Annotated in this window: 47 protein-coding genes (1 of these 47 only partly in view); 38 read left to right on the forward strand and 9 right to left on the reverse strand. The window is 37.5% G+C overall.

Annotation, left to right across the window (positions count from 1 at the left end):
• Positions 1-91 precede the first annotated feature (91 nt).
• The 3 genes from glmU (at position 92) to IGM13_RS00275 (ending at position 7,722) form a co-directional block, all read left to right on the forward strand.
• Positions 92-1,477: a bifunctional UDP-N-acetylglucosamine diphosphorylase/glucosamine-1-phosphate N-acetyltransferase GlmU gene (gene glmU, locus IGM13_RS00265; protein ID WP_002356067.1), complete on the forward strand. Its 1,386-nt coding sequence runs from the start codon at positions 92-94 to the stop codon at positions 1,475-1,477.
• Between the two features lie 440 nt (positions 1,478-1,917).
• Positions 1,918-5,907: a 5'-nucleotidase C-terminal domain-containing protein gene (locus IGM13_RS00270; RefSeq protein WP_048945225.1), complete on the forward strand. Its 3,990-nt coding sequence runs from the start codon at positions 1,918-1,920 to the stop codon at positions 5,905-5,907.
• Between the two features lie 135 nt (positions 5,908-6,042).
• Positions 6,043-7,722 carry a peptide ABC transporter substrate-binding protein gene (locus IGM13_RS00275; RefSeq protein ID WP_002361487.1) on the forward strand — a complete coding sequence of 560 codons (1,680 nt, stop codon included), beginning with the start codon at positions 6,043-6,045 and terminating at the stop codon, positions 7,720-7,722.
• Between the two features lie 48 nt (positions 7,723-7,770).
• Here IGM13_RS00275 and IGM13_RS00280 read toward each other — a convergent pair whose 3' ends face one another.
• Together IGM13_RS00280 and IGM13_RS00285 are read right to left on the reverse strand one after the other, a co-directional pair.
• Positions 7,771-7,995, reverse strand: coding sequence for a DUF896 domain-containing protein (locus IGM13_RS00280; RefSeq protein ID WP_002356070.1), 225 nt, complete (start codon positions 7,993-7,995; stop codon positions 7,771-7,773).
• A 14-nt stretch (positions 7,996-8,009) separates the two neighbouring features.
• The gene (locus IGM13_RS00285) at positions 8,010-8,996 is read right to left on the reverse strand and encodes an LLM class flavin-dependent oxidoreductase (RefSeq protein WP_002419432.1); all 987 of its coding nucleotides are present in this window, start codon (positions 8,994-8,996) and stop codon (positions 8,010-8,012) included.
• Positions 8,997-9,214: 218 nt separating this feature from the next.
• On the opposite strand from IGM13_RS00285, the gene ruvA reads away from it, so the two are divergent.
• The 5 genes from ruvA (at position 9,215) to IGM13_RS00310 (ending at position 15,679) form a co-directional block, all read left to right on the forward strand.
• Positions 9,215-9,829 carry a Holliday junction branch migration protein RuvA gene (ruvA, locus tag IGM13_RS00290; RefSeq protein WP_002367580.1) on the forward strand — a complete coding sequence of 205 codons (615 nt, stop codon included), beginning with the start codon at positions 9,215-9,217 and terminating at the stop codon, positions 9,827-9,829.
• Positions 9,830-9,841: 12 nt separating this feature from the next.
• Entirely contained in the window at positions 9,842-10,858 is a 1,017-nt protein-coding gene (ruvB, locus tag IGM13_RS00295) for a Holliday junction branch migration DNA helicase RuvB (protein ID WP_086269758.1), read from the forward strand.
• Between the two features lie 141 nt (positions 10,859-10,999).
• On the forward strand, positions 11,000-11,698 hold the full coding sequence (locus IGM13_RS00300; RefSeq protein WP_002370615.1) for an N-acetylmannosamine-6-phosphate 2-epimerase: 699 nt from the start codon (positions 11,000-11,002) through the stop codon (positions 11,696-11,698).
• 178 nt (positions 11,699-11,876) lie between these two features.
• Entirely contained in the window at positions 11,877-14,216 is a 2,340-nt protein-coding gene (gene ygjK, locus IGM13_RS00305) for an alpha-glucosidase (protein ID WP_002419430.1), read from the forward strand.
• 545 nt (positions 14,217-14,761) lie between these two features.
• Positions 14,762-15,679, forward strand: a complete 918-nt coding sequence (locus IGM13_RS00310; RefSeq protein WP_002419429.1) for a helix-turn-helix domain-containing protein — start codon at positions 14,762-14,764, stop codon at positions 15,677-15,679.
• Between the two features lie 41 nt (positions 15,680-15,720).
• Here the strand turns inward: IGM13_RS00310 and IGM13_RS00315 are convergent, their stop codons facing one another.
• Positions 15,721-16,374, reverse strand: a complete 654-nt coding sequence (locus IGM13_RS00315) for a Crp/Fnr family transcriptional regulator (RefSeq protein ID WP_002356081.1) — start codon at positions 16,372-16,374, stop codon at positions 15,721-15,723.
• A 273-nt stretch (positions 16,375-16,647) separates the two neighbouring features.
• On the opposite strand from IGM13_RS00315, the gene IGM13_RS00320 reads away from it, so the two are divergent.
• From IGM13_RS00320 to IGM13_RS00355, 8 genes are all read left to right on the forward strand, one after another.
• The gene (locus tag IGM13_RS00320; RefSeq protein ID WP_002367586.1) at positions 16,648-17,541 is read left to right on the forward strand and encodes an SDR family oxidoreductase; all 894 of its coding nucleotides are present in this window, start codon (positions 16,648-16,650) and stop codon (positions 17,539-17,541) included.
• Positions 17,542-17,553: 12 nt separating this feature from the next.
• Positions 17,554-18,126 carry an alkaline shock response membrane anchor protein AmaP gene (gene amaP / locus IGM13_RS00325; RefSeq protein WP_002381343.1) on the forward strand — a complete coding sequence of 191 codons (573 nt, stop codon included), beginning with the start codon at positions 17,554-17,556 and terminating at the stop codon, positions 18,124-18,126.
• A 12-nt stretch (positions 18,127-18,138) separates the two neighbouring features.
• Positions 18,139-18,330, forward strand: coding sequence for a DUF2273 domain-containing protein (locus IGM13_RS00330; protein ID WP_002356087.1), 192 nt, complete (start codon positions 18,139-18,141; stop codon positions 18,328-18,330).
• Positions 18,331-18,342: 12 nt separating this feature from the next.
• Positions 18,343-18,855: an Asp23/Gls24 family envelope stress response protein gene (locus tag IGM13_RS00335; protein ID WP_002383483.1), complete on the forward strand. Its 513-nt coding sequence runs from the start codon at positions 18,343-18,345 to the stop codon at positions 18,853-18,855.
• 58 nt (positions 18,856-18,913) lie between these two features.
• Positions 18,914-19,474, forward strand: coding sequence for an Asp23/Gls24 family envelope stress response protein (locus IGM13_RS00340; protein ID WP_002383482.1), 561 nt, complete (start codon positions 18,914-18,916; stop codon positions 19,472-19,474).
• A 23-nt stretch (positions 19,475-19,497) separates the two neighbouring features.
• Positions 19,498-19,740 carry a GlsB/YeaQ/YmgE family stress response membrane protein gene (locus IGM13_RS00345; RefSeq protein ID WP_002356092.1) on the forward strand — a complete coding sequence of 81 codons (243 nt, stop codon included), beginning with the start codon at positions 19,498-19,500 and terminating at the stop codon, positions 19,738-19,740.
• Positions 19,741-20,106: 366 nt separating this feature from the next.
• Positions 20,107-21,342, forward strand: a complete 1,236-nt coding sequence (locus IGM13_RS00350) for an MFS transporter (RefSeq protein WP_002419428.1) — start codon at positions 20,107-20,109, stop codon at positions 21,340-21,342.
• Between the two features lie 20 nt (positions 21,343-21,362).
• Entirely contained in the window at positions 21,363-21,542 is a 180-nt protein-coding gene (locus IGM13_RS00355) for a hypothetical protein (RefSeq protein ID WP_002381345.1), read from the forward strand.
• A gap of 209 nt (positions 21,543-21,751) precedes the next feature.
• Here IGM13_RS00355 and IGM13_RS00360 read toward each other — a convergent pair whose 3' ends face one another.
• Both IGM13_RS00360 and IGM13_RS00365 read right to left on the reverse strand, forming a co-directional pair.
• A complete protein-coding gene (locus tag IGM13_RS00360; RefSeq protein ID WP_002383479.1) occupies positions 21,752-23,236 on the reverse strand; it encodes a helix-turn-helix domain-containing protein in 1,485 nt (494 codons plus the stop codon).
• Entirely contained in the window at positions 23,230-24,717 is a 1,488-nt protein-coding gene (locus IGM13_RS00365; RefSeq protein ID WP_002419425.1) for a helix-turn-helix domain-containing protein, read from the reverse strand. Before IGM13_RS00365 ends, IGM13_RS00360 begins: the two co-directional genes overlap by 7 nt.
• A 711-nt stretch (positions 24,718-25,428) precedes the next feature.
• Between IGM13_RS00365 and fss1 the strand changes: the two genes are divergently transcribed.
• From fss1 to IGM13_RS00400, 7 genes are all read left to right on the forward strand, one after another.
• Positions 25,429-31,518 carry a fibrinogen-binding MSCRAMM adhesin Fss1 gene (fss1, locus tag IGM13_RS00370; RefSeq protein ID WP_152680636.1) on the forward strand — a complete coding sequence of 2,030 codons (6,090 nt, stop codon included), beginning with the start codon at positions 25,429-25,431 and terminating at the stop codon, positions 31,516-31,518.
• 282 nt (positions 31,519-31,800) lie between these two features.
• On the forward strand, positions 31,801-32,715 hold the full coding sequence (locus tag IGM13_RS00375; RefSeq protein WP_002419423.1) for a diacylglycerol/lipid kinase family protein: 915 nt from the start codon (positions 31,801-31,803) through the stop codon (positions 32,713-32,715).
• A gap of 81 nt (positions 32,716-32,796) precedes the next feature.
• Positions 32,797-34,302 carry a helix-turn-helix domain-containing protein gene (locus tag IGM13_RS00380; RefSeq protein ID WP_002419422.1) on the forward strand — a complete coding sequence of 502 codons (1,506 nt, stop codon included), beginning with the start codon at positions 32,797-32,799 and terminating at the stop codon, positions 34,300-34,302.
• A gap of 339 nt (positions 34,303-34,641) precedes the next feature.
• On the forward strand, positions 34,642-34,881 hold the full coding sequence (locus tag IGM13_RS00385) for a hypothetical protein (protein WP_002383474.1): 240 nt from the start codon (positions 34,642-34,644) through the stop codon (positions 34,879-34,881).
• A complete protein-coding gene (locus IGM13_RS00390; RefSeq protein ID WP_048945228.1) occupies positions 34,878-37,883 on the forward strand; it encodes a glycosyl hydrolase family 28-related protein in 3,006 nt (1,001 codons plus the stop codon). The genes IGM13_RS00385 and IGM13_RS00390 overlap by 4 nt, the downstream gene beginning before the upstream one ends.
• A gap of 176 nt (positions 37,884-38,059) precedes the next feature.
• Positions 38,060-38,821: a formate/nitrite transporter family protein gene (locus IGM13_RS00395; RefSeq protein WP_010714980.1), complete on the forward strand. Its 762-nt coding sequence runs from the start codon at positions 38,060-38,062 to the stop codon at positions 38,819-38,821.
• Between the two features lie 155 nt (positions 38,822-38,976).
• Positions 38,977-39,762: a hypothetical protein gene (locus IGM13_RS00400; RefSeq protein WP_002416129.1), complete on the forward strand. Its 786-nt coding sequence runs from the start codon at positions 38,977-38,979 to the stop codon at positions 39,760-39,762.
• A 58-nt stretch (positions 39,763-39,820) separates the two neighbouring features.
• Here IGM13_RS00400 and IGM13_RS00405 read toward each other — a convergent pair whose 3' ends face one another.
• Complete coding sequence (locus tag IGM13_RS00405) at positions 39,821-40,441, reverse strand: helix-turn-helix transcriptional regulator (protein ID WP_002383467.1); 621 nt, start codon at positions 40,439-40,441, stop codon at positions 39,821-39,823.
• A 316-nt stretch (positions 40,442-40,757) separates the two neighbouring features.
• Here IGM13_RS00405 and IGM13_RS00410 point away from each other — a divergent pair, with 316 nt between their 5' ends.
• The 4 genes from IGM13_RS00410 to serS are packed head-to-tail and all read left to right on the forward strand — an operon-like array spanning position 40,758 to position 44,752.
• Positions 40,758-41,864 (forward strand): PTS sugar transporter subunit IIC, encoded by a 1,107-nt coding sequence (locus IGM13_RS00410; RefSeq protein WP_002383466.1) that lies wholly within the window; start codon positions 40,758-40,760, stop codon positions 41,862-41,864.
• Positions 41,851-42,546 (forward strand): L-serine ammonia-lyase, iron-sulfur-dependent subunit beta, encoded by a 696-nt coding sequence (gene sdaAB / locus IGM13_RS00415; RefSeq protein WP_002392236.1) that lies wholly within the window; start codon positions 41,851-41,853, stop codon positions 42,544-42,546. Before IGM13_RS00410 ends, sdaAB begins: the two co-directional genes overlap by 14 nt.
• Before the next feature lie 14 nt (positions 42,547-42,560).
• Entirely contained in the window at positions 42,561-43,454 is an 894-nt protein-coding gene (gene sdaAA, locus IGM13_RS00420) for an L-serine ammonia-lyase, iron-sulfur-dependent, subunit alpha (protein ID WP_002356122.1), read from the forward strand.
• 26 nt (positions 43,455-43,480) lie between these two features.
• Entirely contained in the window at positions 43,481-44,752 is a 1,272-nt protein-coding gene (gene serS, locus IGM13_RS00425; protein WP_002383464.1) for a serine--tRNA ligase, read from the forward strand.
• A gap of 36 nt (positions 44,753-44,788) precedes the next feature.
• On the opposite strand, the gene IGM13_RS00430 is transcribed toward serS, so the two are convergent.
• Entirely contained in the window at positions 44,789-45,739 is a 951-nt protein-coding gene (locus IGM13_RS00430) for an alpha/beta hydrolase (protein WP_002419419.1), read from the reverse strand.
• 212 nt (positions 45,740-45,951) lie between these two features.
• Here IGM13_RS00430 and IGM13_RS00435 point away from each other — a divergent pair, with 212 nt between their 5' ends.
• From IGM13_RS00435 to IGM13_RS00455, 5 genes are all read left to right on the forward strand, one after another.
• Positions 45,952-46,101: a hypothetical protein gene (locus tag IGM13_RS00435; RefSeq protein WP_002367605.1), complete on the forward strand. Its 150-nt coding sequence runs from the start codon at positions 45,952-45,954 to the stop codon at positions 46,099-46,101.
• An 86-nt stretch (positions 46,102-46,187) separates the two neighbouring features.
• A complete protein-coding gene (locus IGM13_RS00440) occupies positions 46,188-46,649 on the forward strand; it encodes a hypothetical protein (protein WP_002383461.1) in 462 nt (153 codons plus the stop codon).
• A gap of 15 nt (positions 46,650-46,664) precedes the next feature.
• Positions 46,665-47,342: an ABC transporter ATP-binding protein gene (locus tag IGM13_RS00445; RefSeq protein ID WP_002383460.1), complete on the forward strand. Its 678-nt coding sequence runs from the start codon at positions 46,665-46,667 to the stop codon at positions 47,340-47,342.
• Positions 47,339-47,971 (forward strand): hypothetical protein, encoded by a 633-nt coding sequence (locus IGM13_RS00450; protein ID WP_010714982.1) that lies wholly within the window; start codon positions 47,339-47,341, stop codon positions 47,969-47,971. Before IGM13_RS00445 ends, IGM13_RS00450 begins: the two co-directional genes overlap by 4 nt.
• On the forward strand, positions 47,964-50,087 hold the full coding sequence (locus IGM13_RS00455; RefSeq protein ID WP_002419418.1) for a peptidase domain-containing ABC transporter: 2,124 nt from the start codon (positions 47,964-47,966) through the stop codon (positions 50,085-50,087). The genes IGM13_RS00450 and IGM13_RS00455 overlap by 8 nt, the downstream gene beginning before the upstream one ends.
• Positions 50,088-50,242: 155 nt before the next feature.
• Here the strand turns inward: IGM13_RS00455 and IGM13_RS00460 are convergent, their stop codons facing one another.
• Positions 50,243-50,722: an arginine repressor gene (locus tag IGM13_RS00460; protein WP_002356125.1), complete on the reverse strand. Its 480-nt coding sequence runs from the start codon at positions 50,720-50,722 to the stop codon at positions 50,243-50,245.
• A gap of 218 nt (positions 50,723-50,940) precedes the next feature.
• On the opposite strand from IGM13_RS00460, the gene IGM13_RS00465 reads away from it, so the two are divergent.
• From IGM13_RS00465 to IGM13_RS00490, 6 genes are all read left to right on the forward strand, one after another.
• The gene (locus IGM13_RS00465; protein ID WP_002387472.1) at positions 50,941-51,453 is read left to right on the forward strand and encodes an arginine repressor; all 513 of its coding nucleotides are present in this window, start codon (positions 50,941-50,943) and stop codon (positions 51,451-51,453) included.
• 296 nt (positions 51,454-51,749) lie between these two features.
• Entirely contained in the window at positions 51,750-52,976 is a 1,227-nt protein-coding gene (gene arcA / locus IGM13_RS00470) for an arginine deiminase (protein WP_002356129.1), read from the forward strand.
• Between the two features lie 25 nt (positions 52,977-53,001).
• The gene (argF, locus tag IGM13_RS00475) at positions 53,002-54,024 is read left to right on the forward strand and encodes an ornithine carbamoyltransferase (RefSeq protein WP_160747730.1); all 1,023 of its coding nucleotides are present in this window, start codon (positions 53,002-53,004) and stop codon (positions 54,022-54,024) included.
• 105 nt (positions 54,025-54,129) lie between these two features.
• Positions 54,130-55,062 (forward strand): carbamate kinase, encoded by a 933-nt coding sequence (arcC, locus tag IGM13_RS00480; RefSeq protein WP_002419417.1) that lies wholly within the window; start codon positions 54,130-54,132, stop codon positions 55,060-55,062.
• Positions 55,063-55,086: 24 nt separating this feature from the next.
• Positions 55,087-55,779 (forward strand): Crp/Fnr family transcriptional regulator, encoded by a 693-nt coding sequence (locus IGM13_RS00485; protein ID WP_002363490.1) that lies wholly within the window; start codon positions 55,087-55,089, stop codon positions 55,777-55,779.
• 47 nt (positions 55,780-55,826) lie between these two features.
• Positions 55,827-57,278, forward strand: coding sequence for a YfcC family protein (locus IGM13_RS00490; protein WP_002383451.1), 1,452 nt, complete (start codon positions 55,827-55,829; stop codon positions 57,276-57,278).
• A 90-nt stretch (positions 57,279-57,368) separates the two neighbouring features.
• On the opposite strand, the gene IGM13_RS00495 is transcribed toward IGM13_RS00490, so the two are convergent.
• On the reverse strand, positions 57,369-57,671 hold the final stretch of the coding sequence (locus IGM13_RS00495) for a type 1 glutamine amidotransferase domain-containing protein (RefSeq protein ID WP_002417819.1). The gene runs 378 nt beyond the window's last position; only the last 303 of its 681 coding nucleotides appear in the window; the start codon falls outside the window, past its right edge; its stop codon occupies positions 57,369-57,371.

Below are 57,671 nucleotides of genomic sequence, written 5' to 3' on the forward strand. Positions count from 1 at the left end.
TTTTGTTGAAAAAGACAAAAGAGTAAGATAAACTAGAAAAGGTATAATGAGGACGATTTAGAAGAAAATCAAACAATTTAGTTAATTTGAGGTGGCAAACGTGGAAAATAGATACGCAATTATTTTAGCAGCTGGTAAAGGAACACGCATGAAATCTAAACTTTATAAAGTATTGCATCCAGTTGCTGGTAAACCAATGGTCGAACATATTTTAGATCAGGTAGAACAAACAGAACCAACAGAAATCGTGACAATCGTTGGACATGGGGCGGAAATGATTAAAAGCCATTTAGGCGAACGTAGTCAATATGCCTTACAAGCTGAACAATTGGGAACTGGGCATGCAGTCATGCAAGCACAAGAGTTATTAGGTGGTAAACAAGGAACAACATTAGTTATTACAGGGGATACGCCGTTATTAACTGCGGAAACCTTGAAAAATTTATTCGATTACCATCAAGGTAAGAATGCAAGTGCGACTATTTTAACAGCGCATGCGGAAGACCCAACAGGCTATGGTCGAATTATTCGTGACCATGTGGGCATTGTTGAACGAATCGTGGAACAAAAAGATGCCAGTGAAGAAGAAGCACGTGTTCAAGAAATTAATACAGGAACCTTCTGTTTTGATAATGAATCATTGTTTGAAGCGTTAGCGAAAACAGATACAAACAATACACAAGGGGAATACTATTTAACAGATATCATTGAAATTTTGAAAAAAGAAGGCAAAGCTGTCGCTGCTTACCAAATGGCAGACTTTGACGAAGCAATGGGTGTAAATGATCGCGTCGCTTTATCCACTGCTAATAAAATTATGCATCGTCGTTTAAATGAAATGCATATGCGAAATGGTGTTACATTTATTGATCCAGATACAACGTATATTGATGAAGGTGTGGTAATTGGTTCAGACACAGTCATTGAAGCGGGAGTCACTATCAAAGGAAAAACAGTGATTGGCGAAGATTGCTTGATTGGCGCACATTCAGAAATCGTTGATAGTCACATCGGCAATCAAGTGGTTGTTAAACAGTCTGTGATTGAAGAAAGTGTGGTTCGCGAGGGGGCCGATGTGGGTCCGTATGCACATTTACGTCCTAAAGCAGATGTGGGGGCAAACGTACACATTGGTAACTTCGTGGAAGTAAAAAATGCAACAATCGATGAAGGAACAAAAGTGGGCCATTTAACATACGTTGGTGATGCAACATTAGGCAAAGATATTAATGTCGGTTGCGGCGTTGTTTTTGTTAATTATGATGGCAAAAATAAACACCAAACAGTCGTGGGTGATCACGCGTTTATTGGCTCTGCAACGAACATTGTTGCGCCAGTCACGATTGGTGATCATGCGGTGACTGCTGCTGGTTCAACCATCACAGAAGATGTCCCTTCAGAAGATTTGGCGATTGCCCGGGCACGTCAAGTGAATAAAGAAGGCTATGCTAAAAAGTTACCTTACATGAAGGATTAACCTCAAATAAAAAAGAACGCTCTTTTGCTTAAGCAAAAGAGCGTTCTTTTTCCTCCTTAAAGACTAGACCAATTGCTGCTAATATTTGTTTAGAGGAATTCAAGGACTAGACCAATGCTGTTTATTCGGTATTTTTAGTTATTTTTTTCAAAAAAATAGTTTTTGTTCTGCTTTTCCAATATAAAAAGACTTTCTTTTTTATAAAGTTCGCGTTTTGGTCAAAATTACTATTTTTTTCACAAACAAATCCGCTGTATTGTCCAAAAATAAAAACAATTTACAGGAAAAACATCTTATTTTAACGGAATTTACTGTTTTTTATTTAACGGATATATTATGATAGGAAAAGAAGAGCAGCGTGATGGGGGAAGGCTCTTTTTGTTGTTTGTTACTTTGACAATTGTTTGTTGCAAATGGGTTGAAACACAAGGAGGAAATTTGTGAAAAAGTTGAGCTTTAAAAAAGTGAAGTGGGGCATGCATTTTTTAATGGCTGTTGCGTTGATAGCGCCAAGCGTTACTAGTACGGCATATGCAGTAGAAACAACGAGTCAACAAAGTTCAGAAGCAGTAACAAGTACCACCGATTCAAGTAGAAAACAAGAACCAGTCATTACACAGGAAACAACAGACATCAAACAAGAAGCACCAAATCAGGCTACGAGTGACAGTGTCAAGCAGTCACAAGAAACCACAGCACCAACAGAGACGACGAATTTAGAAACGTCAACCGCTGAAAAAGAAGAAACGAGCACGCCGCAAAAAATAACAATTTTAGGTACGTCAGATGTTCATGGTCAATTATGGAATTGGTCTTATGAAGATGATAAAGAACTACCAGTTGGTTTGTCCCAAGTAAGTACAGTCGTCAACCAAGTCCGGGCACAAAACCCAGCAGGCACCGTTTTAATTGATAATGGCGACAATATTCAAGGCACTATTTTAACAGATGACTTGTATAATAAAGCGCCTTTAGTGAATGAAAAGACCCATCCAATGATTACCGCCATGAATGTGATGAAGTATGATGCAATGGTTTTGGGGAATCATGAGTTTAATTTTGGTTTACCGTTAATCAAAAAAATTCAACAAGAAGCCACTTTTCCAATCTTGTCTGCGAATACCTACAATAAGGAAGATGGTCTTCGTTTTGTTGAAGGGACTACCACGAAGGAACTTGATTTTAATCAAGATGGGCAGCCAGATTTAAAAGTTGGGATTATCGGCTTAACAATTCCGCACATTCCTTTGTGGGATGGCCCTCGTGTTACTTCGCTTAATTTTTTACCTTTGAAAGAAGAAGCAGAAAAAGCAGTTACTGAGTTGAAAGCTAACGATCAGGCTGACATTATTGTTGCCTCGATTCATGCGGGACAACAAAATAGTGATCCGGCTGCCAGCGCCGACCAAGTAATTGAAAATGTCGCGGGGATTGATGCGTATATTCTGGGTCATGACCACCTTTCTTTTACCAAGCAAGGAGCAGCGCCGAATGGAAAAACTGTACCGGTAGGGGGACCGAAAGATACGGGGACAGAGGTTGTCAAAATTGATCTTTCAGTTGCTAAAAATGCCGATAAGTGGGAAGTGCAAGAAGGTACAGCAACGATTGTACCAACAACGAATGTTCCAGCAGATGAAGCAGTTAAGGCAGCGACAAAAGAATACCATGAGCAAACGCGAGCGTTTATTCAGGAGGAGATCGGCACAGCAACAGCTGATTTTTTACCAAAACAAGAAATTAAAGGAATTCCCGAAGCACAATTACAACCAACAGCGATGATTTCTTTAATTAATAACGTTCAAAAAGAAGTGACAGGTGCACAATTAAGTGCGGCAGCGCTGTTTAAATACGACAGTAAATTACCTGCGGGGAAGATTTCCTATGCCACGATTTTTGATATCTACAAATACCCGAATACCTTAGTGAGTGTTCCCATTAACGGTGAAAACTTACTGAAGTATTTAGAAAAACAAGGGGCGTACTATAACCAAACACAGCCAGATGATTTGACCATTAGTTTTAATCCAAACATTCGTGTATATAACTATGACATGATTTCTGGAGTGGACTACAAGATTGACATTTCAAAACCAGTGGGTGAACGAATTGTAGATGCGAAAATTGACGGCCAACCGCTGGATCCTGCCAAAGAATATACGATTGCTATGAATAATTATCGTTACGGCGGTTTAGCTAGCCAAGGGATTCAAGTAGGGGAACCTATTAAAAATTCTGATCCAGAAACCTTACGAGGAATGATTGTTGATTATATTAAGAAAAAAGGAACGCTTGATCCAGAACAAGAAATCGAACGAAATTGGTCAATTATTGGGACAAATTTTGATGAAAAATGGCGTGCCAAAGCAATCGAATTAGTGAATGACGGCACTCTTCAAATTCCGACTTCTCCTGATGGACGTACACCAAACGCCGCCGCTATTACGAAACAAGATGTCCGTAATGCGGGCTTTGATTTAGATAATGCATATACCATTATGCATACAAATGACGTTCATGGACGACTAGAAGCAGGGAAAGGCGAATTAGGTATGGCGCGTCTAAAAACTTTTAAAGACCAAGAAAACCCAACCTTGATGGTGGATGCAGGGGATGTTTTCCAAGGATTACCAATCTCCAATTTCTCCAAAGGCGCGGATATGGCCAAAGCCATGAATGAAGTTGGTTATGATGCCATGGCGGTGGGAAATCACGAGTTTGATTTTGGTTTAGAGATTGCACTAGGTTATAAAGACCAACTGAATTTTCCGATTTTATCTAGTAATACGTATTACAGAGATGGCAGTGGACGGGTTTTTGATCCGTATACAATCGTAGAAAAAGCCGGGAAAAAGTTTGCCATTGTAGGTGTGACGACCCCAGAAACAGCAACGAAAACACACCCGAAAAACGTGGAGAAGGTGACATTTAAAGACCCGATTCCAGAAGTAGAAGCGGTGATTAATGAAATTAAAGAGAAGTACGCGGATATTCAAGCTTTCGTGGTTACTGGGCATTTAGGCGTAGATGAAACGACGCCGCATATCTGGCGTGGTGATACGCTAGCAGAAACCCTTAGTCAAACATATCCTGAGTTAGATATTAATGTGATTGATGGACATTCGCATACAGCCGTCGAAAGTGGCAAACGTTATGGCAAAGTGATCTATGCTCAAACAGGTAATTATTTAAATAATGTTGGAATTGTCACAGCACCAGAGAATGAACCAACTAAGAAAACAGCAAAATTGATTCCAGCAGAAGAGTTGCTAGGATTGCCAGAAAACCCGGCAGTTAAAGCCATCGTTGATGAAGCACGAACGAATTTTAACGCTGAAAATGAAAAAGTAATTGTCGATTATATTCCATTCACATTGGATGGACAACGGGAAAATGTGCGCACACGAGAGACCAACTTAGGGAATTTGATTGGTGATGCGATTATGTCATATGGCCAAGACGCGTTTAGTCAACCTGCTGATTTTGCAGTAACTAATGGTGGCGGCATTCGCGCTGATATTAAGCAAGGACCGATTAAAGTTGGGGATGTCATTGCTGTGTTACCTTTTGGCAATAGCATTGCGCAAATTCAAGTAACCGGTGCTCAAGTTAAAGAAATGTTTGAAATGTCTGTTCGTTCGATTCCACAAAAAGATGAGAATGGCACAATTTTACTAGATGATGCTGGCCAACCAAAACTTGGCGCAAATGGTGGTTTCCTACATGTTTCAAGCTCCATTCGTATCCACTATGATTCCACAAAACCAGGTACTCGCTTGGCTAGTGACGAAGGCAATGAAACAGGACAAACGATTGTCGGTAGTCGCGTATTAGGAATAGAAATTAAAAATCGGCAAACACAAAAGTTTGAACCATTGGATGAGAAGAAACAATACCGGATGGCTACCAATGATTTCTTAGCTGCTGGTGGTGATGGTTACGATATGCTAGGTGGTGAACGAGAAGAAGGGATTTCACTAGATGCTGTCTTAATTGAATACTTGAAAAGTGCAACCAGCTTGCGGTTGTATCGTGCAGCAACGACGATTGATTTAGCACAATATAAAGAACCATTCCCAGGCGAACGAATTGTTTCTATTTCGGAAGAAGCTTACAAAGAGTTAATCGGTGGAGGAGAGACGCCAAAACCAGATCCAAAACCAGACCCAAAACCAGATCCGAAACCAGATCCAAAACCAGACCCAAAACCAGACCCGAAACCAACACCAGAAACACCAGTAGCAACCAATAAACAAAACCAAGCGGGAGCAAGACAGAGCAATCCATCCGTAACAGAGAAGAAAAAGTATGGCGGCTTTTTACCTAAAACGGGTACAGAAACAGAAACGCTTGCATTATATGGTTTACTGTTCGTTGGACTTTCTTCTTCTGGCTGGTATATTTATAAACGACGTAACAAAGCTAGTTAGTCATTTTTTAAGAACCGTCCTTCGGGATTGGTTCTTTTTTTATTTTAATGCTTGCCATTTGTTTTTAATTTTAGTATTATAAGAATATTCCAAAAATTAAAAAATGAAGAGTTTTTTCTGTGAAGGGAGAAAGGCATGAAAAGTAAACGTATAAAAGGACTTATCGGGTTAAGTTTAACAACGCTATTAGTTTTAGCTGCTTGTGGTGGTGATGGGGGAGCTGGCGCCGAAAAAGCAAAGGGCGGATCAGAGAAAACTGCCGCTAAACAAGAATTTAAAGTAGTGGTTCAACAAGAAATGCCTTCTGCAGATTTATCTTTAGGAACAGATACAATTAGTTTTACGGCACTGAATAATGCGTATGAAGGAATTTATCGTTTAGATGATAAAAGCAAGCCGCAACCAGCAGGAGCTAAAGAAAAAGTGCAAGTCAGTGATGATGGTCTGACGTACACAGTGAAACTAAGAGAAGAAGCAAAATGGTCCAATGGTGATCCTGTCACAGCTGCCGATTATGTTTTTAGTTGGCAACGTACAGCAGATCCTCAGACTGGCGCTGAGTATGCTTATTTTCTAGAAATGATTGAAAACGGCGCAGATATTGTAGCTGGTAAGAAACCAGTCTCTGAATTAGGCATTAAAGCAAACGGAGATTACGAGCTAGAAATTAAACTGGCAAAACCAACACCATATTTTGATTATTTACTGGCCTTTCCACTATTTTTCCCGCAACATCAAGCAACCGTAGAGAAATATGGCAAAGATTACGCTGCTTCCAGTGAAAAAGCAGTCTATAATGGTCCGTTTGTCTTAGCTAACTTTGAAGGGGCTGGCTCAGATACCAATTGGACTTTGGAAAAAAATGAAAACTATTGGGATAAAGACAATGTCAAATTAGATAAAATCAATTTTGATGTTGTCAAGGAGGCGCCAACTGCCTTGAACTTATTCCAAGATGGTCAAGCAGACGATGTTATTTTAAGTGGCGAATTGGCCCAGCAAATGGCGAAGGATCCAGAATTGGTTATCGAAAAAGAAGCACGAACCAGCTATTTGGAATTTAATCAGCGAGATAAAAATTCACCGTATAATAATGTGAATTTACGCAAAGCAATTTCAGCAGCGATTGATCGCAACGCATTAGTAGATAAAATTTTAGGCGACGGCTCAGTAGTCGCTACCGGCTTAATTCCAGAAGGGATGTCGTATTCGCCGACAGATGACAAAGATTTTGCTGATGAAAATAAAAAAATTGTTGAATATAGCCCAGAAAAAGCAAAAGAATATTGGGCAAAAGCTAAGAAAGAATTGGGCATAACAACACTCAAAATGGATATTGTTGCCGATGATGTCGATTCTACGAAAAAGTTAGCGGAATATATTCAAGGTACGTTAAAGGATACTTTAGAGGGCATTGATGTAACAGTGAGCCCAGTGCCGTTTTCAGTTCGAATTGATCGAGGCAGTCGCGGCGATTTTGAGACAATCTTAGGTGGTTGGGCTGCGGATTACGCAGATCCAAGTAGTTTCTTAGACCTTTTTGTTACTGGTAATAACTATAATCGCGGGCGTTTTTCAAGTAAAGCCTACGATGAGTTGATCGAGGCTTCAGCCACAAGAGATGCTTCAGATCCTGAAAAACGTTGGGAAGACATGGTTAAGGCTGAGAAGTTATTGATTGGTGAAGAGACCGCTTTAGCCCCACTTTATCAAAAGGCGACTGCCCATCTACGCAGTAAAGAAGTAAAAGGTGTCGTTGCCCATGGTGCTGGTGCACAATATGATTATAAGTGGACATATGTAACAGAAGAGTAGTTAAAAAAGAGACACAGAACAAGTCAAATCGACTGTTCTGTGTCTCTTTTAATCAAAATATTTCTGCTGTTCTTCTTTTAATTTTTCTGGGGTTACATCTTCACCAGTAGGATCATAAATAGTGACGCCCATTAATGTTTTATTGAATTGTTCACGAATGGTTCGCAAATATTCTTGTCGCAAATCGACACGAAGAGCTTGTTCTTCAGATGTTAAACCTTGTTCACGCTCTTTTTGTGCAAGCGTATTAATTCTTTTTAAAACCTCTAACATTTCTCATTTCCTTTCTATAATAATTCTTTTGCTAGGCGTTCAAACGATTGAAAGCGCGTTTGTTTGTCATAACCTGGGGTGATTAGCATTGCTTCTGTCAACCCTAGTTCTTCTTGTTGGTGGAAAAACTCCGCAACTTCTTGGCTACTACCAATGACAAAGCGTTGTTTATTCTGTTCTAAAACCAGTTTGTCCATTTCACTGTAAGGGAAAGCTAGGGCTTCTTCTGGCGATAAAAATTTATTAGGAAGCCCATGTTCGGTGGCAAAGATATAATGCTCGAAACTAGCCGCATGGTATTCTGCTTCTTCTTTCGTGTCGGCGGCAAAAGTGAAATACGCAGCGCTCACTTGAGGCTCTTGTTGTTCAGTTACTGGTCGGAAATGCTTGTAATATGCTGACAATACTTCTTTGGGCAAATGTCCATGAATAAACTGTGCAAAGGAAAAATTAATGCCATATTCACCAGCTGAATGTGCGCTTTCTTTACTAGCACCTAGTAACCAAGGTTGTGGTAATAGAACTTCCCGCGGAACAGCTGAAATTTTAGAATATAAATGATCTTCAGGAAATTCCTCTTTTAAAAAGAGTAAAATTTCAGGTAATTTATCAAATTGATCTAGTTGTGGTGGCTGACCATTATTTAACGCCAACGTAGTTAATGGGCTGCCACCAGGCGAGCGGCCCATGCCTAAATCGATTCGATCAAGATATAAAGCTACTAACGTTTTAAACGTTTCTGCGACTTTAAATGGCGCATAATGCATGGTCATGATGCCACCCGCGCCAACACGAATTTTTTCGGTGGCACTAGCAATATGTGCAACTAAAATTTCTGGCGTTGCACTGGCAAAGGCGTCTGAGCCGTGATGTTCGGCATACCAAATTCTTGTGTAACCAAGTTTTTCCGCTAATTGAGCGAGTTCTTTGGCTTCTTGTAATGTGTCGCTTGCTGATTGATTTTTAGGAACCGTTAATTGATCTAAGATACTTAATTTCATGTATGTAGTCTCCTTTTTGGTTGTTTTTTTGAAGCTACCGCTATTATTACGCAAACATGTCAAAAAAAATAGTACGCACTTTTTAATTCCCTAGTGAGCGAAAAGTAACAAATAGATGTAGCCAAGGTCGATGATAAAAAATTCTCCACTATGGCTTTTTGATGCTTTGTGTTAAAATGGAACATATGTACGCAATCAGCAATTGGAAAGGTGACAACATGTACGAATATATTATTGGAAAAGTAACGTTTGTTAGCCCATACTATATTGTCGTTGAAACAAATGGCATTGGCTATCAGATTTCAGTCGATAACCCGTATCGCTATTCAGGAAAAATGGATACGGATATTAAACTATATCTTCACCAAGTCGTGCGGGAAGATGCACAACTTTTATTTGGTTTTGGCAGTTTAGATGAAAAACAATTGTTCTTAAAATTAATCAGTGTCTCTGGAATTGGCCCTAAAAGTGGCTTAGCTATCATGGCTTCTGTGGCTGATCATGGTGGTTTAATCAATGCAATTGAAGGGGAAGATGTTACATATTTAACGAAGTTCCCAGGTGTTGGCAAGAAAACAGCCCAACAAATGATTTTAGATTTAAAAGGAAAATTAGGCGAATTAGAGTCTTCCGAAGCAGCGGTTGCGGCCATGACCGCAACCGAAGCGGTGACAACAAGCAATCAAGCATTGGCAGAAGCGTTAGAAGCATTAAGTGCCCTAGGCTACAGTGACCGAGAGATTAAGCGCATCACTAAGCAATTGGAAGCGTTAGGTGAGACAACGACAGATGTTTATTTAAGCAATGCGTTAAAATTCATGATGAAACGCTAAGGAGGAATAACGATGACAGAAGAAGAACGGTTGCTTTCAGCTGCAAGTCAAGAAGCAGAAGCTTCAATTGAAAAATCGTTACGTCCACAATTTTTAGCACAATATATTGGTCAAGACAAAGTAAAACAAGAACTAACGATTTATATTGAAGCGGCGAAAAATCGGAATGAAGCGTTGGATCATACCCTTCTTTATGGTCCGCCAGGTTTAGGGAAAACGACAATGGCGATGGTCATCGCCAATGAAATGAATGTGAACATTCGTACCACAAGTGGACCAGCCATCGAACGGGCGGGAGATTTAGTCGCTATTTTGAACGAATTAGAGCCTGGTGATGTGTTATTTATCGATGAAATTCATCGTTTGCCGCGAGTGGCGGAAGAAATGCTGTATTCCGCAATGGAAGATTTTTACATTGATATCATGGTCGGTCAAGGAACCACGGCACATCCCGTTCATTTTCCGTTACCGCCTTTTACTTTAGTGGGAGCTACCACACGGGCAGGGATGCTTTCAGCGCCATTACGAGATCGTTTTGGGATTATTTCTCACATGGAGTATTATCAAGAGCAGGATTTAAAAGAAATCGTTCTCCGTTCCGCGGATATTTTTCAAACGGAGATTTTTGAGGAAGGTGCCTTTGAAATTGCGCGCCGCTCGAGAGGGACCCCCCGAATTGCTAACCGTTTGTTAAAACGTGTCCGTGATTTTGCTCAAGTCCAATCAGATGGCAAAATCGACCGAGCGATTGCAGACAAAGCGTTAACCTTGCTGCAAGTGGACCATCAAGGCTTGGATTATGTCGATCAAAAATTGTTGAAAACAATGATTGATTTATACGGCGGCGGTCCAGTTGGTTTAAGTACCTTGTCTGTAAATATCGGTGAAGAAACCGAAACGGTGGAAGATATGTATGAACCCTATCTTATTCAAAAAGGTTTCATTAAACGAACACCACGAGGACGAATTGCAACGCCATTTGCGTATGCACATTTTGGGTATGATTATTTAGAGGGTCATAAAAATTAAAAATAAGTCAAAAGAAAGCAAGCCTTAACCGCTTGCTTTCTTTTGTTTCACGTGAAACGTTTGTTCTTATTTGGGAGAGTGGCATATTTCAGCTGTTGTAGGTATACTGTGTTTGTAATCGCTTTTAAATTGGAGGGATCAATGTTGAATAAAGAAATCAAAGGGGCATTAATTGTTTCTTGCCAAGCGTTGGCAGACGAACCGTTGCATAGTTCTTTTATCATGTCCAAGATGGCTTTGGCCGCTAAACAAGGAGGGGCTAAAGGCATTCGAGCAAATTCTGTGGTAGACATTCGAGCAATCCGGAAAGAGGTAGATTTACCAATCATTGGGATTATTAAACGAGATTATCCTGACGCAGAAGTATATATTACCGCAACTATGCGTGAGGTAGATGAATTAATGGCTGTTCAGCCAGAAATTATCGCTCTCGATGCAACCCATTCGAAACGACCAAATGGCGAAACGTTAGCCACATTTTTCAAAAGAATAAAAGAAAAGTATCCTAACCAAGAATGGATGGCGGATTGTTCCACGCTGGAAGAGATGATTGAAGCGGCGGAGTTAGGCTTTGATTATATTGGCACAACGTTAGTCGGCTATACGCCGCAAAGTGAAAATCAGCGGATTGAACAAAATGATTTTGAACTGTTAAGAGAAGCAAAGAAGCATTTTACTACACCAATCATTGCAGAAGGAATGATTGATACGCCAGCAAAAGTCCAACGTGTTCTGGAGCTAGGTGCTTATAGCGTGGTGGTGGGATCTGTTATTACACGACCGCAAAAAATTACTGAAAAATTTGTGGAAGCTACGAAAATAAAACAGAATCAAGCATAAACTAAATACACTATCGATACACTTGTTATTTTTTGATCAATACACTTCAATACGGTCGCTTTTTTTCTAGAGAAAGTGGAATCTTTCAATAATGAAAAGGGATACACTCCGTTTGGCATAGTCCTTGCTGATAATAAATCAGTGTATAAAGCGCTATCATTTTTATGGGAGGGGTTTTATGAAGGGTTTATCAAAAAAAAAACGGGTGTCTACTTGGTTAGCGTTAGGAATCACCGTAGTCAGCTGTTTTGCGTTAAGCGGGGAAGTGCAAGCAAGTGTTGAAAGAACAAAAGTTGATGAATTTGCGAATGTTTTAGATGTGAGTGCATCACCAACCGAACGGACGAATGGCGTATACGATACCAATTATTTTAATAATTTTTCTGATTTAGGTGCATGGCATGGCTACTATTTACCTGAAAAAAGCAATAAAGAGCTACTGGGTGGTTTTGCGGGGCCATTGATTATTGCGGAAGAATATCCAGTAAACTTGGCGGCAAGTTTAAACAAATTAACGGTCAAAAATAAAAAAACGGGAGAAACCTATGATTTAAGCCAAAGCAACCGCATGGACCTGTCTTATTATCCTGGGCGCCTAGAGCAAACCTATGAATTAGACGATCTAACGATTCATTTAGCTTTAATTTTTGTCAGCAATCGAACGGCGCTTATCCAAACGACACTTGAAAACACTGGTGAAGAGCCCTTGTCACTTGAAGCAAGCTGGACAGGTGCGGTCTTTGACAAAATTCAAGAGGGAACGGAAACCTTAGATATTGGCACTCGTTTAACTGCTAAAGACAATGACATTAAAGTGAATTTTGGTGAAGTCAGAGAAACGTGGAATTATTTTGCTACGAAAGACACAAAATATACGATTCATCATGCGGATAAAGTTTCAACAAAAATTGATAATCGGAATTATACAGCGACCGCTGAACCTATTGAATTGAAGCCTAAACAAACGTACAACACCTATACGACAGAAAGCTATACTTTTACAAAAGAGGAAGAGGCAAAGGAACAACAACAAGCACCCGAATATACCAAAAATGCGGCACGCTATTTCAAAGAGAACAAGCAAAGGTGGCAAGGGTATCTAGATAAAACGTTCGATCAAAAGAAAACAGCAGAATTTCCTGAATATCAAAATGCGCTAGTCAAATCGATTGAAACGATTAATACCAATTGGCGAAGTGCGGCAGGTGCCTTTAAGCATGACGGGATTGTTCCGTCCATGTCTTATAAATGGTTTATTGGTATGTGGGCTTGGGATTCGTGGAAAGCGGATGTAGCAACGGCTGATTTTAATCCTGAGTTAGCTAAAAATAATATGCGGGCCTTGTTTGATTATCAAATTCAAAAAGATGATACCGTACGTCCACAAGATGCAGGAGCGATCATTGATGCTGTCTTTTACAATCAAGACAGTGCGCGTGGTGGTGAAGGTGGCAACTGGAATGAACGAAATTCTAAACCACCATTGGCTTCATGGGCAGTTTGGCATATTTATCAAGAAACCAAAGATAAGGAATTTTTAAAAGAAATGTATCCCAAACTTGTGGCTTATCATAATTGGTGGTATACCAACCGAGACCACAATAAAAATGGGATAGCAGAATATGGAAGCATGGTCAGTGATGCTCACTGGCAAAAAGACGACAAGGATCAAATCATTAAAGATAAAAATGGCCAACCTAAAGTGGACGATGATGCTGTTATTGAAGCAGCCGCGTGGGAAAGTGGTATGGATAACGCTACACGGTTTGACAAAGAAGGTGTGGGCAAAGGCGATGACGGAGTTAAAGTTTTTGAAAATAAAAATAAAGGAAAAGTAGTGGGGTATTCGATTAATCAAGAATCAGTGGATTTGAATGCGTATCTCTACGCTGAAAAGGGCTATTTAGCTTCGATAGCAGAAGAACTAGGCAAAAAAGAGGACTATAAGAACTATCAAAAAGAAGCGAAGAAACTAAAAAAATATATTCAAGAAAATATGTTTGATGAAAAAACGGGCTTCTTCTATGACTTACAAATAAATGAAGACGGCTCGAAAACAAAATTGTTAGTCAATCGTGGCAAAGGAACAGAAGGCTGGTTGCCGCTTTGGGCAAAAGTAGCGACCAAAGAACAGGCGGCGGCAGTTAAGAAAAACATGATGAATCAAGAAATGTTTAATACCTTTATGCCATTCCCAACGGCATCCAAAGACAATGAAAAATTTGCTGCAACGAAATACTGGCGAGGACCAGTTTGGCTTGATCAAGCCTTGTTTGGTGTAGAAGCTCTTCAAAACTATGACTATACAAAAGAAGCAAAAGAAATGACACAAAAACTCTTCTTACATGCCGAAGGATTGATGGGAGAAGGCCCTATTCATGAAAATTATGATCCACTGACAGGGAAGGGCTTAAGTACGAAAAACTTTAGTTGGTCAGCAGCAGCGTACTATTTACTGTATAAAAACACCTTATTAAGTAATAACCCCACAACGCAAACCGCTTTTGAGATAAAATAGAAAAACAGCTCTTGAGGAAATATCACTCAAGAGCTGTTTTTTTCTTCACTTGCTACAATCTGTTTCCTTCTGAATTTAATTGAATGTAATTTATTTGTTTTAATAAATATATTTCATTTAATTAAAGAAAATATCTAAAAATAAAAATATATGTACTTTTATTAAAAATGTTATTTAATAAAAATGAAATAGATATTCGATGGAATTGATTGTACAATGATTAGTGAAGAGTGGGTTTAACGGAACCGAGTAATAAGAAATAAACTAATATTGAAACCAAACATTGCGACACCTCCTGCTCTAAGTTATATTGAATTTCATTATAAGACAGATATCTTAGTTTCTTCAAGAACGAATTAGAAAAGTTTTTTTAAATTTGTTGACGTCTAACAATTATAATGTGCAAAAAAATAATTTAAACAAATATATTATTTGATTATTTGGTAATATTAAAGTTCGTAAAAATAATTTTTTATAAAATATTATATTTTAGTTAATAAAAAAATAATACTTAATATTAACTTATTAATAGAAAGGAGCATATTATGGATGTGTTAGAGGCATTAAAGTATTTTAGAAAAAAGAAAAAAATTGCTCAGAAAGATGTTTTACCAAAAAAAGGGAAACAAACCTATCGAAGAATCGAAATTGGTGAAGCCAAGCTAAGTTACGAGGATTTAATGACAGCATTACAGTCACTGGGGATTACCTTTAATGAATTTTTTCATATGGTCTCTGAAACAAGAAGTACGGCTTCATCTAAAATTATGCATCAAATTGAATGTTGTCAAATGGGAGTGAACAATACAAGTGAAAAAAAGAACCTGATTCATTACTTTTATCAATTAGAGCGCAATCCCCACAAAAACGCAGTGGAGATGTCTATTTATACAGATATTAAGCTAACTTTCAGTAATGATTGGGAGGAAATTCCAGAATTTGACGAACCTGATCGAATGGCAATTCTAGCACTTATCTCTAGCAAAAGCTACTATACATATTACGATTATCAAATGGTGACTAATACAGGAGCGTTATTTTCTGAAAACGAAGTCCTTCAGATTCTTGAGCAGATGTTTCCTGTCAAAGATGCTGAATTACGTGATACCCAAACATTAAATGTCGCCTATGGTTTTTATCTAAATATCATTACAGCGCAACTTTATAAGAAAAATTATGCGAAAGCCCGGGAGTATTTAGCGCTAATGAGTGTTACCACGATTCCTGCTGAAATTTACTATATTCATTTTAACTTACGTTACTTAAAAAACCTTACGTATTATCTGTACACTGGCAAAATGAGATACTATAAAGAAGTGATCGCCGTTATCGATATGATTGAAAGTTTTGGCGATGTACGTTTGGCGGAAGGCATGAAAAAAGAAATGCTTCAGCTGACGGCTGGGCGGACATTTAATTTAGATTATGGACAATTTCCTGTGAATATTGTCACTGAAAAATAAAAAACACCCCCGCAAGGTCAAACTTGCGGGGGGTGCTGATGTTAAACAATAATGTTATCTCTAATCATATCTAAATCTTTAATCAAAATTTTGCGGTTACGTAGTTCGATTGCCCCTAACTCTTTTAGTTGCTGCATCATCCGGTTAACGCTACTAGCAGAAGTTATCCCACAAAAATGCGCAATTTCTTCATTGGTCACCACGAAATCAATTAAAATACCTTCCTCTGTTTCTACGCCAAATGAATCGTACATTTCATAGATTTGTGTACAAACGGCCCCAAATTTGCCATTCATTAACATTTGCTGCATCTTTTTCATGGAATGCATTAAACGGTCCCGATAGTATTCTTTGACATACATTTGCAAGTCTTTACTATTATTGATATCCCGCCAAAATTGAACACGGTCGATTTGATAAAGTTCTGCTTGTGGAGATTCGATGCGAATATTAAAAGGTGCATCAATAAATTCTGAATATTCATCACGTAGCAATGAAACAATTTCCAAATTGTTGATATAACGTAAATTAAATTCACGACCGTCTTTGGAAATAACGCTAGTTTTGATGATGCCACTTTTTAAAATATAGGCATAACGATCTTGCAGTCCTTCATAAGTTAAATAATTTTTCTTCTTTTTTACAACGACTCGAAAAGAATGTTCATCTAAGTAGTCTTGTAAAACATTTCTCATTGGCGGTAACTCCTCAATTATCTCTAAATATTTTTGTTTTTGCCTGTTGGGCTTCCTTCTTATTTAAGCGAATTGGACATCATATGTCAATAACAAATGTTGATAAAAAAGGTCAATTAAACGCTATTTTGAAAAATAAAATCAGCTTTTAGATAATTTTGCCAAAAATTTCGCTTAATGAGTATTAAAAATATTTTTTTTATTTTATGTGCTCAAATATTTTTCAAAAAGAAAAAATTGTATTAAGGTAATAGTAGAAAGGGAGGAGATTTCATGACAGAACCAAACTTAAAAGACCCAAGAAAGTTATTTTATAGTGATGGATTTCCGCAACAAGATCAAGAAACTCCCGCATTACAGGACAAAATGGTTCCTAAACCAGATTGTGGGGAAGACAGCTATGTCGGAAATCACAAATTAGAAAATCGTCGGGTATTAATTACAGGCGGTGATTCTGGGATTGGACGAGCGGCGGCGATTGCTTTTGCTCGTGAAGGTGCAGATATTGCCTTACATTTTTTCCCAGGTGAAGAAAAAGACGCCGAAGAAGTGGCGCACTATATACGAGAAGCTGGCCGAAAAGTCTTTCTTTTGCCAGCAGATTTAAGAGATAAACAGGCACCTGAAGAATTGGTTGCACAAGCTCGTGAAGCATTAGGCGGCTTGGATACCCTTGTTTTAAATGCTGCCCAACAAATTTCCTGTGCCGCTATTGAAGAATTACCAATGGAACAAGTGATAGACACTTTCCATGTCAATATTATTGCGATGTTTGGCATTGTCAAAGCAGCAGTGCCTCACTTGCCTGCCGGAAGTAGTATTGTGACAACGACTTCCGTCCAAGCCTTTAATCCCAGTGAGCATTTGTTGGATTATGCAGCAACGAAGGCATCAATTGCCAACTTTACCGTTGGTTTAGCAAAACAACTGGCACCAAAAGGCATTCGGGTAAATGGCGTGGCTCCAGGACCAATCTGGACACCGTTACAGTTAGATCATGGACAACCAATTGAAGAGTTGCCAGAATTTGGGCAACATTCTTTACTGGAACGTGCGGGTCAGCCTGCTGAATTAGCCCCTGTTTATGTTTTCTTGGCGTCCAATGATGCAAGTTATGTTACGGCTCAAGTTTATGGCGTAACTGGTGGAGAAGCAATTAATCTTTAGGAGGGATGTTCCGTGAATAAAGTTGTTAAAATACTTTTGCTTCTAGGTTCACTGATTTTAATGGCATTATTTGGCGCGGTGGCCATTACCACTTGGTCAGCCGATACAGCTTGGCAACCACCAGATAATGTCCAATGGTTCTTGCAAGACAACGAGTACGCACGTCAAGCAATCTTTTGGGTAGCGCTGGTTTTACTAGGAATTATGCTCTTTCTATTTTTATTCATTCTTTTATTCCCAAGAAGAAAAGGCACGTTTGAATTAAAAGAAGAGCAAGGAAAGTTAGTGTTACACCGTAAAGCCATCGAAGGATTTGTACGCTCTAGCTTGCAAGACAGTGACTTTCTGGAAGCACCAACCATTCGTGTAAAGGCGACAAAACGGCGCATTAAGGTCAATGTCAAAGGCACACTGAAACGAACGGCGGATTTAATTGGACAAACAGAAGCTTGGTCAAAAACAATGGAAGAACGGCTTGCTCGTTTGGTGGGAACTGGTCACAAGATTACGATTGATGTTCATTTTGAAGATATTCAATCAATGAAACGACCACAACAACAGCAAACACAAGCACGTGTGGAGTAGGAGGGATGTACAATGGTTGAATGGATAAAACAATATGCCGTTCCGTTAATTGGTGGCCTAGTCGGTTTGGTTTTTGCAATCTTGTTTCTGTCAATCGGCTTCTTTAAAACATTGTTAGTGGTACTCCTGACAGGACTAGGTATTTGGCTAGGTTTGTATTTGGAACAGACAGGCATTGTCAAAAATTATTTTCATCATAAATAGGAGGTTTTGGCTATGGAAAATGCAAATGTATCGATTGTTAAAGGTGAGTTGACGTTTGAGGATAAAGTAATCCAAAAAATTATTGGCATTGCTTTGGAAGAAGTCGACGGTTTGTTAACTGTGGACGGTGGTTTTTTCTCGAATTTACGAGATAAAATGATTAACAGTGAAGATGTTACAACAGGCATTCACACCGAGGTCGGCAAAAAACAAGTCGCAGTGGATATGGACATTGTAGCCGAATATGGGAAAGATATCGAGACCATTTATGATCAAATGAAAGAGGTTATTACTCGTGAAGTCCAACAAATGACTCACTTGGAAGTAATCGAAGTCAATGTCAACGTAGTAGATATCAAAACACAAGCAGAGTACCAAGAAGAAAGTGAAACAGTCCAAGATAAACTTGGCAACGCCGCTGAAGCGACAGGTAGTTTTATGTCAAAACAAACCAACAAAGCCAAACATGCGGTAACTAAAGGCAAGACAAAAGTCAAAGAAAACACGGCACCTCGTGTTCAATAATGGGTTATTATTTTATTAAAAATAAAGCAATAATAGAAGAAACTAGGAGGAATGAACCATGAGTAACGAAAAATTCAATAATGTACCAAAACCAGCAGGAAACGGACCACACACACCAGAAAATCATGCAATCAAAGGTGAATTAACATTTGAAGATAAAGTCGTTCAAAAAATTATCGGTTTAGCCTTAGAAAATGTTGATGGTCTATTGACAGTCGATGGCGGCTTTTTCTCAAATATTGCTGAAAAATTAGTAAACACAGATAACGTCACAGCTGGTATTGATACCGAAGTTGGTAAAAAACAAGTCGCTGTTGATATGGATATCGTGGTAGAATACGGCAAAGATATTCAAGACATTTACGAAAAAATGAAAGAATTAATCAGCCGTGAAGTGAAAAAAATGACTCACTTAGATGTGATTGAAGTGAATGTTAACGTAGTCGATATCAAATCAAAAGAAGAATACGAAGAAGATAGTGAAACTGTTCAAGATAAAGTCACAGGCGCTGCCAAAAGTACCGGTGAATTTGCTTCTGAACAAACAGAAAAAGCAAAAAAAGCTGTGAATAAAGGAACAGAACAAGTCAAAGAAAATATGGAACCACGTGTAGAATAAACGGTTAAAGGGAGGAAACAATCATGGGCTTTATTTGGGCATTAATTGTCGGTGGTGTCATTGGGGCAATCGCTGGAGCAATTACTAAAAAAGGATCATCGATGGGCATTATTGCCAATATCATTGCAGGGTTAGTTGGTTCAACAATTGGTCAAGCCATTTTAGGCACATGGGGACCAAGCTTAGCTGGGATGGCTATTGTGCCATCGATTATCGGGGCAGTGATTTTAGTTGCCATCGTTTCATGGATTTTAGGACGAAAATAGAGAAAGTTTAAAAAATAGGGCATAAGTCGTTTCGACTTATGCCCTATTTTTCTTTTTCTATGTATGAGGAAGTATCATATGAAAAGTAAATTTTGAGCAATTAGCTAAGAGCTTATTTTAATTAAAATCATTAGTCATTTTTGAGTTTTCAACAAAAATCAACAACATTTGTTGAAGTTATTTGTAGATAACGTTTATCATTCACAAATTTACATTTTTTTGTAACGGATATCTCGTATAGTAATAACTGCAAATGAATTTCAGAAAATTTTTTGATAAGTCATCAAAGTGAGGGGATAGCGGTCTTTTATTGAAAAATAGCAACACAAAATAAACAGAACAAAAGAGAGAGGAATTCAAAGAATTATGACAGAACAAACACCAACAAAGCTTTTGAATAAAGGCTTTATCAGCATTACAGTGATTAATTTCATTGTCTATCTTGTTTATTATTTGTTAATGGTTATTATTGCGGTGATTGCGCAAGATAGCTTACACGCTACTTTAGGTCAAGCGGGTTTGGCCTCAGGAATTTACATCATCGGGACATTGCTTGCACGACTTTTCATGGGAAAACTCCTTGAACTGATTGGGCGCAAACAAGTCTTACGTTATGGGGCTTTGTTTTATCTTTTAACGACTGTTGCGTATATGTATATGCCAAGCATGGGTATTCTTTATTTGGTCCGTTTTTTAAATGGGTTTGGTTACGGAACCGTTTCGACAGCGACCAACGCAATTGTTACCGCCTATATCCCTAAAAATAAAAAAGGGGAAGGGATCAATTATTATGGGTTGAGTACTAGTTTAGCAGCCGGCATTGGGCCATTTATTGGGATGTTATTGTTAAATATTTCCAACTTCCATGTCATTATTAACTTTTCAATTATTTTAATTTTGTTAACAACCATTGCTTGCTTCATTTTCCCAGTGAAAAATATTGAGTTAACACCTGAACATCGTGAAGCTTTATCTAAATGGAATTTTGATAGTTTTGTTGAAAAGAAAGTTTTATTTATTACATTTATCGCCTTTTTAATGGGTCTTGCTTATTCAAGTGTCTTATCTTTCTTATCTTCTTATGTCAAAGTAATCGATTTAGTTGACGTCAGCACTTTCTTCTTTATCGTCTATGCGGTCGTGATTACCCTAACACGTCCTTCAACAGGTCGGATTTTCGATGTCAAAGGTGAACGCTACGTCATGTATCCGAGCTACATTTTCTTAACACTAGGCTTATTCTTATTAAGTATGACTACGTCTGGTTGGATGTTATTAGTCTCAGGTGGGTTAATTGGCTTAGGTTATGGTACCTTCATGTCAAATGGCCAAGCGGTTTGTCTTCAAGAAAGCCCAAGTCCTCACCGTATCGGGATTGCTTTATCGACTTATTTCATCGGTTTAGACCTTGGATTAGGGGTTGGTCCGTACGTTTTAGGTGAGTTACGTAACTTTATGTCATTCCAACAAATGTACTTCTTAGCAGGTTGTATCCCAATCGTTTGTACCATTTTATATATGGTCTTCCACAAAGCTAAAAATGATGCCAAAGATTTGTCTCTTGAAACGATTGAAGAGATTGAACACGGCTCAGAACTATAAATGGACAAGGAGTGATTTCAATGCCTAACGATGAACGGATTTTAAACGTTTTACAACAAACACTAACGGAAATTCAACGCATGAACACGCGTTTAGCTAAAATTGAAACAGAGTTAGCCGATGTCGATCAACATCACGCGACTTTGGATCATTACTTGCAAGAGCTAGAATTGGTGACAGAAAATAACAACGTCATGTAAAATGAGTAGTTAGTAAATGAACGTTCCACGCTTCGTTATCACTAGAGTGGAACATTGAAAATTTTCGTAAAAAACGCCAAAAGGTAGCAGTTTTTCTGCTACCTTTTGGCGTTTTTTCTAATTTAAAGTAAATAAGCAAGAAACATAAGCTATGTTAACTTATGTCTCTTGCTTATTTTTAACACTTAAAATGTTTCACGTGAAAACTTTTAAAAGTGGCGTGGACTTTGTTTGGTGACAATTTGTGTATTTAAGTTTTCTAAGCTCTGCGCTAGTTCACCAATGCTAGCGGAAAAATCAACATAATAAGTAGGAATCGTTGATTTGACACTAATTTCTGAAAAGATATTTGTAATAATTACATCGAAAGGCTTTTCTGGTGAAGCGACAAAAATTAATTTTTTATCCACGGCTTTACTTAGCTTTTCGTAAAGGGTATCTAAAATTAAGTTACTTTGGTTGGTCCGTACTAAGACACGAATCGGTGGTAAAGATTTCGTTTTCAGTGTACAAAAAAGAATAAACAAGCAGTCAACTAACAATTTTTCATTGCCCATCAATGTTGGAAGCATTTCAATTGTAAGTCGCTTCACATCTTTGTAGAGACTCGGATTTTTTTGAAGTGCTTCTTTTAAAAAGCTTTCTTGCACAAATGGATTGGCAATCGTGACAAAGGTTTTAAAAAAGACACTTAAATTTTGGATAGAAGTATACAGATAAAGATACTCGTGAAATGTCAATTTAATTTGATAAAAAGACGTCAGTTGATAAATGATCTCTTTAATGGGCGAGCCTAATAGTTGGACCATATGCATCCGTGCTGCTGGAATTTCCAAGATATCTTGTGTGGCGTAGCTGACACTAATCGTCAATAAGAAAAAGGCAAAAAGGCCTTCTTTTTGGATAAATTTTGTTGGAACTTGGTGTAAGGCTTCTTCTTTAAAAAATAATTCAAATTCATTCAGATTAACAAAGGGATTAACAATCGCTTCTTCCTCTACGAAAGTTTCTTTGATAAAAAAGCCCTCTTTCCAACGCGCTAAAATCACCGCAGAAAAAATCAAGTCTTTTGTAAAATCTTGTGTTGTATTGAAAGAAACAGAATGTTTTAAACGTCGAAAGAGACTATGGACTTCTTTTTTTGTGATTGTGTGCAATGGCCAATCCTCTTCAGAGTAATTGTTCCAAAAAAGCATCATAAAGAAAATCCGAATATCTTTTTCTTTGCCCACCAACACGTTGGTACGTTTTAAATTGATTTCAATCTGATATTTTTGGAGCCATTGGTTTAGTTGACCAATTTTTCGTGTAAAGGTTGACGAAGAAATTTCTAAAACTTTTTCAAAATGTTTGCTATCAATTGCATTATGGTTAAAGGCATAGGTCAGCACTTGATACGCGAAACTTTTTTTGACAAAGTAGGGCATCAAAAACGACAGTTGGAAATAGGGTGCAAACCAAAATGTGATTTCTTTGGCAGTTGCTGATAAAGAAAATAAGTTCTCCCAGCCGTTTTCTTCAATTTCTGTTTGGAGCAAAGCCACGGACTGTAGAATGGTAGTTTGTTGCATTTTTAATTGGGTGGCTAAAGTAGAAATCGCCAATGTTTGTTCTTCTGCTTCACGACGTTCGAGTAACTCTTCTAAAAGAGCAAAACTTTTACGATAAGGTACATCAAGTAACTCTGTTAACATCCAATTCCCTCCAAACTATTTTCCCCACGTAATTTGGCAAAATAAATTTTGCGGACGACTTGTTTTAAGTTATGGTATTCGTCTAAATAAGGAACAGGATGCCAATAAAAGGTTTTACTGGCATGGAAAAGTGGATTGTTTTTGTCGGTAATGACTAAGTCAGGCACTTCTTGAATATGATTGACGAATTTCAAAGGAACATCACAATAATTATTGATTTCCTTTGCTAACCAATTTTCTTGTATTTGATTAATAGATGAATGAAGCAAAATTTTAACCGGAATTTGTTTGTTTAATAAAACACTCCGAATAATTAAAAAAATGGTTTCTTTAAATAACGCATCTAGTGGGTGCTCTTTGTCAAAAGGCAAACGCTTTAAGAAATAGTTAGTTGTTCGTGAAACGTTTGGGTATTGCTTTTCATACAAAGAGACATTAGCAATTTCGTAACTCAACTCCTCTTCCACAGGAAAATGGATGAGACGCTCACTGGCATTGGATAAATTAACCAACAAAAAGACAACTTCTATTGCGCTTAAATCCAACTGTAATTGCGTACATTTTTCAAAAATCCAAGTGACGTGGGGACTGTTATCCATTCCCATGATTGCTAAGTTAGCAAAGTTAATGGTTTCCATTTGTTCAAGCGAGTACATCGTTAATGTACTGAAAAAATCATAATAGAAACGAATTTCAGCCCGCCAAGTGTCGGGTTCTTGTTGTTCATTAATAAAACAATCATTCACTAATAATTGAAATTCTGAATAAGGAATGGCTAAATTGATTGCCGCAATTTCAGGATAATCGCTGATTGTAAAATCAGATTGATAACGGAGTAAACCTATGGACATAATTAATTTTAATTTGCGTAAATCGGTATATGTAAAGTAAGGATAACGGTTTTTGATAATTTCAATAAAATTCTGTAATTGCGCTTGATTGGTTTTAGATAAAAAAGGAACGAGAGACGTTCCTGAAATGAAAAATAGAGAGTAAAAGAAACTGCGAAAATCTTTTTCAGCACCACAAATTTTTTCTCGCCTTTTTAAGTTTAAATAACAATTAAATCTAGCTAGATAATTGTTTAAACGGTCACTAACTTGTTTAAAAATAGAAAAGTTAATGAAATGCTCTTCACAAAAATCTTTGGCTGAAGTGTAACGTTTTAAAAGTAAATCTAAGGCTAACATATAGGTTAACGACCCGCGGACCACGGCTTCTTTCATTAACTCAATCGGGATATTTTCATCGGCGACTAATTCTATGGACTGTTGATTATTAATAATGCGAATATGTACATTTTCATGTGTATTGACTCGAGAAATTAATAAAGTTAATTGATTCAATAAATTATTGATATTGTAATGGGAAAATTCATATTTTCGCCGGAGTACTTGCATGGGGACTTTTTCTTTACTGTCATACAAGTATTCAATTAGGGAAAGCAACTGAATTTCCTGCTTGGTTAATAAGTTATGCATAATAACCACCTTTCTAATTGGTTACGATTGTTTGATTTTTCAGATAATACAGATAGAACATTCTTTTCTAAGTAACATTCGATAATTGTTAGTGAAAGAACTAGTTGTTCTTATGCTACTGTATCTATTCTTAAAAATCAAGAAGAACTGAATGTGTCAAATAAAAGAAAAAGCGGACAAAAAATGATAGAGAAACAAATTATTAAGAAAAACAAATGGTTTATATAAAACATTTAAATAACAAAAATGACAATTTAAGTCTGTTGTTTTTTTAGCTTAAATAGCTTATACAAATAGGCTTTTTTGTCTAAGCAGTTCTTGTGAAAAAGTTTAAAAAAAACGGTATAGTGGAAGAAGGACTAGTACAAATAAGAAAGGATTAAGGGAGTGTTTTTATAAAGGTGAAAAGGGTTTTTAGCATTTCATCAACTTTTTCTATTTGGAGGAGAAGTTGTTGATAATTTTTGCTGAAAAATCTCGTTATACTCTTCTTATTCTTATAGAAGAGTCTATAGGAATAAGCAAAAAATGAATCCGCATTCGAAGTAAGACTGCGTTTTGAGGAGATAAAAAGAAAAGGCGTGTTGGCTGTCTGTTTTAGCAAGGAAGAAAGACAACAGAAGAGCACTCACTTATTTGGCTTAAAATAAAAAATTGGTACGAAGTGAACGTTCTCTTCTATGTGTCGTTAGTAGAGGAAGGATGAAAGAAATGAGAAAGAATGGTCCAATGGTAAACCGTTGGCTCTATGGGTTGATGTGTTTGTTACTTGTTTTAAATTACGGCACACCACTCATGGCTTTGGCGGAAGATGTTAACAGCGATGGCCAGCTAACGTTAGGAGAAGTGACGCAAACCAGTCAGCAAGAAATGACCTTAGCGCTTCAAGGAAAAGCACAACCAGCAACACAAGAGGTTGTAGTGCATTACAGTACCAATGTGTCAATCAAAGCTGCACATTGGGCAGCGCCCAATAATACGCGCAAGATTCAAGTGGATGACCAGAAGAAACAGATTCAAATTGAATTGAATCAGCAAGCGTTAGCAGATACGTTAGTCTTAACGTTGAACCTCACAGCTACAGAAGATGTGACGTTTTCTTATGGACAACAACAACGAGCGTTGACGTTAAATACTGGTACTGATCCGACAGAATCAACGACAATCACGAGTTCTACAGTCACAACAGCGAATGAAGGTTCAACAGAAGAAGCATCTGCAAACTCCTCTGTTCCTCGTTCGTCCGAAGAAACTGTCGCCAGCACGACAAAAGCGACAGAAAGTAAAACAACTGAATCGACAACTGTCAAACCACGTGTAGCAGGACCAACAGATATCAATGACTATTTTACAGGTGATGAAACAACGATTATCGATAATTTTGAGGATCCGATTTATTTAAATCCTGATGGCACACCAGCAACACCACCGTACAAAGAAGATGTGACCATCCATTGGAACTTTAACTGGTCGATTCCAGAAGATGTGCGGGAACAAATGAAAGCAGGCGATTACTTCGAGTTTCAATTACCTGGCAATTTGAAACCTAATAAACCAGGTTCAGGTGATTTAGTTGATACGGAAGGCAATGTCTATGGAACCTACACAATTAGTGAAGATGGTACGGTTCGTTTTACCTTTAATGAGCGCATCACGTCTGAAAGTGACATTCACGGGGACTTTTCTTTAGATACTCATTTGAATGATTCAGATGGTCGAGGCCCAGGAGACTGGGTGATTGATATTCCTACGCAAGAAGATTTGCCGCCTGTAGTGATTCCGATTGTCCCGGATACCGAACAACAAATTGATAAACAAGGCCATTTTGATCGAACGCCCAATCCTAGTGCGATTACTTGGACGGTAGATATCAATCAAGCGATGAAAGATCAAACAAATCCAACTGTGACGGAAACGTGGCCAACAGGGAATACCTTTAAGTCAGTGAAAGTCTATGAGTTAGTGATGAATCTTGATGGAACAATTAAAGAAGTGGGTCGCGAACTTAGTCCAGATGAATATACCGTTGATAAAAATGGCAATGTGACAATTAAAGGTGACACGAATAAAGCGTATCGTCTTGAGTACCAAACGACGATTGACGAGGCGGTTATTCCAGATGGCGGGGGTGATGTGCCTTTTAAAAATCAGGCGACGTTAAAAAGTGATAATAATCCAAATGGGTTAGATGCTGAAGCAACCGTTACCGCCACATATGGCAAAATGCTAGACAAGCGCAATATAGATTACGATGAAACCAATCAAGAATTCACTTGGGAAATTAACTACAACTATGGCGAACAAACCATTCCAAAAGACCAAGCAGTCATTACAGACACAATGGGGGATAATTTAACGTTTGAACCAGATTCTTTACATTTATATTCAGTGACGTTTGATGACAAAGGAAATGAAGTCGTTGGAGCAGAACTTGTGGAAGGAAAAGATTACAAAGTGGTAATTAACGATGATGGCTCCTTTGTGATTGACTTTTTGCATGATGTGACTGGCGCAGTCAAGATTGATTATAAAACCAAAGTTGATGGAATTGTCGAAGGCGATGTTGCCGTGAATAATCGTGTGGATGTCGGCACTGGTCAGCATTCAGAAGGTGATGGCACAGCCAATCAACAAAATATTATTAAAAACACTGGTGCAGTGGATTATCAAAATTCAACGATTGGTTGGACGTTAGCTGTGAATCAAAATAATTATTTGATGGAAAATGCCGTGATTACGGACACATACGAACCAGTTCCTGGCTTAACTATGGTACCCAATTCGTTGGTTGTTAAAGATACAACTACTGGTGCTCAGTTGACGTTAGGTAAAGATTACATGGTAGAAATAACTCGTAATGCAGAAGGTGAAACAGGCTTTAAGTTAAGTTTCATGGGGGCGTATGCCAAAACAAGTGATGCCTTTTACGTAACCTACAATACCTTTTTCGATGTTACCGAGTTAGATGCTAACAACCCTGCATTGGACCATTACCGAAATACCGCTGCCATTGATTGGATGGATGAAGCAGGAAACAATCATCACTCAGAGGATAATAAACCGTTTAAACCTTTACCTGCTTTTGATTTAAATGCGCAAAAAAGTGGTGTTTACAATGCCGTCACTAAAGAAATCACTTGGACGATTGCGGTGAATTTAAGTAATAACCGTTTAGTTGACGCCTTTTTGACGGATCCAATTTTAGCCAATCAAACCTATTTGGCTGGGAGCTTGAAAGTCTATGAAGGCAATACAAAGCCAGATGGTTCGGTTGAAAAAGTGAAACCAACGCAACCGTTGACGGATATCAAAATGGAAGAACCAAGCGAGAAAAACAAAAATACTTGGCGTGTTGACTTTCCTAATGATAGTCGTACGTATGTGATTGAATTTAAGACGTCTGTTGATGAAAAAGTTATCGAAGGTTCGGCTAGCTATGACAATACCGCATCTTATACAAACCAAGGTTCTTCACGTGATGTGACAGGAAAAGTTTCTATTCAACATGGTGGCGAATCAGTGAAAAAAGGTGGCGAATACCACAAAGATGATCCAGATCATGTGTACTGGCATGTAATGATCAATGGCGCCCAATCGGTTTTAGACGATGTGGTTATCACTGATACACCCTCACCAAACCAAGTGTTAGATCCCGAGTCATTGGTGATTTACGGTACCAACGTAACAGAAGACGGAACGATTACGCCAGATAAATCTGTTATTTTAGAAGAAGGAAAAGATTACACACTGGAAGTTACCACCGATAATGAAACAGGACAACAAAAAATTGTCGTTAAAATGGCCCATATTGAAGCACCTTATTATATGGAATATCGTAGTTTAGTGACTTCTTCAGCGGCGGGGAGTACAGACACGGTATCCAACCAAGTGTCAATTACTGGAAATGGTTCAGAAGTCGTTCATGGAGATGACAATGGCGATGTGGTCGTTGACATCGATCACAGTGGCGGGCATGCCACAGGGACCAAAGGCAAAATTCAGCTGAAGAAAACAGCCATGGATGGGACGACTATTTTAGCAGGTGCCCATTTCCAAATTTGGGACCAAGCCAAAACACAAGTCCTACGTGAAGGTACAGTAGACGCCACTGGGGTTATCACATTTGGTGGGTTGCCGCAAGGGCAATACATTTTGGTGGAGACGAAAGCACCAGAAGGTTATACAGTTTCGGACGAATTAGCTAAAGGCCGAGTCATTACTATTGATGAAGAAACTTCAGCAGATGGTGCACAACCAACTATTATTAAAAACGATGTCAATAAAGTAATTTTAGAAAAAACAGATGAGAAGGGCAAAAAATTAGTCAATGCACGCTTTAAATTAGAGCATGCCGTAACCACGCCGTTTACTCATTGGGAAGAAGTTCCCCTTGCGCCGGATCGAACCAACGCAAATGGCCAGTTAGAGGTGGATAGTTTAAAACCAGGGCTTTATCAGTTCACAGAAATCGAAGCACCGACAGGGTATCTTTTAGACACTACACCAAAACGATTCATCGTGACACAAAACACGAGCGGACAAATTCGTGATGTTCATGTCAAAATGCTTAATTACCAAGGTTCTGCTGAACTAATTAAAAAAGATCAAGCAGGCAATCCATTAGCAGGTGCTGAATTTTCGGTCCTTGATGCCACAGGACAAGTGGTTCGAGAACACTTAGTTTCGGATGCAGACGGAAAAGTCACAGTGACGGATTTAGCCCCAGGCAAATATCAATTTGTGGAAACCAAAGCGCCAGTAGGGTACCTTTTAAACACTGAACCAAGTACTTTCACGATTGCAGCAAGCGATCGGGGCAAACCAGCAACAGTTATAGCAACGGCTAACTTTGTTAACTATCAAGGTGCAGCTAAATTAATCAAAAAAGATGTGAAGGGACACTTGTTAAGTGGTGCGACATTTAAAGTGCTCGATGCGAAGGGACAAACGATTCAAACAGGCAATAATCAAGGGGAAATTGTTGCAGAGCACTTAGCCCCAGGTAAATATCGCTTTGTAGAAACCAAAGCGCCAACAGGCTATTTGTTAAATACCACGCCAGTCCCATTTGAAATTGCTGAGAAAAATGCTGGTGAACCAGCGGTCGTGGTTGCTAGTGACAACTTTGTGAACTACAAAGGGGCTTTCCAAATCGTGAAAACGAATAGCGCAGACCAACCATTAGCAGGCGCTGTTTTTGAATTATATGATCACAATAAACAATCATTAGGGATTACAGCAACGAGTGGCAAAGATGGCAAAATTATCTTTAGAGACTTGGCGCCAGGTACCTATTATTACAAAGAAATCAAAGCACCAAAATTACCAGATGGCTCAGAGTATATTATTTATCCTGAATTAGTAAAAGTAGAAATTCGTGGTGATTTCAAAGGTGATCCGGAGATCTTCCAATTAGGGGCCTTCGCCAATTTCAAAGGACGTGCTGTCTTTAAGAAAATCGATGCCAATGCGAACCCACTTCCAGGAACGATTTTTAAATTGTATCGAATCGAAAATGGGGAAAAAATCTTTGAAAGAGAAGTAACTGCTGAAAAAGATGGTTCATTGGCTATGGACGATTTAGGCGCTGGTAGCTATGAATTAGATGAAATAGATGCAACGGATGGCTATATCGTCAATAAACAACCCATTTATTTTGTAGTGAAGAAGAATTCAAATGATAAACAACCACTAGATGAGTTAGAGTTTGTAAATTATCAAGCGGAAGTAACGGGACGTAAAGTCAACGAGCAAGGTCAAACCTTAGCGGGTGCAGTTTTTGCAATTTACAATGCCGATGAGCAGAATCAGCCCCAAGGTTCACCAATCACATTCTTGAATCGTGCAGGAGAAAAAGTTTCTGAAATAACAACGGATAAGACTGGCGAAATTTACGCTAAAGGGCTGAATGAAGGGCATTACGTTTTAGTGGAAACGAAAGCACCAACAGGCTATCTGTTAGACACAACGCCACATCCATTTGATGTAACCGCCCAATTAGGAAAAGAGCAGCCAATTGCTTTAGGCGATCTTATCAATTATCAAGGAACTGCTCAATTAACCAAAGAAAACGAAACAGGTGAAGCATTGGCTGGTGCGGTGTTTAAGGTCATTGATGAAGCAGGGCAAACCGTGGCTGGACAAACCAATCTGATGTCCGACAAGCAAGGCAAAGTCATTGCGAAAAATTTAGCACCGGGAACGTATCGTTTTGTGGAGACACAAGCGCCAACTGGCTATCTTCTTAATGAAACGCCAAGCGCAAGCTTTACGATTGCGAAAGACAACCAAGGCAAACCAGCCACTGTGGTACTTAAAGCACCTTTTATTAATTACCAAGGTGCTGCCAAGCTGGTGAAAATTGACCAGCAAAAGAATGCCTTAGCAGGCGCTGAATTTAAAGTGACGGATGCAGAGACAGGGAAAACTGTCGCTCGTTCATTACGTTCTGACAACCAAGGGTTAGTTCAAGTGAACCACTTACAACCAGGAAAATATACCTTTGTGGAAACAAAAGCACCGGATGGTTACCAACTGTCTAAGCAAGCTGTCGCATTTACTATTGCAGCAACAGCGAAAGACAAACCTGAACTCGTGGATGCGGGCACGTTTGTTAACGAGAAACAACCTGTATCCAAAAAAATAAAACCAAATCAGCCAACAACGAAACAAGCAGCTAGAGAGACAGGTTGGCTTGGTTTACCGAAAACCAACACACAAGTCAATTACTTCTTTGTCTTTATCGGCCTCCTGTTGGTCGGTTTGGCAAGTTGGCTCTTTTATAAAAAGAGCAAGAAATAAGCTAAAGCCATAAAAAAACAGAGAGTGGGTCATCCGTCGAAAGGACGGATGGCCTATTTTTTTCCATCTTAAGCTAATCAACTGAACAAAAGTAGCTCCTTCTTATTGACATTCTCATGTAAGCCTTCATCGCAGTTTAGCCTTTGAACAGAACTTACTGAGTTCTTGGAGCAAACCGCTTGTGCCTCAGCCTTTATTTTTCGATGCTATCTTTAGGTATTTTGGCTAAAATATTGTACACTTTACATGTGCAAGAAATTTAGTTAGAGATATGAGGATAGAATGATGAAAAAGATGATGGTTTTATACAACGAAACTTCAGGAAGTAGTGAAAGTAAAGAGATTGCAGAACGCTTTAAAAAAGCTGCAGAAGCGAAAGGGGAAGCGGTTATTTTGCAACCTTCCAATCCAGACATTGATCCTGAAGAAATGCGGAAAAATGCCAAAGAAAATCAAGTGGGTGTCTTGGTCGTCATTGGTGGTGACGGGACCATTCATCATGCCGTTCAAAATTTTAAAGACACCATTCGTGACTATCAAATAGGGATTATTCCAGGCGGAACAGTCAATAATTTTGCGCGTGTGTTAAGTATTCCTTTGAAAGAAGAAGATGCCTTTGAAACCATTTTGGCAGGTAAGACAACACCAGTTGACTTTGGGATGGTAAATCAAGATGTAATGATTTCAACCTTAACGATTGGCTTATTAGCGGACACAGCAGCGAATGTGACCCAACAGGAGAAACAAAAATATGGTCCGTTAGCCTTTACAAAGCAATTTTTCCGCTTATTAGTGAAAAAGAAAAAGTACAAACTAAAAATTGATGGCGATGAAAGACGTTGGCATGGCAAAGCCCAATTATTAACGATGACCATGACAAATTCTGCTGGTGGCTTTACCAATTTCGATGCCAATGCCACGCCAGATGACGGCGAAGTGCACATTATCATTTTGCCTAAGTTAGTTTTTTACAAGTTTGTCTATTACTTACCTAAAATTATCAGAGGACAATTAAATGAAATTCCTGGTGTCGTGTATTTCTCTGGGAGTCAATTTAAAATTAGGGGCGAAAAAGACAAGAAAGTCCAAACACGAACAGATGGCGATCCTACCGATGATTTACCGATTAAAGTAACGGTGGAAGCTGGGGGACTCAACGTGTTTGTTCCTGAAACGTCCACATCTACGAAAGAATAAAAGAAACAACTGTTATTTTTTCGTGGAATAGATTTCTCATTTTGTGTACAATAGAACAGAAGAGAGGCAGTTGAGTGAACAGTGAAATGGGATGAATATGTTGATATATTCGATACAGATGTCGTTTCTAAAATTATTATTTTAAGAAACTTGCCAATTAATGAAGGTTGGATTGACATCAATGAGTTAGCAGAAGAATTACAATTAAACAAAAAATCAGTCAAAAAATACGTAGAGCTTCTAAAAGATGACATTACGTATTATGCCGTAGATAATGATGTTTCTTTGGCTTTTGAAAAGGGGCATGGCTATCGCTTGAACTTGGCGTCTAGCCAAGCCTTCCAGAAACTTTATACAGCAATTTTTCAAGATAGTTTAACTTATCAAGTAATGGAAGATTTATTCTGGGGGCGATTTAATGGGATTGTGCCAGCGACAACAAAATATCATACCAGTGATGCCACGATTCGGCGCTTGCTCAAAGGGTTTACAGAAATTTTAGCGCCATTGGGGTTAGTGATTAATAAAAGCACCTGGAAAATTGAAGGCAATGAAGCATATTTGCGCCATTTTGCTTACACTATTTTTATGGACTTAATCCGTGATACGTGGCCTTTTGACTATATACAAGAAACGGAAGTCGCACAAACTGTCCAAAAAGTGATGGCTTTTTTCAACGTAGAAGTTGCGGAAACGGTGTTACGCCGAGTTAAGTATATGGTCGCTATCTCAAAAGTCCGGAGTGCGCAAGGTGCTGAATACCGACCTTCAGCCGAGCAAGAAACTTATTTAGAAGGAAATAAACATTACCAAGCCTTTATAGAAGAGATGACAGCTACAACCCTTTTCCTTAATAAAAACGATTTAACTTTTGTGTACTTTTTCTTGTTAGCCAATGACCAATTTTATCAAGACGAAGCCACTGCACAAGCTATTTTAGCGCATTTTGATGAGTCTGAAGCGCCTGTTTATATGTTGACTCATTTAGTCCAACATTTCTTATTAGAAGAAATACAAATGACGCCGCAATTGGAAAAAATTCGTCCGCAAATTTTTTATTATTTGTTTGCTACACATTTATTTGCCGAACTTTACTATGTCCAAAATGTGAAAATGTATAATGTCTTTTGGAATAAAGTCAAAGAAAAATATCCGGTTCTTTTAGAAGAATTAAGCAAAGGCTTAAATCAACTTTACGAACAAACAGGCAATGAATTATTTACAAATAAAGAATTTTTGGCTCTGCGTTATTCTAGTGTTTTGGCGCTTTCCAATGATTTAATTCATCGTGAACAAAAAATTGTTTTAGGGTTAAAATCAGGCTTGCCAGTGCTAGAAGAAGAACGGGTGAAACTCTCGATTGAAAATAATTTTCGTCGATTTTATGCATTGGAAGTTTTACGATACAGTGAAGCAAGCAAAGAAGACTGGCAAAATATTGATTTACTATTAGTGACTTCTTTGACAGATGTGGAAACAGGGCATCCAGAGATCTTTTTACTTTCAAGTGAGTTAACGTTTGAGCAATATAATCGTTTGAACCAAAAAATAGTAAAAATTAACGAAAAAAGAACTAGGTCACTTTAATAAAAAATCAAAAAAATGGGCTTTTTTGATGCATATGTTCGATAAATTGTAAAAAATTTTTTTTGAAAAGTAAAAAAAGACAAAGAGAAAACGTCAATAGATAGGTGATTAACACCTATCTATTGACGTTTTCTTGCTATTTTTTAATAAATCCTGCACAGGTTCCTTTGGAAATCATATCGAAAAGGCACTTTTTTTGTTTTTTTATTGTAAATAGTAGGTTATTAACCCTTGATAGTAAAGGAACTGTTACTTTTTTTAACAGGTGGTTAAAAAATATTGAGGTTTCTCACAAGGATTTTTCTATATAATAGAAGGAGCAAAGAAAGGCGGGATGAGATGAAAAAACGGATGGAACAAATTGAAGAAATTTTAGGTTGTGAAGAAAATAGTGCAGGCGTCCGATTAAAGGAATTGGTTGAAGCTTTAGAATTGGAAGTCACGAATCAAAATTTGTTAAAAGTAACAAGTGTTTTACATATGAATCCAAGATTTAAAAAAATTTATGCATACGAAGACAGTCGTGTCATTACGCTGTATCAACTTTTACAAAATAAGCCGTTGGAAGTAACGGAATGAAAAGAGGGAAACACATGAAGAAAACAATGCTCATTCTTCTATTTGGTTTATTAACAGTGGCTGGTCTACCAATGGTGACCGAAGCGGTTGAGCCAGTTAACGCAACAGATGCAACAATTTTTGGCGCACAAGCAATGGTGCCTAATAGTGCGGAGGATCAAACAGATAAGTTACAGGCATTGCTGAGTCAGACAGCAAAGGAAGGACAGGCATTATTTTTACCACAGGGAAGTTATGCTCTGTCAAAAGATATTGCGATTTCTTCAAATTATCAATTAATTGGCGATACAACAGGAGCCACTATCTTACATAATGCTACAGGTGCCCCGATTCAGCTGACAGATACAACTTATGGAACGAAAACTAATGTACGACTTCAAAATATTGCCTTTGATGGAATTAATGTGACTTTGAAATTAACGAATCAATTAATCCTAGCAAACAATATTTTTTATAATCCATTAAAAGGATTCGTAGTCAATTTAAATGCAGATATTGGCGTTAAAATTTCAGGTAATATTTTCATGCGTGACACAGCACATATGCAGCCAGGGATTGATTTTAACCGAGCGATTTACATTGGTGGCTATTCAACACCAAGTCGCTTCCAGTATATGTCAGATGTAGACATCGTGGACAATTTATTTGGGTTAAAAGTGACGGAATTAGATGCGATTAAAAGCACCAGTCGTTCAGACTTAGCAGCGACTATTACACGTTTACAAACAGCCATTGAAGCAGGTGCTATTTCAGTACCTAATGAACAAAATTATCTATCAACAGGGGTTAATTCTTATAGTATGTTGAAGGATGTAACTGTTCAACATAATTTTTTCTATTCACCCTATGACAACGAAAACTTAAACGGCTTAGGTGGCGATCATGCGATTTATTTCCGTGGTGCCCAAAATATCACGGTGGTGGGGAATCATTTACGTGGACTACAAAATGGTCCTGCTGGCGGATTTAAGTTTAAATCAGGTCGTAATATTACGATTATGAATAATTATTTGCGAAATACAGGTCTCATTATGTATGGAACACCAGAGATTGGTTTGGCAGAAACGCAAGCAGAGGGAGCTATTTCAGAATTATCCAACTGGTTAGTGGCTAACAACATTTTTGATTGGAAGTATTGGGACAATCAATATGCAATTGGAATGGAGTACAATCGTCATACGGGAAATAACAATGTGTTCAATGGCGTATTTATTAACAATCAGTTTGTTAACTACCATAATATTCCGCAAAACCGACGTCGGGAATTGTTAATCGCTAGTGGCGGTGGTTTCCGACCAGAAACGAGTTTTGTGAAAGACAATACTCGAGATGATGGCCTTAAAAACGGCCAATTATTGGTAGAAAATTGGACAGAGGCGGACTATCGCTTAATGCCAGCAACATGGGAATCGTTGATTTCACCAACACTTTATGAGCAATATAAAAATACGCCAATTCCGGTTAGAAATACTTTAGCAACTCCTGTGGCCACGACGATTGTGCAAGGACAATCAATCGATCCGCAGCAACTGGTTGCTAATACAAATGATGCGGATGAAGCAGTCCCAACTGCTAAAATCGTCAATCCAGAGGTTTTAAATGAAATCGGCCAACAAAAAGTGACTGTTCAATTAACTTACGAAACAGGTTCATTGGTAACAGTGAACGTACCGGTGACGGTAGAGGCCCCTGTAAAAAAGCTTGATTTGTCCCGACTACAAACCGTTTATGCTTCGATTGGTGAAGCAAACCAATATACGGTTTACTCTTGGCAGTTATTCACTGCCATTGGGCCTAAAACGATTGTTCCTTCCTATTATCAGCAGGCGACACAATTGTTAGCAGAAGGTCAGGTGAGTGGGGACAAAACCCAAGAACAAGTGGATCAGTTAACAAGTAATTTGCAATCTGCAATGAAAGTATTAGTCAAAAAAGCCGATATCACGCTAGAGCGTGCAGAAGCAGAAAAGGAACTTGCGAGCGTTCACAAATTAGACGAATCTGTATATACCACAGATTCTTGGCAAGCCATGCAAGAAGCCTTAGTAGATACAACAACTGGGGAAGAAAGTCCTAAACAGTTACAAAAATTGCTTGCTTGGTCAGATGAAGAATTATTAGAGCCAACACTTGGTGGCTTTAAAACGCCCGTAGATGCGCAAAAGCGTATTAATCAATTAACACAAACCATAAAAACGGCGTTACTTCTGTTAGTTGAAAAATCAACAGAAACAACTAGTAACACAAGCGAAAGCAACACTCCAGGCACAACAAGTGAAAGCAGTAATACAAGCGAAAGTAGTACTCCAGGCACAACAAGTGAGAGCAGTAATACAAGCGAAAGTAGCACTCCAGGCACGACAAGTGAAAGCAGTAGTACAAGCGAAAATAGTACTCCAGGCACGACAAGTGAAAGCAGTAGTACAAGCGAAAGTAGTACTCCAGGCACAACCAGCGAAACCAGTAATACAAGCGAAAGCAGCACGCCAAGCACGTCAAGTGAGAGCGGTAGCACGAGTGAAAGCAGCACGCCAAGCATGTCAAGTGAGAGCGGTAGTACAAGTGAAAGCAGTGCTTCAATTACGTCAAGTGAACCAAGCAATACAAATGAAAGTAACACTTCAAGTACGACCAGCGCAACCAACAGTACAAGCGAGAGTAGCACGCCAAGCACTGTAAACGCAAACAGCCAAAACAAAGGCGAAAACTCTGTCATTTACGCGGAAGAGTCTAATCAAGATCCTAATGCCTCTCAAAGTAATTCAAAGACCTCTGTCAAGGCTAGTCAAACAAAGGAATCCGCAGCAGAAAACCAAGCAACTAAACAGATACAAACGAAACAAGATTCGTCAGGAACAGTCAAAAAAGCGGATAATACGACTAAAATTGCCAAGAAAAAATTTCCCAAAACAGGGGAACAATCTTCAGCAGTTGGGGGCTTCCTAGGCCTGAGCTTTTTATCGTTAGCCATAGCAAGCTATTGTTTTAAAGTGAAAAGATAACTCTTTAAAAACGGATAAGTAAATATCCTGAAACAAGAAATAGGACTTGTTTCAGGATGTTTTTATATAAAATTAAAAGAACTACAGTTTTTAGTGAAAAAATACACAAAAGTACTTGAATTTCTGTGATATAAGGGTAAAGTAAAGGAGGACAAAAAACAAAGGAAGTGAAATATTTGTATACACCAGATGAAATTTTAAGTATCAGTATTGAAAATGGTCAGAAAAAAATTCAAAAGCCTTTGGTAGCAAAACTCATTTTAGGATTTATCGGCGGTGCCATGATTTCCCTCGGCTATTTGGCTTATGTGCGTGTTTCCGCCTCTATTCCAGCAGATTTAGCCAGTGTTCAAGCTTTAGTGGGAGCTGCGGTTTTCCCAATTGGTCTAATTGTTATTTTAATGGCTGGTGGTGAGTTAATCACAGGAAATATGATGGCGGTGAGTACGGCTTGGTTTGCTAAAAAGGTTTCTTTCAGAGAATTAATCGTGAACTGGGTCACAATCACATTGGCAAATATAGTTGGTGCCCTATTTGTTGCCTATTTTTTTGGCCATTATTTAGGTTTAACCAGTAGCGGCGCCTATTTAAATCAGGTTCTTTCTCTTGCGGAACATAAAGTTGCAGCAACTTGGCTTCAGGCAATTATTTCAGGTATTGGCTGTAACTGGTTTGTAGGGCTGGCCTTATGGCTTTGTTATGGTGCGAAAGATGCAGCGGGGAAACTATTAGGCATCTGGTTTCCAGTAATGATTTTTGTTGCAATTGGCTTTCAGCATAGTGTGGCGAATGCATTCATCATTCCAGCCGCAATTTTTGAAGGCGGCGTTCAGTGGGGGGATTTTTTCCGTAATTTTATTTTTGTTTATTTAGGTAACATCATTGGTGGCGCTATTTTTGTTTCTGGCTTTTACTATTTAAGCTATCGCAAACATTAAATCCATTTAGCAGATAAAAACCTACACAAAGGCTAAATGCCTTTGTGTAGGTTTTTTCTTTTTAAACAAAAAGGAAAACGGTTGAAAAATTATTGCTAGATTTTTAAAACAATGTTACATTAATGTTACAAAAAGATTTCTGGAGGTAACGAAAAATGAAAAAAATTGTTTTGTTCAGTATGTTAACGTTCAGTGTATTGTCTTTAAGTTTAGCAGGATGTGGAAACAAAAAAACAGCAAGCACAAATGATTCTAAGCCAAAGCAAGAAACAAAGAAAGCCACGCAGAAATCCTCTAGCCAACAAGAAATGAAAAATAGTCATTCGTCTGTCACGGGTCAAAATTCTAATGTGGCAGGGGAAAATCCGTCAGAAAATGCCGCGCAGCCTTCTGCAGGAACTGATGAAACGAATGAAGTCCCTCAAAACCAAGCACCTGATACAAACATTACAATTACCAATGTTGTTTTCAATCCTGAAAGAAATGAAATTAATGGTACTACATTACCTAATGCAACCATTACAGCAACGGTAGTAGGTGATGCTTCTGCACAAGCAGGTGTTTTTTATGCGGATGCCAATGGCAATTTTACAGTAATTAGTCCCAGAGCGGGAGCGACTACTCAATTAATCGCAACCGTTGATCAACGGAATAGTGCACCTGTCCAAATTGACATTCCAAGTTCAGGACAAGAAGCAGCGCTTTCTTTTAGCAATATTACGATTGATCCGAAACAAGGGACAATTTCTGGTAAAACAGCACCTAATGCAACTATTTTAGTGTCACGTGCAGATGATGCGCGGGTGATTTTAGCAAGTTTTACTGCGGATGCCCAAGGGAATTTCACAGCCAGTAATTTAGTTCCCGGCACAAAAAATCGCTTAGATGTTACGTTAAATGGAGAAATAGGGACACCTTACTTGTTTGATTTACCAAATTAAAATAGAAGAGAAGTGATTAAAGCCACCAACGCTAACTAGCGTTGGTGGCTTTGATGGTTTAAGCTTCTTCTTTTTTATGATTGCGGATATGTAAATAGATGGTATTTTTTGAAATACCTAATCGATCGGCAATCTTTATGACAGAATCTTTGAGATTGAAAATTCCTTGATCATATAAACGAATAACAATTTCTTTATTTTGATTCAAATGTGATACATTTGGATCGCTTTCTACTGCTTGTTTTACTTTTGTCAGTGAAGTAGTGATTAATTCGTCAATATTGTCAGAAAAATGTTCAGAATTTTTAAGCTCTTGGGACATATCATTTTGTTGTCCTGAAGGTAATAAGTCTTGCAAGTAGTCAATTAATGGCATTTCTAAATGCATATTGATACAGATTAATCCAATAATACGATCATTTTCACCGATAACTGGAATGGTGGAAGATTTTAAAATAACCCCTTTTTGATTTTTATTGTAGTAGGGTTTCACAGCGTAATCATGTTCCGACTCTACTTGACTTAACATTTTTAACGCCATATCAGTAATGGGGGCACCTTCCTTGCGGTTACTGAAATGGCCATTGATGACTTTGATAGCTGAACTTTCCAAATTTTCTAAACTATGAAGAATGACTTCATGGGTACTACCAAAGAAGTTCCCTAATCCATCAAGCATTAAGGCATGTGAATGTAAGATTTGTTTATCTACTTCACTTAAACGTAAATATGACTCCAAGTGATATCCTCCCCTACACTGAAATTAATTTTAGTGTAATACTTTTTTAATGGAAAAGCAATAAGATTCTTTGCGTTAAAAAAATACATTGACTAAACTTTTGTTTAGTCGTATACTCTGAATGTGGAATGAAATTTTTATTACTCATTGTACTTTAGTTCATCAGAATGATCGCTCATTCTTTCACTTGTTGAGCAATAAAAATTTTATTCAGGAGTACCATCCGTTATAAAAAAATATAGTTGGAGGCAAAGAAATGAAAACGTTATCAGGAATCTTGATGTTAGTCTTAGTTTTATGTGGCATGTCCCTATTCTCTTTTAAAGCACCGCGAGGGAAAAAATCTTTAAGTGCTTTGTCTGGTGCAGCTTGTGCCACCTTTCTACCAGAGGCATTTTTGCGGTATGCAGTAGGCGGCGTTTTTCATTTAGATTATGTGTCGCAAATTGGTGAAACTATGGGTAGTCTAGGTGGTTTAGCAGCTGGAGCTCTTGTGCCGCTGGCTTTCGGGATTAGTCCAGTTTTTTCAATTATTTTAGGTCTGTCATTGATTAAAGTCAGCTTGTTACCAGCTTTTATTACCGCGTATCTTTTATCTTTTGTTGTTGAGCAGATGCAAAAACGTATTCCAGAAGGGATTGACTTATTAGTCGTTATTTTAGTCATTCCAGTCGCTGCTTCGTTAGTTGCTGGTTTTATTCAACCCGTTGTATTAGGTGTCCTAGAAGTTATTGGGGGCACGATTTTAAGTGCAGTAGATGGCAATCCATATGTGATGGGCGCAATTTTAGGTGCTATTATCCCGATTGTTGGTATGACACCGTTAAGTTCAATGGTTTTAACTGCCTTGATTGGTTTGACTGGTGTACCAATGGCTGTCGGTGCGTTGACTTGTTACGGCAGTTCCATTGTCAATGCGGCGCTATTTAAAAAGTTAAAACTAGGCACAGCTTCAACCCCGTTAGCTGTAGCAATCGAGCCACTAACACAAGTCGATATCATCAGTTCCAATCCAATTCCTATTTACGCAACGAATTTATTTTCTGGAATGGTTAGTGGTATTGTAGTGACTTTCTTTGGCTTAAAAGTACCTGTGACAGGAATGGCAACGCCGTGGGCTGGTTTACTTGTGACATTAGGTAACAATGCCATTCAAACGACTTTACTAGCAGTAGCGATTATCACAGTGGTCAGTCTGATGTTTGGATTTTTAGGTGCGCTGGTCTTTAAACGTTACAGAATTGAAGCGGTGGATAATACACCAGAATTTGAAGGAACGACGGAAGTAACCAGTGAGAAAGAAAAAGAAGCAGTAAAAACCAAAGGAGGAGTTACGTATGAACACAGCTATGGCCATCAATAAACCTAAAAAAGTGAACAAAGTAATGAACTACAAAAGTTGTTTTGACATTATCGGTCCTATTATGATTGGTCCATCTAGTTCGCATACAGCTGGAGCATTAGCGATTGGCTTAGCGGCAAGAAAGTTATTCGGCGGAACGCCAGAAAAAATTGTGATTAAATACTATGAATCTTTTGCAGACACGCATAAAGGACATGGGACTGATTTTGCAATTATTGGTGGAATTCTTGGACTAGCAGCAGATGATGCCAACGTAACACAATCCATTGAACTTGCGGAAGAACAAGGAATCGAGATTCAATTTTTAGAAATGAGTGAAGAAAGTCCAGTGAAGCATGCTAATACAGCATGTGTAACACTCAGTGATGCAACGCACGAAATTCATTTAACAGGAATTTCTGTAGGTGGCGGCACTATCGAGGTGAAATACATTGAATTAGACGGTTTCAATGTCCAACTACATGGTCCTTTACCTATTTTGTTAGTCATTAATCAAGAAGAGCAGGCGATGCAAGCTTTTAAAGATACGTTACAAAAAAATAATATTCAAGTGAATGCTGTGTCTCGTTATGTGGAAGGGGATCAAATTTTATTCATCTTTGACTTAGATTCGGCACCAATTTCCTCGGTGAAAGAACAACTGTTTTCACTAGATGACACATCGAAAATAATCTTATTATGATAGGAGTTTGACATATGTACCTTTCGATTGAAGAATTTATCGATAAAGCTGAAAAAACAGGAAAAAAAATCTCTGATTTGATGATTGAGCAAGAAATGGAGCGTAGCCAAAAAAGCTATGAAGAAATTTGGACACAGATGGGTCAAAATTTGGATGTCATGGATGCAGCTGTTAAACGCTCGCAAGAAGGAGCAGGCGTTTTTTCTCCTACTGGGTTAACGGGCGGTGATGCGGCACGTTTAAAAAAATACCGCGCAGCTGGCAAAACGTTATCAGGTGATTTAATGATGTCTGCAGTTCAAGCCGCACTAGGTACTAATGAAGTCAATGCAGCAATGGGCGTTGTTTGCGCAACGCCAACTGCTGGTGCAAGTGGCACCTTACCAGGGGTTTTAACAGCGATTAAAAATACCTTGAATTTAACGCGTGATCAACAAATTCGTTTCTTGTTTACCAGTTCTTTATTTGGGATGGTCACAGCCAACAATGCGATGATTGCTGGTGCAGTTGGTGGATGTCAAGCCGAAGTAGGCAGTGCTTCAGCGATGGCCGCCGCCGCAGCTGTTGAAGCGGCTGGCGGAACACCACGCCAATCTTCTGAAGCTTTTGCTATGGCTTTAGGGAATCTATTAGGTTTAGTTTGTGACCCAGTGGCTGGGTTAGTCGAAATTCCTTGTGTCAAACGAAATACAGTAGGTGCAGGCAATGCGTTAATCGCTGCAGATATGGCTTTAGCTGGAATTGTAAATAAAATACCAGCAGATGAAGTAGTGGAAGCCATGAATAAAGTCGGCCGTCAATTACCACGAGAATTGAGAGAAACGGGTTTAGGTGGCTTAGCTGGCACAGCGACTGGCCAACGAATGAAGAATGAGATTTTTGAAAAAGTAAAATTCACCATTGTTTAAAATTTAATCATGAAGAGGGAAATAAGATGCTGGATATGAAAAAAATTCGCCAAAATGTAGAAGTGGTGCAGAAAAAGTTAAAAACACGTGGTGTGGACGAGGAAGTTTTATTACGCTTTTTGGCTTTAGATGAAGAACGGAGAGCGTTACTTGTTAAAGTTGAAGAATTGAAAAAACACCGTAATCAGGTATCAGGAGAAATTGCACAATTAAAGCGTGCACAAAAAGATGCTTCACAACAATTGCTAAATATGCAAGAAGTTAGCGAGCAAATTAAAGTTTTAGACCAAGAAGTTGTTCATTTGCAAGAACAATGCACAGCCATTGCAGAACGTCTGCCTAACTTACCTCATGAGAGCGTGCCTGTTGGTGCAGACGAAGCCGCCAACGTAGAAGTTCGGCGGTGGAGTACGCCGAAAACTTTTTCATTTGAACCGAAACCACATTGGGAAATCGGTGAAGCCTTAGGAATTTTAGATTTTGAAAGAGGCGCGAAAGTATCTGGTAGCCGTTTTCTTTATTACAAAGGCTTAGGGGCTCGTTTAGAACGAGCGGTCTATAATTTTATGTTAGATCAACATGTTAATGAACATGGTTATACCGAGGTGATTCCTCCTTATTTGGTCAATAGCAAAGCAATGTTTGGCACCGGTCAGTTTCCTAAGTTCAAAGAAGATGTTTTCCAAGTTGCAGAAAGTGATTTGACGCTGATCCCCACAGCGGAAGTCCCATTAACTAACTACTATAATAATGAAATTTTAGAGGCGCAAGAGTTACCGATTTATTTTACTGCTTTAAGTCCTTCTTTTCGCTCGGAAGCGGGTAGCGCAGGCCGTGATACCCGAGGATTAATTCGTTTACACCAGTTCCATAAAGTAGAAATGGTTAAATTTAGTGATGCAGAACACTCCTATGAAGAATTAGAAAAAATGACCAACAATGCTGGAGACATTTTAGAAAAATTGGGCCTCCCTTATCGAGTGATTACTCTTTCGACAGGTGATATGGGCTTCTCGGCAGCGAAAACCTATGATTTAGAAGTTTGGATTCCGGCACAGAAAACGTATCGAGAAATTAGTTCTTGTTCAAACTGTGAAGACTTCCAAGCACGTCGGGCGTTGATTCGTTATCGTGATAAAACGGGTCAAGTTCAATATGCCCATACACTTAATGGGTCAGGACTTGCTGTTGGTCGAACAGTGGCTGCCATTTTGGAAAATTATCAAAATGAAGATGGCACGGTAACGATTCCAGAAGTTCTACGTCCTTATATGGGCGGTTTAACGAAAATAGATTAAAAAAGAAGGTTGATGTCACAACATCAACCTTCTTTTTTAATTCGTTAAATCCGTTAACCAATGCCCAATTTCTTGAAAAACTGTAGCTTTTTCCGTTTCTAATAAAATTTCATGACGCAAAGTGGGAAATAGTCGTAACGTCACGTGCTGAAAACCTGTATGCTTTAATTGCTTTTGAATTTTCGCTGGCCCCTTGCTGAAATCACCAACTGGGTCTTCAGCGCCACTAATGATTAAAATAGGTAATTCTTTTGGGATAGCTTGGTACCAATTCCTTTGATTGGCTCGTTTAACAAGCGAAAAAAGGGTAGCAAAACCATTGTTGGTAAATACGAAGCCCATTAATGGATCATTTTCATAGTCAGCCACATTGGCTTGATTTTTAGAGAGCCAATTAAAGGAACTTGCTTCAGGAAATTTTTTGCTAAAAGAACCAAATGCCAGCTTATCAATGAACGGAGCTGGTTTTTTCGGCTGTTTCTCGGCCATTTTTTTAATAAAAGGCAATGCGGCGGTTAAAGGTAACGGACTTGTTCCAGTGCCCATGAAAATGACTCCTTGCATAGTCACAGGATAGTCTTGCAGGTAGTTGCGCAAGGCGAAAGACCCCATGCTGTGACCCATCATAAAATAGGGCAATTGTGGATAGTGATTCATAGCCCATTGTTTCACTTGATGAATATCTGTAACGACATTTTCAGGCCCTTGTTCTCCAAAAAAACCATAGATCGGTGCGCTTGGTTGTACAGATTCGCCATGACCTAGATGATCATGCCCAATTACGGCAAACCCTAATTGATTTAAAAAACGAGCAAATTCATCATAACGTTGGATATGCTCTGCCATGCCGTGAATCAATTGAACTACGGCTTTGGGTGAAGGACAGGGCCAATGACGTACATTGAGCTGAGTTTGTTGATCGTTTGAAGTGAGTATGAATTGTTCAGTCATAAGAAACCCTTTCTTTGCTTTTTGATTATTATACAAAAAAAAGACGGTGTTCAAAAGAAAAACTCATTATTTTATTAGAATAAAATTACATTACAGCTTTTATTCTTTAATAACTAAATGCAAAGGTTGACCAAAAAATAACTTTATATACAAGCTTTTGGACAAGCAATGTTTTTTAACATTAAAACAATTGACATTGTTTTCTAATTATAATATATTTGTTTTATAATTTAGTAAGGAGTGATAAAATGAAAAAGATTAACGAAACGGTTGCAAGAGAAGTTAAAGCTGGTTTTCATTGGCATTGTTGGTTGTGTAATGCAGGTGGTGGAAGTAAAGCAGGTTACTTAAGACATGTGCAAGTATATAACCATATTTTTGTTTCATATTGGAGATAAAATGTTGTCTTTTCAAAAGAATACAGTTTTAGTCAACAAAAATTGTATTCTTTTGAAGTTGCACAGATAATATGAGGATTGTACGAATGAAAAATATGAAGGTATTATACAATATCTTAGCTTTGTTAGTTATTACAGGATGTGCTACACCTGAGTCTCTAGTGCATAAGCAAGATGATGACTCGGCTATCGATGTGGTTGAAACGTATTCAGAAGCAGAACAAATAGCCTTTCCCTATTATTATGTTCAGTTAGTTGAAGTGAGTAGATTAAAAAAGGAAGCTAACAATAGTATAAAATTAACACTTAATTTATTGAATGATGGAGTTCCTCAGAATACACAGATAAAAGATATATTTTCAGTTAAGGCTTTACAAGGTGAAGTTAATTTGAAAAATTTATCCACTAAAATTGAGGGAGATAAATTTTTAAAAACGAGCACAGTAGTTGTTGAATTTCTGTTAGTATCTGATGAAGAAGTAATATTTGAATTTACTTCCACATACAAAGAACAAATAAAAAAACATTATAGCGTATTTTTAGAATGAATTGCAGGTTAGATAATGAATATTAAGTTGATAGATGTAAAAGTACTGACTCAAAAAAATTTTTTTCTTTATCAAATTGATTTTGTTGAATTCTCTAGCAAAGAAGTCTCTTTTATTATAGGAAAAAGCGGCGTAGGTAAATCAACGCTTTTAAACATACTCGCAGGTGAACATCCGTATTTTACGGGAGAATTTGTTCTAGATGAAAAAAAAGTCTGTTTAGATACGAGGAAAAAATTGATATCGTATAGGCGGAGCATAGGTTATGTTCACCAAGATTTTCAACTAATTGAATGGTTAAGTGCGTATGAAAATATTGCTTATCCCTTAAAAATCAAAAAAATTCCTAGTCAGATTATCAAAAAACAGGTCGAGAAACTAGCTGTGGAATTAAAAATTACAGAGTTACTACACACGAGAATCTCTCTTCTTTCAGGAGGAGAGAAACAACGGGTTGCTATTGCTAGGGCAATTATAAAAAATCCTGAACTTATTTTGGCAGATGAACCTACAGGAAATTTAGATCCAGATACATCAAAAAAAATAATGAATATTTTATACCGTGTAAGTAATAAGTATAATATCCCTCTAATCGTGGTTACACATGACTATGATCAGATTCCATCAATAAAGAAGAAGATTTACGAAATAACAGAAAAAAAATTGAATGAAGTTATAGAGGTGGAGAATTGACTATAAATAGGTCTAATTACTTATTAAAAATAAAATCAATCAGTAAATATTTCTATTTTTCAATGTTTATTAACTTATGGATTACTGTGTTTGTCCGATTATATTTTTATGTCTATTTATTTAAAAAGAGCCAAGAAAAGGATGCTCAAAACATCTCTCCAATTTTCCATTTGTTTAATAATGATACTTCAGAAGAATTAATTTTCTTGTTAGCAATGCTGGAAGTGAGTTTGTTAGTATTAATAATTGCATTATTTTTATTTTTTATTTTTTACATTGTTATGCAATTAAAGAGACGATTCTTGTTGTCACAACAAGAACTACAGATAAAAACATCCCTTGGATGTAGTCCGCTACAATTGACTAAAGAGTTTTGTTTAAAATTATTAACAGGTACATGGATAGGAAGTGGTATAGGGATATCTATAACAAGTATTTCATATTTCTATCTGTATGACTTTTTAATCGATACTCGTGCTCAAGTTTTTTTAATTACTCCTTTCAATTTTTTCTTATTTTATGATTTGAAACTATTTTTAGGGGTACTTATTTTTTGTGGAATTCAATTTATTTTTGTATATCAAAAAGTAATATCTAAATATTTCAAAATAGGGGGAAGATATGTTTAAAAGGATAAGACAAACAGAAATAAAGGATTGTGGACCAGCTTGTTTAGCAACCATCGTAAACCTTTCTGGTGGGAAGTTATCTCTGGTGACAGCTAAAGAATTAACAAAAACAAGTGAATCTGGGACTACGATTCAAGGAATACTGGATGGATCAAGGAAATTAAACTTAAATCCTGAAGGGCTTGAAGGTAATTGGGCTGAATTAATTGAAGGTATACAAAATAATGAAATACATCTGCCTTTTATAGCACATATCATTACAAAATCAGGTTTAGCTCATTTTGTAGTAGTGGAAGCTATAAATAAAAAGCATATCAAAATCTTTGACCCAGCTCTGGGGATTTTAAAACAAGAATTAAAAGATTTTCAATCTACTTGGACAGGAAGAATAGTGAACTTTGATATAGATAAAATAAAAAATTCTGTTCCTAAGATGAAAAATCACAATTTTTATTATGAGAGCTTAAAGCAAGAAAAAGGAACCTTGAGCATTGTTTTATTTTTTTCAATCATAATGGCATTAATTTCTTTTATAGGAAGCTTCTCTTACCAAAAATTTATAGATACTTTTATATTACAGACAGAAAAAAGCGTGCAGAAAATACATACATATAACTTTTTTGAAAAAATCTATCTAAATATACTTGATAATTTTAATTATTTATTTATGGCTATCATTTTGTTATATCTATTTCAATGGATTTTAGGAATAGTACGTACGTTGTTTATAGCTAAAATGTCAAAGCGTATGAATGATAGCTTGTTCTCAGTTTTTTTGAATAAGCTTATAAATATGGAGATAGTTAACTTAAAAAGTAAAAACAGTGGAGAAGTGCTGACAAGATATAATATAGCTACACAAGTACAATCAATATTGACTAGACTAGTACTATCGCTGTTTTTGGAATTTTTTATAGCATTAGCAGGTGGAGCTATCTTATTTGTTATAAGTAAGGAACTTTTTAGTATTACCTTAGGAATATTTTTTAGTTATTTATTAATTACTATATTGTTTATTAAGCCTTTAAATAAAGTTAATACTAAAATTATAGACATAAATTCAAGAACAATTACTTCATTAAATGAGATTTTAAATGGATATGAGACAGTTAAAGTTTTTCAATTAGAAAATTTTTTTACTAGAAAATTTTTAAAAAATGCAAAAAAACTGACTTCTCAAGAAAAAATTAGTGTAATTTATCAGAACGTACAATCTAGTATCATTATTTTGATCGAATCAGTAGGCACACTTTGTGTATTATGGCAAGGGGGGATATTAGTAATTAATGGAGGTATAAGTATTGGGCTACTAATAGCCTATATATCACTGATAACTTATTTTACTTCACCAGTAAAAAACATCATTGAATATCAAAAAGAGATACAAAACGTAGTTGTTATGGTTAGAAAGTTAAATGATATCATTCATGTGACAAAAGAAGAAACTGAATCTATCGCAAAACAAATAGACTTCAATAATTCAAAAAAATTATCTGTAAAGAAACTTCGATTTTCTTACGGAGCTACTTCTTATGTTTTGAAAGATTTTTCAGAAGAATTTTATTTTGGAAAAACATATGGTATCTACGGTAAAAATGGCAGTGGCAAAAGCACTTTAAGTAATATCTTAGCATCACTTTATAAACCAGACCAAGGACATATATACCTTGGTAACAACAATATTTTCAATAATATAAGTTCCTATAGAAAAGACGTTATCCAGATAACGAGCAGACCGTTTATAATGGCTGGAACAGTAAAAGAAAATCTGTTCTTAGAAGCTGATTCATTTGATGATGAATATATTTATGATATTTTAAAAAATATAGGATTGGAAGAAGTAATAAATTCCTTTCCTTTAGGATTAGATACAGTAATAGCAGAGGGTGGAATTAATTTATCAAGTGGACAAAAACAAAAAATAAATTTGGCTAGAGCATTGTTAAGGAAGCCAAAAATACTTATTTTAGATGAGGCCATGAGTAATTTGGATCAGAGCAGTAAAAGGAAAATATTAGAATATATCAGAGATACATTACCAAAGAGTTTAAGGATATATATAGCTCATGACGAAAAATCTTTAGATTTTGTGGATGAGAAAATTATATTGAATTGAACTGTTTAATTTTATGTAAATAGTTATCTGATAATTAGTAGTAAGAGATTCAATGAAATAATTGTATCTCCAGAGGAAAGTATCCTCTGGAGATTTTTATCTTTAATAAAAATAGCAATGATGTCAAAAAATAGTCGATTTCACTAAGTGACGAATTATGGGTGGTACAAATACTGCTGGAAATAGTTGTTAACTTCAAGGGCATCTTCTTTATTTTTTGAAAGAATTAAGATAGTATCATCCCCAGCGATGCAGCCCAAGATATGAGGGTTGTGGATACGTATGCGATCAATTAAAACCCCGATGGCTTGCCCGTTGCCAGGTAAGACGGTTAAAAGATTTGTGAACTCTATTTGTGTTAAAGAAACACCAGTTTCAATAATAATGTCAACAAGACGTTCTTCATCTGTTTTATATTTTGGACGAAGGGCAGAATTATTCAAGATACGATAATAGGCTTCTCCTTGACCATTGTCTACTTTGTTTAAATTCAGCTCACGAATGTCACGAGAAATAGTTGCTTGTGTGGTGTGAATATTTTCTTTTTCCAATAATGCTAGTAATTCACTTTGTGTATGGATTTCATTTTCTGTGACCAATCGCTTAATCATCGTTTGGCGTTTTAATCGGTTCATTACTTTCCTCCAGTTCAGTTAATCATGCAGAAAAACATCATTGCTGTTATTTAAAACGGTGCCAGTAATTCCCTAAAATCACTGTACAACGTTTTACTAAATTGTGCAAGTCTCACTTTTTTAAATGCGAAATATCCGGCAAAATCAATGAGAACCTTTTAGCTAAACGACCCTTTTTCTATTCTAATTAGAGAGATTCTGCTAGTATTGCTTTGTAAATGTCTGGAGGAAGGGTGTTATTTGTGAATAAGCAAACACGCCAAAGTTTGATTAAAGAAATCATTCAAACAACCGTAATTCATAGTCAAAATGAGTTGTTAAGAGAATTAAAAAAGCGCGAGATAAATGTCGCACAAGCAACGATTTCACGGGATTTATGGGAATTAAAAGTCGTCAAAGCATTAGATGAGTCTGGCGAGATGCGGTTAACGATTTTTGAACAATTCACTTCTTTAGAAGAACGAAAAAAAGAACAGTTGATACAAGCAATTCGTGAGGTAGTGACCAAAGTTGAACGTGTCGCCTTTTTACTAGTGGTTCATACATTACCAGACAACGCAACATTGTTTTCAGCTGTACTTGATGAAGTGTCTTTGTGTGAAAAGAAATGTTCTGTCGCTGGCTTCGACACTGTTATTATTGTTTCATCATCCGAGGAAAAAGCACAAGAACTAGAGCAGTATTTTCAACAATTTATTCAGCCAACACCTTTGTCAAAAAGTAACGCATAAATGGAAGGGAGCCAGAAGTCGTTTTGACTGCTGACTCCCTTCCTTTTGCCTATATAAGATTATAACTTTATGAAGTGCATGAAGAAATATTTTTTTTTGAATAAATGCATTTTTTTTTATTTAATTATGCATTATTTTTTTAGAATATCTATGAAAGCGCATTCTTTCAGGCTGGAAATATGCATAAGAAAGAATACCGTTGTATATTTGGTATTTTGTTTGGCAAATGGCTCACGTCCTAGGTTAATCAGGTCTGTTATTCTGTGTTTGTAATTAAGTTGAGGAGGTTATTTCACATGAGTCATCCAATTAATGTATTTTCTGAAATCGGGAAATTGAAAACAGTGATGTTACATCGTCCAGGTAAGGAATTAGAAAATTTAATGCCAGATTATCTGGAGAGATTGTTGTTTGATGATATTCCGTTTTTAGAAAAAGCACAAGCAGAACATGATGCATTTGCAGAGTTGTTACGATCAAAAGATATCGAAGTGGTCTATTTAGAGGACTTAGCTGCTGAAGCGTTGATTAATGAAGAGGTCCGCCGACAATTTATTGACCAATTCTTAGAAGAAGCCAATATTCGCAGCGAATCAGCAAAAGAAAAAGTTAGAGAGTTAATGTTAGAAATTGACGACAACGAAGAACTTATTCAAAAAGCGATTGCAGGCATTCAAAAACAAGAATTACCTAAATATGAGCAAGAATTTTTAACAGATATGGTTGAAGCGGATTATCCATTCATTATTGATCCAATGCCTAACTTATACTTCACACGTGATAACTTTGCGACAATGGGCCACGGGATTTCTTTAAATCATATGTATTCAGTAACTCGACAACGGGAAACCATTTTTGGGCAATACATTTTTGATTATCATCCTCGTTTTGCTGGAAAAGAGGTTCCTAGAGTTTATGATCGTTCAGAATCAACCAGAATTGAAGGTGGCGATGAATTAATTCTTTCAAAAGAAGTAGTGGCCATTGGGATTTCTCAAAGAACGGATGCCGCGTCAATTGAAAAAATTGCGAGAAATATTTTTGAACAAAAATTAGGATTCAAAAATATCTTGGCTTTTGATATCGGTGAACATCGTAAATTCATGCATTTAGATACCGTTTTTACCATGATTGACTATGATAAATTTACGATTCATCCAGAAATCGAAGGTGGTTTGGTTGTTTACTCGATCACTGAAAAGGCAGATGGAGACATCCAAATTACAAAAGAAAAAGATACATTAGATAACATTTTATGCAAATACTTGCATTTAGACAATGTTCAATTAATCCGTTGCGGCGCTGGGAATTTAACCGCAGCAGCCCGAGAACAATGGAACGACGGTTCAAATACATTAGCAATTGCCCCTGGGGAAGTTGTTGTTTACGATCGGAATACAATTACGAATAAAGCGCTAGAAGAAGCAGGCGTGAAATTGAATTACATTCCAGGAAGTGAACTAGTACGTGGCCGTGGTGGCCCTCGTTGTATGAGTATGCCACTTTACCGTGAAGATCTTTAAAAAACACCCAAAAATAGGAGGAATCATCATGAATTCAGTATTTCAAGGACGTAGTTTATTAGCAGAAAAAGATTTTACAAGAGCAGAATTAGAGTATTTGGTAGACTTCAGTATTCACTTAAAAGAATTGAAGAAAAAAGGGATTCCACATCACTATTTAGAAGGAAAAAATATCGCTCTTTTATTTGAAAAAACTTCGACACGGACACGCTCTGCATTTACTACAGCAGCGATTGATTTAGGGGCACATCCTGAGTATTTAGGCGCCAACGATATTCAATTAGGTAAAAAAGAATCTGTTGAAGATACAGCGATTGTTTTAGGTAGTATGTTTGACGGGATTGAGTTCCGTGGGTTTAGTCAAGAAGTAGTGGAAGATTTAGCGAAATATTCTGGTGTTCCTGTTTGGAATGGTTTAACGGATCAATGGCATCCAACACAAATGATTGCGGACTTTATGACAGTGAAAGAAAACTTTGGTCGTTTAGAAGGAATCACTTTAGTATATGTCGGCGATGGCCGTAACAACATGGCAAACAGCTTGTTAGTGACAGGTGCTATTTTAGGCGTAAATGTTCGTATTTGTGCACCAAAAGAATTGTTCCCTTCTGATGAAGTCGTTAATTATGCAAAAGAATTTGCGAAAGAATCTGGTGCAGAATTAATGATTACAGACGACGTTGCTAAAGGCGTTAAAGGAGCCAACGTGTTATATACAGACGTTTGGGTGTCCATGGGTGAAGAAGATAAATTTGAAGAACGTGTCAATCTGTTGAAACCTTATCAAATTAATATGGCTATGTTAGAAAAAACCGAAAACATGGATGGCGATTTAATCGTATTACACTGTTTACCAGCCTTTCATGATACGAAAACACAATACGGAGAAATGGTTGCTGAAAAATTTGGCATTACTGAAATGGAAATTACGGATGAAGTCTTCCGCAGTAAATATGGTCGTCAATTTGAAGAAGCAGAAAACAGAATGCATTCTATTAAAGCGATCATGGCAGCTACTTTAGGCAACTTATTCATTCCTCGTGTGTAGGAAGCAACTGAAAAAACATTGAAAAAAGAATAGTTGTTTCGCCCTTTAAGAGTTTCTTTTGAAGGGCGGCCTATTCTTTATTATGATAGGAAAGAAGGATTTGTAATGGGGAAAAAAATGGTCGTTGCACTAGGCGGAAATGCCATCCTTTCAAATGATGCTAGTGCACATGCACAACAGCAAGCATTAGTTCAAACATCTGCCTATTTAGTTCATTTAATTAAACAAGGGCATCGGTTGATTGTTTCACATGGCAATGGTCCACAAGTCGGAAATCTATTATTGCAACAACAAGCAGCTGATTCTGAAAAAAATCCAGCAATGCCGCTAGATACGTGTGTTGCTATGACACAAGGAAGTATCGGCTACTGGTTGTCCAATGCGCTTAATCAAGAATTAAACAAAGCAGGAATCAAGAAACAAGTGGCTACTGTTTTAACACAGGTGGTCGTAGATCCAGAAGATGAGGCTTTCAAAAATCCAACAAAACCGATCGGTCCATTTTTTACAGAAGCTGAAGCCAAAGAAGCAATGCAAGCAGGTGCTATTTTTAAAGAAGATGCAGGACGTGGCTGGCGCAAAGTCGTTCCAAGTCCTAAGCCAATTGACATCCACGAGGCTGAGACTATTAATACCTTAATAAAAAATGATATAATTACCATTTCATGTGGTGGTGGCGGCATCCCTGTCGTAGGACAAGAATTAAAAGGTGTCGAAGCAGTAATCGATAAAGATTTTGCTTCTGAAAAACTAGCAGAATTAGTGGATGCGGATGCACTAGTTATTTTAACTGGCGTGGATTATGTGTGCATTAATTATGGCAAACCAGATGAAAAACAATTAACCAATGTCACTGTAGCAGAGTTGGAAGAATACAAACAAGCGGGTCATTTTGCACCAGGTAGTATGTTACCGAAAATTGAAGCCGCCATTCAGTTTGTAGAAAGCCAACCCAATAAACAAGCAATTATCACTTCTTTGGAAAACTTAGGAAGTATGAGCGGCGATGAAATCGTAGGAACGGTTGTGACAAAATAAAGTATAGTATTTAGGAGAATTAAGATGATGATAGAGAAAATAATCACTAAAAATAATCAAGATTTTCAATACTTTTCTGAATCAGAACTAACAGAATTGCGTAACGAGAGTTTCGTTCGCTCCTATAAAAAAGGCCAAGTCCTTTTTTATCCAGGTGATCCGAGAAATCATTTAATTTTATTGGTTTCAGGTGTCATTAAAATTGAAAAAAATGATCGCAGTGGTAATTTTTCCTATCTGCATTTTATGAAAAAGCAGGCTCTTTTTCCGAGAATCGGACTGTTTCAAGATGAGGTTCATTACGACTCCGCGATTGCCTATACGGATATTGAGGTTGTATTTGTGCCAGTTAAACTGTTTGAGCGTTTTCTCCAAAATAATCCCCAGCAATTGATTCATTGGATTCAAGAACAATCGGTCCTTTTAAAAGAAAGCATGATAAAAATCCAAAAAGGAACAACCAATGATGCATGTGAACGGATTGTGACATCACTGGCGATGTTATTAAATGATTTAGGAGAACGAATTGACAACAGAGAACGCGTTGCAATTGCTTGTCCAATTACCATTAATGACATTGCACGGATGAGTGGAACTACGCGGGAAACAGCAAGCAGTGTTATGAAAAAATTAGTCCAAATGAACCGTATTAGCTACAGTCATAAATTCTTAACTTTTCTAGATACACCATTCTTTATTGATCGATTGAGTAATTAATCATAGAGAAGGGAGATACAGGAAAGTAGGTTCCTGTATAAAAGGATATGGCAGAAAAAAAGAAGAAAAACAAAAAACAGCTTTCGTCTTTTAGTATTTTATTTATTATTTTAATTGTTTTAGGTATCGTAACGGTCTTGCTAAATGGCCAGCCATTTACCCCAAGAGAAATTGATGGCAAAATGGTTGACCACGTGGTAGGGGCCAAATTATCGGATATTATCATGGCTCCATTCAATGGGTTTAAAGATGCCATTGAAATTAATATTTTTATTTTAGTACTCGGTGGCTTTTTAAATATTGTGACGCAAACTGGGGCTCTTGAAGCAGGGATTCAATCAGTCGTTAAAAAGTTAAAAGGGAACGAATTGAAAATCATTCCGATTTTAATGATTTTATTTTCTATTGGTGGGTCGACTTATGGAATGGCAGAAGAAACAATTCCTTTTTATGGTTTATTGAGTGCCACCATGGTCGCCGCTGGTTTTGATACGTTTGTCGCAGTGGGGACTGTGCTATTGGGTGCAGGATCAGGTGTTATCGGTTCAACGGTTAACCCTTTCTCCACAGGGGTAGCGATGGATGCGTTACGAGGTATTGGCATTCAGCCGAATACAGGAATTATTTTAATTGTCGGTGCTATTTTGTGGGCGGCCTCTACCAGCTATTCTATTTTCATTGTGATGCGTTATGCGAAAAAAGTGAAGGCTGACAAAGGTTCAACAATTTTATCTTTACAAGAACAAGAGGATATGGAAAAAACGTATGGACAAGCAGCGTCGAAAGAAATGCCATTTACGAATCGTCATAAAAAAATCTTAATGGTATTCGCTTTCTGTTTTGTCGTTATGATTGTTTCCTTAATTCCATGGAACGACTTTGGAGTGACGATTTTCAAAGGCTGGACGTCTGTTTTAACAGGCAACAGTTTCGGTGACTGGTACTTTGGCGACTTAGCGATGTGGTTCTTCCTTTTAGGGATCATTGCTGCCTTGATTGGTCGCTTTACTGAAAAAGAAACCATTGAAGCATTTATCGACGGTGCCAAAGATATGTTATCCGTTGTTTTAATCATTGTAGTTGCTCGCGGGGCATCTGTTTTGATGTCTAAAACGTATTTAGATTCATTTATCCTTGATAAAGCGGCAGGCTTATTACAAGGACTCTCCCCAGTTTTATTTGTCATCGGTGCCTTTGTTTTATACTTAGGTTTATCTTTCCTAATTCCTTCAACTTCTGGCTTAGCGTACGTTTCCATTCCTGTAATGGGTGCGTTAGCTAAAAACATTGGTTTAAGTCCAGAAGTGATGGTTATGATTTTTGCTTCAGGTTGTGGTTTGATTAATTTGATCACGCCAACATCTGGTGTCGTAATGGGTGGTTTGGAAATTTCCAAAGTTCAATATGCCACTTGGACAAAATTCATGGCCAAACCAATGATTGTCTTAGGCTTAATTAACCTAATTATCTTAATTGGCGCGATGTTACTCTTTAGCTAATCAAAAATTTTTTATGTTAGGGCTTCGGCTTTCGGAAAAAAGAAGAAGCAATGAAACAACAGCGACTACCTAAAAGTAGTCGCTGTTGTTTCATTTTGATAATTGTTGAATTAACAATTTTGCGACAGCGCGGACAGAAAAAGGGTTTTGCCCAGTGATTATAAGGCCATCTTGATACGCAAATTCTTTATAGGGGCGTTTTTTCGCAAAAGTAGCACCATGTTCTTTGGCAATTGTTTCGTTTAAGAAAGGAACAACTGCTTTTTTCATGGCTAAAATTTCTTCTGCAGTAGTGAAGCCAGTAATGGTTTTATCTGCAATCAAATAATTTCCTGACGCATCTTTGACATTTAAAAGACCAGCAATTCCGTGACAAACAGAAGTTAGGTATTT

The sequence above is a fragment of the Enterococcus sp. DIV0561 genome (assembly GCF_050539875.1).
Classification (GTDB): domain Bacteria; phylum Bacillota; class Bacilli; order Lactobacillales; family Enterococcaceae; genus Enterococcus; species Enterococcus faecalis.

Bases quoted from the DNA above. Each gene is read 5' to 3' on its own strand.
- IGM13_RS00275 (WP_002361487.1), top strand. From the start codon at position 6,043: ATGAAAAGTAAACGTATAAAAGGACTTATCGGGTTAAGTTTAACAACG.
- IGM13_RS00280 (WP_002356070.1), bottom strand. From the start codon at position 7,995: ATGTTAGAGGTTTTAAAAAGAATTAATACGCTTGCACAAAAAGAGCGT.
- IGM13_RS00285 (WP_002419432.1), bottom strand. From the start codon at position 8,996: ATGAAATTAAGTATCTTAGATCAATTAACGGTTCCTAAAAATCAATCA.
- ruvA (WP_002367580.1), top strand. From the start codon at position 9,215: ATGTACGAATATATTATTGGAAAAGTAACGTTTGTTAGCCCATACTAT.
- ruvB (WP_086269758.1), top strand. From the start codon at position 9,842: ATGACAGAAGAAGAACGGTTGCTTTCAGCTGCAAGTCAAGAAGCAGAA.
- IGM13_RS00300 (WP_002370615.1), top strand. From the start codon at position 11,000: ATGTTGAATAAAGAAATCAAAGGGGCATTAATTGTTTCTTGCCAAGCG.
- ygjK (WP_002419430.1), top strand. From the start codon at position 11,877: ATGAAGGGTTTATCAAAAAAAAAACGGGTGTCTACTTGGTTAGCGTTA.
- IGM13_RS00310 (WP_002419429.1), top strand. From the start codon at position 14,762: ATGGATGTGTTAGAGGCATTAAAGTATTTTAGAAAAAAGAAAAAAATT.
- IGM13_RS00315 (WP_002356081.1), bottom strand. From the start codon at position 16,374: ATGAGAAATGTTTTACAAGACTACTTAGATGAACATTCTTTTCGAGTC.
- IGM13_RS00320 (WP_002367586.1), top strand. From the start codon at position 16,648: ATGACAGAACCAAACTTAAAAGACCCAAGAAAGTTATTTTATAGTGAT.
- IGM13_RS00330 (WP_002356087.1), top strand. From the start codon at position 18,139: ATGGTTGAATGGATAAAACAATATGCCGTTCCGTTAATTGGTGGCCTA.
- IGM13_RS00335 (WP_002383483.1), top strand. From the start codon at position 18,343: ATGGAAAATGCAAATGTATCGATTGTTAAAGGTGAGTTGACGTTTGAG.
- IGM13_RS00340 (WP_002383482.1), top strand. From the start codon at position 18,914: ATGAGTAACGAAAAATTCAATAATGTACCAAAACCAGCAGGAAACGGA.
- IGM13_RS00345 (WP_002356092.1), top strand. From the start codon at position 19,498: ATGGGCTTTATTTGGGCATTAATTGTCGGTGGTGTCATTGGGGCAATC.
- IGM13_RS00350 (WP_002419428.1), top strand. From the start codon at position 20,107: ATGACAGAACAAACACCAACAAAGCTTTTGAATAAAGGCTTTATCAGC.
- IGM13_RS00355 (WP_002381345.1), top strand. From the start codon at position 21,363: ATGCCTAACGATGAACGGATTTTAAACGTTTTACAACAAACACTAACG.
- IGM13_RS00360 (WP_002383479.1), bottom strand. From the start codon at position 23,236: ATGTTAACAGAGTTACTTGATGTACCTTATCGTAAAAGTTTTGCTCTT.
- IGM13_RS00365 (WP_002419425.1), bottom strand. From the start codon at position 24,717: ATGCATAACTTATTAACCAAGCAGGAAATTCAGTTGCTTTCCCTAATT.
- fss1 (WP_152680636.1), top strand. From the start codon at position 25,429: ATGAGAAAGAATGGTCCAATGGTAAACCGTTGGCTCTATGGGTTGATG.
- IGM13_RS00375 (WP_002419423.1), top strand. From the start codon at position 31,801: ATGATGAAAAAGATGATGGTTTTATACAACGAAACTTCAGGAAGTAGT.
- IGM13_RS00385 (WP_002383474.1), top strand. From the start codon at position 34,642: ATGAAAAAACGGATGGAACAAATTGAAGAAATTTTAGGTTGTGAAGAA.
- IGM13_RS00390 (WP_048945228.1), top strand. From the start codon at position 34,878: ATGAAAAGAGGGAAACACATGAAGAAAACAATGCTCATTCTTCTATTT.
- IGM13_RS00400 (WP_002416129.1), top strand. From the start codon at position 38,977: ATGAAAAAAATTGTTTTGTTCAGTATGTTAACGTTCAGTGTATTGTCT.
- IGM13_RS00405 (WP_002383467.1), bottom strand. From the start codon at position 40,441: ATGCTTGATGGATTAGGGAACTTCTTTGGTAGTACCCATGAAGTCATT.
- IGM13_RS00410 (WP_002383466.1), top strand. From the start codon at position 40,758: ATGAAAACGTTATCAGGAATCTTGATGTTAGTCTTAGTTTTATGTGGC.
- sdaAB (WP_002392236.1), top strand. From the start codon at position 41,851: ATGGCCATCAATAAACCTAAAAAAGTGAACAAAGTAATGAACTACAAA.
- sdaAA (WP_002356122.1), top strand. From the start codon at position 42,561: ATGTACCTTTCGATTGAAGAATTTATCGATAAAGCTGAAAAAACAGGA.
- serS (WP_002383464.1), top strand. From the start codon at position 43,481: ATGCTGGATATGAAAAAAATTCGCCAAAATGTAGAAGTGGTGCAGAAA.
- IGM13_RS00435 (WP_002367605.1), top strand. From the start codon at position 45,952: ATGAAAAAGATTAACGAAACGGTTGCAAGAGAAGTTAAAGCTGGTTTT.
- IGM13_RS00440 (WP_002383461.1), top strand. From the start codon at position 46,188: ATGAAAAATATGAAGGTATTATACAATATCTTAGCTTTGTTAGTTATT.
- IGM13_RS00445 (WP_002383460.1), top strand. From the start codon at position 46,665: ATGAATATTAAGTTGATAGATGTAAAAGTACTGACTCAAAAAAATTTT.
- IGM13_RS00455 (WP_002419418.1), top strand. From the start codon at position 47,964: ATGTTTAAAAGGATAAGACAAACAGAAATAAAGGATTGTGGACCAGCT.
- IGM13_RS00460 (WP_002356125.1), bottom strand. From the start codon at position 50,722: ATGAACCGATTAAAACGCCAAACGATGATTAAGCGATTGGTCACAGAA.
- IGM13_RS00465 (WP_002387472.1), top strand. From the start codon at position 50,941: ATGTCTGGAGGAAGGGTGTTATTTGTGAATAAGCAAACACGCCAAAGT.
- arcA (WP_002356129.1), top strand. From the start codon at position 51,750: ATGAGTCATCCAATTAATGTATTTTCTGAAATCGGGAAATTGAAAACA.
- arcC (WP_002419417.1), top strand. From the start codon at position 54,130: ATGGGGAAAAAAATGGTCGTTGCACTAGGCGGAAATGCCATCCTTTCA.
- IGM13_RS00485 (WP_002363490.1), top strand. From the start codon at position 55,087: ATGATGATAGAGAAAATAATCACTAAAAATAATCAAGATTTTCAATAC.
- IGM13_RS00490 (WP_002383451.1), top strand. From the start codon at position 55,827: ATGGCAGAAAAAAAGAAGAAAAACAAAAAACAGCTTTCGTCTTTTAGT.